Below are 55,862 nucleotides of genomic sequence, written 5' to 3'. Positions count from 1 at the left end.
GCCGGTGTCATCCACACCGATTTCGAACGCGGCTTCATCAAGGCCGAACTCGTCGCCTACAACGACCTGGTCGACGCGGGTTCCATGGCGGCGGCCAAGGCCGCGGGCAAGGTCCGCATGGAAGGCAAGGACTACGTCATGGCGGACGGCGACGTCGTGGAGTTCCGCTTCAACGTGTAATTCGTCGCGCCGGGAATTGAAGGAGCCCCAGGCGCATGAATTGCTTCAGAGGCGGCACTGGGGCGTTCCCGGTCAGGATAGCATCTGTGGGTGCCAGGGGACTATTTCGCGACCGATGTGTGGGGCCTGCTGTCCGAGCACAGGCTCGACCCCTTTCTCAAGGTTGCAGACGGCGACCGCGAAGCTGCTCTGGACCTCTACGCATGGTCGAGTCGAACAGCTGCGGTCTCGTTCGAGGTGGTCGGGCACCTCGAAGTGCTGTTGCGTAACGCACTGGACCGGGAGCTCCGAACTCACTTCGATGAGATTTCGACCGGAATTCCGTGGTTTCTGATGCCGGTTCCCGACGGCGCCGATCTGTCGGTCGCCGTGGAGACAGTGCGGACGCGACTGCGGCCGATGAATCGTGAGTCGCGACATCAAATCGTCGCCGGTCTCAGTTTTGGATTCTGGTCAGGTTTGCTTGGTCGCAAATACGAGCAACTCTGGCGTGACTGCCTCCACCGTGCCTTCCCGAACTCATCGGGCCAACGCAGGCAACTCGCGGCAGCAGTCGAGGGCGTGCGCAAGTTCAGAAACCGGCTGGCGCATCATGACAGCCTGTTGAACGTCGATGTTCCGTTCGAGATCCGCCGAGTCCTCGAGGTTGCCGGGTACATCGACCTGTCGGCCGCGAAGTGGCTACAGCAGGTGAGCACGGCAATGGACCAGTACGCGCAGCGCCCGATCGCAGTCGCCGACACTGCCGTGGTGGCTGCGAAGGACGCTTGGCCGCTGTACCAGCGAAGCTACGCGTATGTCTGCCAGCCGGGCCGCTTCTTTCGGCCGGTGGACCGTCTCGCTTTCTACGTCGACTCTCGCATCCAGGTCGACATCCCGCGCATTCAGCATCGGCGTGACAATGTCGATTGGTCCGAGGGCTCCGCAGATCGATTGCGCGCCTCGGCAGACCCGATCGACCGCAAGGTTGCTCGGGTAATCGACGAATCACGGTCGGAGGGGTGGACCGACGGAACCTACCAGGTTTTTCTGCTGACGCGCCCTGGCGATCCAGTGCATCGACAACTGGTCAGCCCGTTGCCGCACCACGGCATCGGTCGTGGCTCTGCCTTCACACAGCGCCAGCGCTATGTATCGCTGCACGCGCTCGAGACCTCGACCTCGACAACTGACCTTTGAGCTGCTGGTCGAACTCCTCGAGTTGATCGGCCAGACCGAACCCGGCCTGCACGCCCTGGCCCGCGCCGGCTTCCACACCCTCGGCCTGCAGACCTACCTCACCGCAGGCCCCAAGGAAGCCCGAGCCTGGACCATCCACCAGGGCGACACCGCCCCCAAGGCCGCAGGCGTCATCCACACGGACTTCGAACGCGGGCTTCATCAAGGCCGAACTCGTCGCTTACGACGATCTGTTCGAGGCCGGTTCGATGGCGGCCGCTAAGGTCGCGGGCAAGGTTCGTATGGAGGGCAAGGATTACGTCATGGCCGACGGCGCCGTCGTGGAGTTCCGTTTTCAAACAACGTCAGGTGGTAAGGCAGCCGCGAAGTAGGCCGGACCTCCGTACAAACATGCAGGTAGACGACTTCTTCATCGAGGCGTGGGACAGCCATGACCCGTGGGGTGCTGGCTCGCCGAAGCTCTCCTTGCGGGCGGACCTCCTGAACAGCCTTCGCAGTGGACCGCTACCAGACGAAGATGATCTCGCCACCGCGATATCCCTTGCGCGCCTGGTGCACGGTGAGTTGGAAGCGTACGGCACAGATGGCGCGGAGCGGCTGAGCAACGACGAGATTTCGGTCGCACAGCGAAGTCTCCGCGCGACATTGGAGCGGCACGGGATTCGGCTGTCGTTGCCGTGGAGGGACTACAGCACGTTTCGTAGTTACTGGCTTCGGCATGGGGCTTCGGGCTCGTGGCAGGCCCGAAGAGACATCGTCAACACGTTCTTCGATCCCGTCTTCGAGCAGCTGTACCAACTTGAGGAAGCGGCCTTCTCGGCCGATACGGCGGTAGCGGTGTCGCCGCACGCGGGCACTGGTTGGCACGCAGTCGATACGGAAATTGCTGAGCTGCGGAAACGGTTCCGGTCAGCCATCACGCCGCAAGATTTCCGCGATGTAGGGAACAGGTGTGTAGCGGTGCTGGAGGCGTTGAGTCGAACGGTCTACGACCCGGCGAAGCACTTGCGCGAGGGCGAGACCGAGCCACCGGTGGACAAGACCAAGCAGCGACTCGGCCGCTACGTTGAGGACTCGCTTGCGGGCAAGGACAACGAGGAAGTCCGTGGTGTCGCGAACAAGGTGTCCGAGCTGGCTCACAAGGTGAAGCACCGGCCGTTGCCCAGCCGCCGAGACGCCGGGATCGTGGCCGACGCCGTGATCCTGCTCGCGAACATCCTTCGGCGGGTCGATCAGGATCAGTGATCGCGGGAGACCGTGGCGGCACAGCTCATGGGATGAGCTGGCCGGTGGTCTTGCTTGTGCGGCAACGTCCGATGCTGTCACCGGGCGATGGTCAAATGGGATGAGGAGGCCTCATGCTCATTAAGTGCGCTGATTGCGACACGATGTTCGACCCTCGACCCACAGGGCGCGGGCCGAGCCGTCAGCGGTGTGCGGAACACGTCAAGCGCCGTAAGGCTGAGTTGATCCGCGCGCGTGACGCGCTCAACCGGGCCAAGAAGTATGGGGTTGAGGCGGAACTCGTTATCGCGCGAGAGGTGTTCGGGCGAGATGGCTGGGTGTGTCACCTGTGCGGCGAGCTGATACCGGAGCCCTTGCGAACAACCCGACTTCTTGGCGGCAAACATGACCCGCTGTCCCCGGCCGTCGACCATGTGATCCCTCTGTCCAGAGGTGGCCCCCACACGATGGAAAATTGTTGTGCTGCTCATTGGACGTGCAATGCGCGCAAATCCGACATCGAGCGAGCCGAGATCAGGGCGGAACTGCCTGCTGACCGACCTGCGCTCCGAGGTCCGGCGGGGGGTCGTGAATGCAAGCTCGATGGGTGCCAGCGCCCAGTCGCTGGGCGCGCACTGTGCCAGTCGCACCTCCGGCGCTGGAAGAAATATGGTGACCCGAACAAGGTCAAATGCGCTTGCGGGTGCGGTGAAGTGCTAACCGTCGCGGCCAGCGTCACTGTCGCTGTCGTATATCTCGACGGTCACGGCGTCGCGACCGGAGCTGCGGTTTCTCCGGCGGTGAAGTTGAGGAGGGGGCTTGTCGCTCAGCCGGTTTCGGAGCGCGGCAAGACCTTGTATGGGCTCACGGGCGACTGCCAAGTGTGGACCGGCTCCAAGAATGAGGTTGGGTACGGGCGCATGTATGTGCGTGTGCCAGGTCAGAAACGTAAGGGGCGCGTTATCCAGGTTCACCGCCTCGCGTACGAGCTCGCGAACGGTGAGGGTTCAGCGCTCAATCTCACGATTGACCACTTATGCGGTGTCCCGTTGTGCTGCAATCCTCGGCATCTTGAGGCGGTGACAATTGGTGAGAACCTGAGGCGCGCCGCAATGGTGATTCTCGCTTGCCCACAGGGGCACCCCTACGACGACGAGAACACGGACTACAGCCCGGACGGTCATAGGCGGTGCCGCCAGTGCAATACGGACCGATACCACTTCGAAAAGCACGGGCACGAATTTCTTGCTGACCCTGAGAATGCGAGCGAGCTGCGCCGACGGTGCCTCATCTGTTGGGAACGTGAGGAATCGACACCGCAGTACTGCCCGCAGGGACATGAATATACGCCCGAGAACAAGCGAATTGGCAGTGGCGGAAAGCGATACTGCCAGCAATGTGCGTGGGATAGAACGCATATCCCGGACTACGGGCACTCATTCGTTCCTGACCCGGACGGACCGGTCAAGAAACGGTGTTGCCTCACCTGTCGTAAGCTGAACCCACCCCCAACGCATTGCGTCAACGGTCACAAATTCACCAAGGCGACAACGGAATATACTGCAAAGGGGTGGCGCAGGTGTGTGCTGTGCCGCCTCAATGCTGATCATGTTCCGAAGCATGGGCACGAGTATGTGACTGATACGAGCAACCCGACGACGGTGCGTCGTTGCCGCGTATGTTTTCTGGCCAAACACGCAGTGTCTCGGTTTTGTCCGTACGGCCATGAGTTCACGCCGGAGAACACGAGGCTGAAGAATGGGTGGCGCAACTGCCGGACCTGCGAACGCAACAGAGGGCACCGCAAGCTTTTCGATCACGATTTCTTACTCGATCCACGCAGCGGAAAGCAGACGCGTTGTCAGACCTGTGCGCAAGCCCGCGCGGCAAGCTAGAGATTTCCCCTCGGCGGGATCTTCCGTCGCTCCAGTGCTCCCCGGATGAGCGCTCGGGTGGCGTCGTTGTAGGCGGCTTGGTCGGCCAGCAGGGTGACGTCTTCTCGTGCAAGGCGATCTCGGATGGACGGGTGATGGTCAACTCAGCGCTGACGGTTTCGGTGAGCACTTGGGTGCGGTCGTATGCTCTCGCGGCCCCGAGGCGCAACCGGGACAGGTTTCCCACCTTCGCCTTGGTGTACTCCTCGTGCAGCAGCTCGACGGGCATCTCTATGTCGAACAGGACGACCTCGGTGCCTTTCGGCACCGACACCGGGGGGCCCGGCCGAACACATCGGCCCTGGTGAGAATCGCGCGAACGATGTCGATCACGGCCGTGGTCTTGCCTGCCTTGCGCTCGGCGAACAGCCCGACGTGCAAGTCCTGCCGCCACAGCCCCTCGGTGATCCACGGATCACTCGGCGGAGCGTAGGTCTCCAGGTTGATTGACTCGGGCAGTTCGAGCCTTGTGGGGTTCCGCAGCGGAGTACCAGCAGCGCCGTCGAAGAACAAAGTCCTTGGAACGCGCCGACGCCTGCACTACGGTGCCAGACGTGGGCGACCTACAGACGCCACAATCTGGCCTTGTGCAGGGCACAAAATCGGGCGAGCGCCCCTGGTGTCAGGGGCGACGGAACCTGGGTCTGTGGACTGGGGCGATGCGGCGCATAGCGTGATCTTGGCAGCTTTTCGGGGTAGTTGAGCAGTTCGAAAAACTAGAGCAGAAGGAATTTTTGATGAAACGATCACTCGCCGCGGTCACTCTGGCCGGCGCGCTCATGCTGGCCCCGGTGGCCACCGCGAATGCACAGCCCTCTGCCCCGGCCCCCGCAAAGGCTGCGGCCACCCCCGCCGCAGCCGAACCGGTTGCCCTGCCGCCCGACTTCAACCCCTTCCATGTCCTTCTGGAACTGCTTCATACCGGATCGTCCAGCCTCAGCGGCGGATCGAAGGTGTCCTGAGGCTCTGGGCGAAGAAGGGCCATCCGCGCACAACGGCCGCCGCACCGATCTGGTGCTGCGGCCGTTTCGCGTTCAGCCGCAGCCGTTTGGGGTTTGACGATCAACGTTGAAGCGGCACGATCCGTGGGGCGAAATCTGACCTATCGCTTGCGGTTTCCGGAGCAAGTTGTAGTCGAGGTCCGCTTCAACGTGTCAACGCGGACGGTCGATGCTGATGCCGAGGCGGTAGCGGAATGCCATATGTCTTCAACGACTTGCTGTCTCGGCTCGTCGGATGTCGGCTGTATTCGGTCCAGTTCGTCATCGATTATGTCCAGCTCCGGTTCGATTCGGACGAGACCGACGACCAGCCGCTGCTGAACTGCGACGTCTGGCCTGTCGTCCTCGCGCCGGGGAGGACGCTGAGCAACGGCATGGACGGGTACTCCGACGCACTCAGGCAGCTGATCTGCCAGCGGGTGGTCGATACATTCGAACAATCGGCGGGTGGCCTCAGGATCGAGTTCGAGTCGCTGGCTTTGGTTTTTCGTCCGGAACCTGGCGAGATCCAGGGGCCGGAGATCGCATCGTTGTTCGGGTTCGTAGATCATCGATGGATGACCTGGCGACCTGGCGAAGAAGCATTCGAGTACCTGTCAGGCGATTCCGAGGGCTGAGGCGGTCAGGCGCCATAGGCGGTCGGCTGCTTGCTGCTGGTCGGCGGGGGGCGTCGATCGGAGTTGCTGGGCGATGCCGTGGCGTAGGCCGCCGATGACGTAGGCGCCTGCGCTGGCGGGGTCGAGGGCGGTGGGGAGCTGGCCGAGGGATTGGCCGTGGCGGATGTTGTCGGCGGCCATGGCGCTCATGGTTTCGATGTGGACGGCTTCGAGTTCGGCGAGGTCGGGGTCGAGGGCGGCGCGGGTCAGCAGGATGGGGGCCAGCGGGTCGGCGAAGTGGTAGGCGACGAAGAGCTGGGTGCGTTCGCGTTCGCGGGTGGCCCAGTCGGCGTCGGCGGGGAGGTGGGCGTCGGCGATGGCGTGGCGGAGGCCGTCGTAGAAGCCGTCGTAGATCGCGGCGAGGAGTCCGCTCTTGGAGCCGAAGTGGTGATAGAGCGCACCCGTGCTCAGCTTGGCCCTGCGGGTGAGCGCGCTCAGTTCCAGTACGCCGTTGCCGCGGACCAGTTCCTCGCGTGCGGCGGTGAGAAGTTGTTGACGTCCGATCGGGGCACGTGCCATATTCGAAACATAACAGAACTCAGTTATGTTCTAGGAGTCGCCGTGAGCAGCGAAGTGTCCTCGTTGACCGATTTGGGTGGCGATCTGGCCGGGACATACCGGCGGACCGTGAGCAGTGGGACGACGATCGATCCGGCTCGCGCCGAAGCGGACCTGGCCGCGGTGCTGCGCGACGGGTACGTCGTCCTGCCGGACCTGCTCACGCCGGACCAGCTGGACGGCATCCGCGAATCCGTGGGCCCGCTGCTGGATCGGCACGGGCGCAATCATTTCGAGGGCCACACCACCCAGCGGGTGTACAGCGTGCTGAACAAGACAGCCGGCTGTGATCGCATCGCCGACCACCCGCGAGTGCTGGCGCTGCTCGATCGGCTGTTCCTGCCGAACTATCTGCTGTCGATGCTGCAGGTGATCAACATCCTGCCCGGTGAGCAGGCGCAGATGCTGCACACCGACGACGGCTTCTATCCGATTCCGCGACCGCGGGCCGCGCTCGGCGCGGCCACGATCTGGGCGATCGACGACTTCACCGCCGACAACGGCGCCACCGACATCATCGCGGGCAGTCATCGGTGGGGCGATCGGCTGCCCGCGGAATCCGATCGCGCGCCCGTGGTGATGTCGGCGGGTTCGTGTGTGTTCTTCCTCGGCACCTTGTGGCACGGCGGTGGCGCCAACCGAAGCGATCGGCCGCGCTTGGCCGTGACCGCGCAATACTGTGAGCCGTGGCTGCGCCCTCAGGAGGCGTTCACGCTCTCGACCACCCGGGACACCGCGCGCCGGGTGTCCGAAGACCTTCGGCGCATGCTCGGCTACAGCATCCACCCGCCCTTCATCGGTCAAGTCGACGGCATGCATCCGAAGCGGCTGCTGGAACCCGGCGCCCAGGCGCTGTAATCCGGTGCGCCGGAGGTGGATCGGCCTAACCCAATTCGAGTTCGATTGCGCCGGTGAGAAGTTGGCGGGCTCGGGGCAGGTCGAGGGAGCCGCTGTGCCAGCGTTCACTGAGGCCTTCGACCAGGGCGGTGAGGCGTTCGGCGGTGTCCGTGGCGTCGACTGTCGCGGCGACGGTGCCGAGGTCTTGGGCTTCGCGAATCAAGGATTCCACGTCGGTGTTCCAGGCTTCGGTGGTGGTGCGCAAGGGTTCGCGGAGGTCGGGGTTGAAGGCGGCGCTGGCGCGCAACTCACCCCAGGCGATGCTGGTTTCGCGGACTTCGGGGGTGTCCTGGAGTTCGCGCAGGAGCATGTGTTCGAGCTGGGTGCGCGGGTCGGTGGTCGGGGTGTCGGTGTAGGACTGGGCGCGGTGGTTGATGTGTTCGAGGGCGGCGTGCAGGATGCCCGCGCGGTCCTTGAAGTGGTAGTAGATGAGGGCCGTCGACACTTCGGCCGCGGTGGCGAGTTTTTCGACACGCAGGCCGCGTACGCCGTCCTGGGCGATGACGCGGACGGCGGCTTCCAGGATCTGGGTACGGCGTTCCGACACGGTTCCTCACAGTAGGGGCCGGGTGCCCGGCGGCGAATGCGCCGGGGTGGCTCAGTCGACGGGTTCCTGCTGGGTGGTGCAGTGGATGCCGCCGCCACCTGCGGCGATGCCGTCGATGTTGATCTGGACCACTTCGCGGCCGGGGAACAGTCGCGTGAGGGTGGCCGCGGTGGCGCTGTCGGCGGCGGGGTCGCCGAACTCGGGGGCGATGACGGCGCCGTTGCAGACGTAGAAGTTGATGTAGCCCGCGGCGAAGTCGTCGTTCTCGAACCGCTCGCGCACGGTCGACGGGCCGGTCAGCACCTCCACCTGGAGGGGGCGGCCGTGGACGTCGGTGGCCGCGCGCAGGATATCGAGGTGACGCCGGGTGACGTCGTAGTCGAAGGAATCCGGGTCGTTGTCGAGTCCGGCGACGACCACGCCGGGGCCGGTGAAGCGGGCGTAGAAGTCGGTGTGGCCGTCGGTGATGTCCTGGCCCGCGATGCCGGGTAGCCAGATCACCTTCTTGATGCCGAGCAGGTAGTCGAGTTCCTCCTCGACGTCGCGCTTCTTCCACCCGGGATTGCGATTGTTGTTGAGCACACAGCTCTCGGTGATGATCGCGGTGCCCTCGCCGTCGACCTCGAGAGCGCCGCCTTCGAGCACCAGGTCGGTGTGCCGGGTTTCGACGCCGGCGCGGGCGGTGACGAACTCCGCGACCCTCGCGTCGGCGCGATGCTCCTGCTTGTCGCCCCAGCCGTTGAAGTTGAAATCGACACCGGCCTTGGTGTTTCCGCTGCGCACGAACACCGGGCCGGTGTCACGCATCCACAGGTCGTCGAGGTCGGTGGGGATCAGTTCCACGTTCGCGGTGCCGATCAGGCGCTGGGCCTGCGCCATCTCCCTGGCGCGGACCAGCATGGTGACCGGTTCGAAGCGGGCGATCGTGGTGGCGATGGTGGCCAGATTGCGCTGCACCTCGGGCACCAGGTCCGCGCCCCAGATCCGTTCGTCGGCCGCGAAGGCCATCCAGGTGCGCTGGTGCGGCTGCCCCTCCTCGGGCATGAGCCAGGTCCTTCCGTCGTCGTCGACCGGTGTGCTGGTGTCGTCACAGCCGGCCCACAGGACACTGCTGAGGGCGGCCATCGTGGTCTGGACGAATGTGCGTCGTCGCATCTGTCTGCTCCTTCCGAGCTATCGACCACGGTAGACCCTGACTGAAAATTTAGTCAAGGTGGCACCTTGGTGGGGATTTCGCACACCTTCGGGGGAGCGGGCTCAGCACTCTGGGCCCTGATGGCGGCGTCCGATCCGGCGCAGAGTTGATCCTGTCACCGCACGCCAACCGGAGGTTCCGATGTCGAACATCAGCACCAACGCCCACTCGGCGCAGCGTTGTGTCTCGGTGTCGACCGGTGACGGGGTGCGACTCGCGGTTCGCGAATACGGGCGGCGCGACGCCGACCTGACGATTGTCCTCGTGCACGGGCACTGCCTGCGCACCGCGTCGTGGGCCGCCGTGCGCGCCGCCCTGCTGCGTGACTACCCCGGCGCGCGAGTCGTCTGCTACGACCATCGCGGCCACGGCGACTCGGCCATGGCGTCCAGGCAGACCTACAACCTCGAACAGCTCGGCCACGACCTGCACGACGTGCTCGACGCCGTCGCGCCCACCGGGCCGGTCGTGCTGGTCGGTCATTCGATGGGCGGCATGACCGTGCTGACCTACGTCAGCCGATACCGGCACGAGGTCGGTACCCGCATCGTCGGTGTCGGACTCGTCGCGACCGCGGCGAGCGGCCTCGCCGACGCCGGTTTCGGACGGCTGCTGCGCAACCCGTCCATCTCCGTCTTCCAGACGGCCGTGCGGCGTGCGCCGCGCCTGATGCAGCACGCGAAGGTGGTGGCCTGCAAGGTTTTCGCCCCCGTCGTGCGCGCCGCCGAGTTCGGTGATCGCAAGGTCAGCCCCCAGGTGCTCGCGCTGGCCGAGGCGATGCACAACGCGACATCGATCGTGACGATGGCGAGCTTCCTGAGCGCTTTCAAGGACTTCGACCGCACCGACGCGCTGGCGCTGCTGTCGACGATCCCCACCTTGGTTCTGTGCGGCTCCGCCGACCTGATGACGCCCCCGTCGCATTCGGTCGCCATGGCCGCCGCGGTCGACTACGCGGACTTCGTGATGATCGGCGGCGCCGGCCACTCGGTGATTCTCGAACGGCCCCGGCTGGTCGCCGAGGCCATCGCCCGGCTGGTCGGCCGGGCGAGCGGCGAGCAGGGCGAGATCGCCGGCCTGGCACTCGCCGCCTGACTAGGCGGTGACGCCAAGTGGTGGCCGATGCAGGACGAGCTTGGTCGTATGGGCGCGGTAGGCGTCGGGGGCGTCGTCCCAGTCGGCCAGCAGGGTCGTGACCGTCTCGGCGGGGAATGCGGTCCCGGCGATGAAGTCGAGCAGGTCCGGTAGATGCGGACGAACATGGGATACACCGATTTTCAGTGTCGCGTCGTTCGCGTACATGTGCATCAGCGGCACCTTGGTGCCCGGCGCGAGGTAGTAGCCGACCGGGGTGCAGATTCCGCCAGGCCGCAGGGCGCGCAGGGCCGCGTCGACACCAGCGGCGGTGGAGGTGCCTTCGACGGCGATGTCGTAGTTCCGTGCCGGCAGGCCGGCGCGGCGGAGTTTGCCCTTGGCGACCGGATGCGCTCGGGCGCCGAGCTTTTCGGCGATCGTGAGTCGTTCTGGCCGGTGGTCTACGTAGTCGACGACCTCGGCGCCGTGCGCGACCGCCAACCCCGCCGCGTAGAGCCCGATGCTCTGCGCCGCACCGCCGAGGACGAGCACGGACCCGCCGGGACGTTCGGTGAGCGGGCCGACGACGCAGCGCCAGGCATCGGTGAGATTGTCACTGGCGGCGGCGATCCGCAGCGGGTCGACCCCGGCGGGCACCCTGACAAGCATGTGGTCGGCGTAGGGGATGCGCAGCAGGTCGGCGACCATGCCGCCCCACGGTCCACTGGCGGGGCCGAACCCGAACGCCGCCAGCGTGCTGGTCCGGGTCGTCGAGCACTTGGCGGTGAGCCCGCGCCCGCATTCGGGGCATTCCCCGCACGAGACCGCCCACGGCACGACCACCACGTCACCGGGGACCAGCCCCGTGACATCGGCACCGACTTCGACGACCTCGGCGATGCATTCGTGGCCGATGCCGAACGGGCCGCGGAACGGGACGTTCCCGCAGATGCTCGCGACCACCGGATCTATGAATCCGGCCCGCAGCCCGGCCTGCATGGCGCGGGACACGTGCCGGTGGATGGGCATGGTGTCGCCGTCGCAGCGTCCGGCGACGAACGGGCGGACGATCGCGTCGCGGGGTTCCGACAGGACCGGGTCGGGTCGTTCGCGCCAGGCCAGGTGGTGGGCGCGGACGAGTTGCAGCTCCCGCGTCACCCGCGTTCTCCGGCCGCGAGCGCCTTCAGTTCGGCGAACCGGATGATGTTGCCCGCGGCGCCCCACGTGCCCTCGGGCTGTTCGTGGATGAGCACCCACACGCGCAGCGCGTCGGCCTCGGTGAGTCCGGCGGCGGCGAGGACGTCGTCGGTCACCTGCTTGACCAGGCCCGCCTTGCGGCGTTCGGACAGCGCTCCTTCGGGCACGGTGGCGTCGACCCGAAAGCGCGGCAGGTCGTCCTCGGCGGTGCCGAACGCGCCCGCGGGCACCTCGTGGATCAGGCACCAGGCCTGGGCGCGGAAGAACGCGGTGTCCGGTGCGCCTTCCCAGGTGAGCAAGGTCGTGGCGAGCGTCTTCTGCAACTGCTGCCGGATATCGCCGGTCAGGACGCCTTCGGGCAGCGTGAGCTGGATCATCGGCATGGGGAACACCTCCGTTATAACGACTGTTATAGATTGGCGACGGTACGCTATGACGGTCGTTATGGTCAAGGAGGTGCTGGATGGCGCAGTCGGATGCGCGCGATCGATTGGTGGCCGGTGCGGCCGACATGCTGCGGCGCCGTGGCCTGAACGCGACCAGCGTGCGGGAGCTGGCCAAGCACTCCGGCGCGCCACTCGGCTCGACCTACCACTACTTTCCCGGCGGCAAGTCGCAGCTGGCCGCCGAGGCCGTTCGCCTCGCGGATGCGCTCACGGTGCGCAAGCTGACCGCCGAGTTGCCCTCAGGTCCGGTCGACGGCCTGCGTGCCTTCGTCGCCATGTGGCGAAAGATCGTGGTGGACAGCGACTTCGAGGCCGGATGTCCGGTGCTGGCGGTGTCGGTGGAGGACCAGCCCGCCGACGACGACGAACCACGGCGCGCGGCCGCCGAGGCCTTCGATCATTGGACCGACCTGCTCGCCGGATCTCTGCGTGAGCACGGCGCGACCGCCGACGCCGCCGACCGGACCGCGACCCTGATCGTGGCCTCGATCGAGGGCACCGTCGCCATGTGCCGGGCCCAGCGCAGCATCCTCCCGCTCGACCGGACCGCCGAGGCGTTGGAGGGCGTCGTCCAGGCTGTCATCGCGCCCGTTGTGGACTGACCGAGCCGGGCTACTGCTCGCGTGCGGCCGCGAGCATCGCGTGCGGGCGGACCTCGCCGACGCGCGGGCGTCGCTGCCGTTCGAGTTCGGTGAAACCGGCCGAGCGCAGTAGTTCGGACATTTCGTCGACCGGCCAGCGATAGGCCGATGTCACTTTGTGCGGGAACATTTCCACGTGCTCGGTGCTGTCGAAGAAGCCGATCACCAGGCGTGCGCCCGGTGCGAGAATCCGGCCGAATTCGGCCAGGATGCCGGGTAATTCGGCGGGTGCGAAATGGATCAGTGAGAACCACGCGAGTACGCCGCCGATTGCTGCGGCAGGGGCGTCGATGGCGCGCAGCGAATCGACGCGGAACGGCACGTCGGGGTATCGGGATCGCGCGTGGGCGACGAACTCGGGAACGAGATCGATGCCGGTGACGGACAGGCCTGCCTGGTGCAGGACCTGGGTGAAATGGCCGGGACCGCAGCCCAGGTCGAGGACCGGACCCTCGGCGTCCGCGAGGTGGCGCAGGACGAAGGCGGTGTCGTCGGGGTCGAGGTCGGCGGGACTGCCGAACAGGTCGATGTACAGCTCGTTGATCGCGCTGTAGGCGGTGCGGACGGTGGCATCGGACACGAGGTCGACGGTAGCGCGCCCATCGTCGGGTCAGACACTGGACAGGGCATGCTCCAACCGATGGATCGTTTGTGCCCGCGGGTCCCGGGTAGTCGAATGGGGAGGAGCCGTACGCACTCCCCAGTCGTAGACGAAGGGATCCGACGATGCCGATCAAGCCTGTTCGCCGCGTTGCTCGCACGCTGCTGGCGACGACATTCGTAGCCGGGGGCGTCACCGCGTTGATGAATCCGAAACCCCGTGCCGCGGCGGCGACCGCACTGGCCGACAAGGGCAGGGCCGACCTGCCCGACTCGCTCGCCGCGCGGGTGCCCGACGATCCGAGCCGCTTCGTGCAGATCAACGCCGCCGCGCAGATCGCGGCCGGGTTGTTGCTGGCCAGCGGGCGGGCGCCACGACCTGCCGCGCTGGTACTGGCGGCGACGGTCGTGCCGGGGACGGTCACCGAGCAGGACTTCTGGGCCGAGTCGGATCCGGACAAGAGGGCGGCCAAGCGGGCGGGATTCCTCAAGGATCTCGGACTGCTCGGCGGTCTGTTGATCACGGCGTCCGACACCGCGGGCAAGCCGTCGCTGGGCTGGCGGGCCAGGAAGGCGCTGGAGCGCCGGGAACCGGAGGGCGCGGCCTTCGTCGACGCGGCCAAGGTCCGTGGCGCGCACCTGGCCGAAGTAGCGGGCGAGCAGGGTTCCCATCTGGCCCACGTGGCCCGCGAGCGTGGCCCGCAGCTCGCCGAGGCGGCGCGGGAACGGGGGGCGCATCTGGCCGAGGTCGCCAAGGAGCGTGGTCCCGAGTTGGCCGAGGTCGCGCGGGAGCACGGTGCGCACTGGGCCGAGGTTGCGAAGGAGCGTGGTCCCGAGTTGGCCGAGGCGGCGCGGGAGCACGGTGCGCACTGGGCCGAGGTCGCGAAGGAGCGTGGTCCCGAGTTGGCCGAGGTCGCGCGGGAACGGGGCGCGCATCTGGCCGAGGTCGCCAAGGAGCGTGGTCCCGAGCTGGCCGAGGCCGCGCGGGAACGGGGTTGGCACCTGCTCGATATCGCCAGGGCGCGCAGCGCGTACGCGGCCGAGATCGCGCGCGAGCGGGCCGAGCGGCTCGAAGCGGCGGCGCGGGAACACCGGCCCGCCGCTCGCTGAGAATTCCACTGCCCCGAGATCCGTGGTCTGTCGAACTCGGCGACCGCGGCGGAGAATAAACACGGGTCGGGCCGTGTCGCCGAAAAATGCCCTCCGAGAACAGCGCAATGGGGTCAATCCCCGCGAATCGGGCTCGGGGGGTAGTTTCGGCATGAATACTGCATATTCGCAGTGCATTTCGGAGAGTGGGATTCATCTGATGTTGTCCGGTCGTGAAACGTCCAAGCCGCATGCCGTTCGAGTCGCCGTGGTCGGCGTCGCGGTGACGATCGGGCTGCTCGGCGCTGCAGCGCCGGCCTCGGCGCTGCCCGGCTCGGGCTCGGGGACCGGGTCCGCCACCGGATCCGCCGATCTGGCAACGGGCTCGGCCTCCGGATCTTCGGCGGCGGGCGCGGCGGGTGCCGCGGGCGCCTACCTGACCTGGCAGTCGGCGCAGTTCATCCAGAAGACGATCCAGCTGCTGCTCGTCGCCCCGCGTAATCAGCTGTAGGACAGCTACTTCCAGGCCCGTTCCCAGCGTTCGGCCGCCCAGTCCCGCACGTCGGGACTGAGCGCGATCGCGGGTAGCAGCAGCGCGAAGCCGATGGCAAGCACGGCCAGCCGCACCCACACGCTGAGTTCGCCGAGGGCGCGGAGCAGCGCGGGCAGCACGCAGATCGCCGCGAGGACGACGAGGACGATCGCCGCGAGATTGCGGCCGGGGCCCGCGATCAGCGCGGCGCAGGTGCCGAAGCACAGGCCGAGGACCAATCCGCCGACGCCGACGAAGTAATTGTCCCAGGCGAGCCAGCTCGGGCGGGTAGACCGTTGAGTGACCACGCGGCGGAGCTTAGCGCGCTCAGCTCTCCGTGCGCGGAGGTCTGGGCCACGGGTTTTCCTCGATCCGCTCGACCGAGCGATTGAACTTCTGCATGAGCCTGCTCAACTCGCTGACATCCGCGGCGTCCCAGTCGGCGACGACGGCGCCGATGCCCGCGGCGCGATGCTTCTGATCCGAAGCCAGCGCGGCCCTGCCCTCGGCCGTGGCGCGCACCTTGCGGGCGACGCCGCCGTCGGGGTCGGGCACCCGTTCCACCAGTTCCTGCTTCAGCATCGCGCCGACCTGGCGGTTGATCGTGGAGATGTCGAGCTGGAACGCCTCCGACAGCTCGCGCAGGCTCAGTGGTTCGCTCAGCTCCAAGCGGGTGAGGATGAGGAACGCGGAGCGGTCGAGCAGGAAGCCGGGTCGGCGGCGCGCCGTGGCGAGGGAGTGGCGCGAAATCAGGTTCAGCTCGAACACCAGGCGGGTGAACGGGGTGTCGTCGACGGGGCCGGAATCGGACATACGCCAACTATGTCGCGTGGATCACCGCGAATCCAAATTGTGTACGATACACATGCTGTGTACGGTGCATATTTGTGTCTGTAACCGCAGCCGACGTCACGCCGGCCACCTCTGAAACCCGCGGCGTCTCGCCTGCCGTGCTCATCGCGGTGCTCAGTACCGTCGGCGTCGTCGTCTCGCTCATGCAGACGCTGGTCATCCCGATCATCCCGTCGCTGCCAGGCCTGCTGAACACCTCGGCGTCCAACGCCTCCTGGGTGGTCACCGCGACGCTGCTGGCCGGCGCGGTCTCCACGCCCATCGCGGGCAAGCTCGGCGACATGTTCGGCAAGCGGCTGGTGCTTGTCGCCAATCTCGGCTTCATGATCGTCGGCTCGGTGATCTGCGCGAGCTTCTCCTCGCTGGTGCCCGAGATCGTCGGCCGCTCGCTGCAGGGCGCCGCGGTGGGCGCGATCCCGCTCGGGATCAGCATCATGCGCGACGAACTGCCCGCCGAGAAGGTCGGTGGCGCGATGGCCGTGATGAGCGCGACCCTCGGCGTCGGCGGCGCGGTCGGCCTGCCGTTCGCGGCCGTGATCGCGCAGAACGCGAACTGGCACATGCTGTTCTGGACCGCCGCGGGGCTCGGCGCGCTGTGCGCGGTGCTGGTGTTCGTCTTCGTGCCGGAATCGCCGGTGCGCACGCCGTCGAAGTTCGACTTCGGTGGTGCTGTCGGGCTGTCCATCGCGCTGCTCACGCTGCTGATCGGCATCACCAAGGGCGCCGACTGGGGCTGGGCAAGCGCCTCGATTCTCGGCCTGTTCGCCGCCTCGCTGGTGAGCTTCCTGCTCTGGGGTTTCTACGAATTACGGCAGAGCTCGCCGCTGGTCGACCTGCGGGTCTCGGCGCGACCGCGGGTCCTGTTCACCAACCTGGCCTCGATCGCGGTCGGCTTCGCGCTCTACGGCATGTCGCTGACGTTCCCGCAGCTGCTGATGGCGCCCACCGCGACCGGCTACGGCTTCGGCTTGTCGATGGTGGCCGCGGGTCTGGCGATGGCGCCGGGCGGTGTGGTCATGATGCTGCTCTCGCCGGTGTCGGCGCGGCTGTCGGCGAAGAAGGGGCCCAAGCTGACGCTGGCCCTCGGCTCGGCGGTGATCGGCCTCGGCTATCTCTTCGCGGTACTGCTGATGGACAGTGTCTGGCAGATCGTGGTCGCCGGGATCATCGTCGCCGGTGGTGTCGGCCTGGCCTACGCCGCCATGCCCGCGCTGATCATGGGCGCGGTGCCGATCACCGAGACCGCCGCGGCGAACGGCCTGAACTCGCTGATGCGTTCGGTCGGCACCTCCACCTCGGCCGCGGTGATGGGTGTGGTCCTGGCGCACATGACGATGCAGCTCGGCCCGCACGTGCTGCCCTCGCGCGAGGGTTTTCACGCCGCTTTCTACATCGCGATCGCCGGCGCGGTCGTCGCGATCGTGCTGACCCTCTGCATCCCGATCCGCAAGACCGACCAGCGCTGAATCGCGGTCAGTCGATCTGCTTCGGGGCGTAGACGACCAGTGACCATTCCCGGCGCGGGATGAGCGACGCGCCGAGGGAGTGCACCGTCATGGCTGTCGTCGCGCCGGTTTCCGGGTCGCGGCAGTACATCACCGGGTCGTCGAGGCTGTGCGGCGCGGCCGGGTCGCTGGTCCAGAACTTCGTCCACTCGGGCGCCGTGGTGCAGGCTTCGACGATCTCGGCGATCCGCTGCTGAGACGCCAATCCGGGCCCCATGACCCGGAACCCGTAGACGCACATGTGCACCTGCTGTTCCCAGTCGACCAGCGCGGTCTTGGCGCGCGGGTCGAGCAGCATCCACTCGAGCATCGAAATGCCCGTCTCCAGCCCGGGGAAGAACAGTCCCCACGCCGCGTTGGTGGCCACGACATCGAACGTCGGGTGCATCTGCAAGCTGGCGGGGTGCGTGATCCCGTCGAGCAGCACCTGGTCGGCGGGTCGCACCAGGGGTGGCGACACGGGGTCGTAGCGGCTGGTGATCGACAGGGAGATCAGGTGGTCACGCATCACCTCGGGGACGGTGAGCGCGTCGAACAGCGCGGTCAGCGCTTCGAGCGTGGGTGGGCGGGTGCCCTGCTCGATCTTCTGGATGAGTGCGGGCGAGATGCCGGCCGCGGCGCTGAGCGCGGCACGGGTCAGCCCCGCTGATTCCCGGCGTTCGCGCAGGTAGCGCGCAATCGGCGGATACGGGTTCTCCACGTTCGCACTCCTCGTTCATGGCCGATGGGGACACGGGGCGATGGGCAGGGCCGGGAAAGAGACTAGGCGGTCGTCTTCGGCACCAGGACAACCAAGGACCAGTTGCGGCGTGGCAGTGCGAAATCCAGGTTGTGCATCGCCAGCGCTGTCGGCTCGCCGGTGTCGACGTCGCGCACCAGGAGTTCGGGGTCGTCGATGCCGTAGGGCGGCTGCGGCTCGGTCGTCCACAGCCGTTCCCACTCCGGGGCGCGGGAGCAGGATGCGACGAGTTCGTCGATCCGTGCCCGCGGCACCAGACCCGGGCTGGTCATCCGGAAACTGAAGACACTCGCGTGGATCTGCCGTTCCCATTCCATGACCACCGAGCGGGCCGCCGGGTCGAGCAGCATCCATTCGAGCAGCGTCGTTCCCGGCGCGAGCCCGGGGAACTGCCGCGCCCAGGCGGCGTTGATCGCCAGGACGTCGAAGGTGGGGAACACCTGCAGGCTGGCCGGATGGGTGATGCTGTCGAGGAGCTTGCGCTCGGTCGCGGGGACGGCCGCGTCGACCGGTGCCGGTTTGTCGTATCGATGCGACAGCGACAGCGACACGAGGTGATCGCGGAACGGGTCGGGGATCGCCAACCCGTCGCACAGCGCGGTCAGTGCCTCCAGCGTGGGGGTGCGGGTGCCCTGCTCGATCTTCTGGATGAGCGCGGGCGAGACGCCGGCGATGGCGCCGAGGGCCGCTCTGGTCAGCCCGGCGGATTCGCGGCGTTCGCGAAGGAAGCGCGCGATCGGTGCATGCGGGTCTTCCACGCCACTCCCTCGTTGGGGTCGCTGGGACAAATTGGGACAGTCGTCTAGCTTGACCGAGGGTAAAGCGTTCGCAAAAATTCTCACAGCCGGGCGGGGGAAAACCGCACGGCTACCAGTTCAGCGCAGCACGGTGATCCAGGCCGACGTCTGCGCTGGTCAGGTCGGTGGGTTCCGGAGCGGTACGTGTTCGAAACCACGTCCGCGCCCCGTGCGTGGACGTCGCCGGAGGGGACGGCACGCACGCTGGATGCGCGCCGAGAGCGCGGTAGCGAGCCGATACCCGGGTGGCGCAGGGGTCCACCCGGTGATCATGCTCCCACCCGGCCCGCTCCGGAGCCCACTATCCCGTGCCCCGATCCGGGAACCACGGGCGCCCCCGGTTCGTCTTAGAGAGCAGAAGACAGAACGAAAGTGGGGGGCGATGACGCAAGTACAGGCCGGATCTACCGGCCGCACAGCGCGCTGGTTGCTCGGGATCTCCGGGCTGCTCGCGGTGACGGCCGTGGTGGTCGTCGGACTCGTGTGGTGGCAGCACGATTGGGGCGAGCCGTTCCCCACCCTGGACAGCGAACACCTCGACGAACAGCAACTCGCTCTGGTCGAGGTGCTGCGCCGCGAATACGAGCACCCCGGCGACGGACCGAAATACGCCGAGGGCGTCGAAGAGGCCTGGTGCGCCGACTTCGTCAGCTGGACGATGCGCGCGGCGGGCAGGCCGCTGGCCAACCCGAACTCCGGTTCGTGGCGTATTCCCGGCGTCTACACGCTGGAGGAGTACTACCAGAACGTCGGCCGATTCACGCCGGGCGACGTCGGCTACCGCCCCCGTCTCGGCGATGTGGTGCTCTACGGCCCGTCGAGCCCGCTGGGTCAGCACACCAACATCGTGCTGAAGGCCGACGGCGATTCGATCACCACCATCGGCGGCAACGAGATGGGCTCGGTGCGGGTCCGGACGATCGAACTCGCCGAAACCACCGATCTGGTGGGCTACGGCCGTTTCTGAAATCGATTGTCGCTCAAGACAACTGCCCTTATCCGGAACGGCGGCACTCTGTGGGTACCCGTACGATGGAATCGGTGGCGCCCGGCAGCGCCCCGGCCGACCCCTCCGTCCTGCTTCCCCCTCATCGGCAGGACGGGGGAGTTGTGCCACCAACCGGGGGTTTCCCTTCGTCACGTACCGTGTCCGATGTGCGCGAGAAGGTGGCCGGGGAGGCACGGCGAGACCCGATGTGGATCGAGTATGCCGATTTCGGCGAGCGTTTCGTCACCTACGCGGTGACCGAGGAGCGCATCGCGGCGGCCGTCGCGGGCATGACCGGCCGTGGCGTGACGATCGGACCGTTCTCGCTCGGCCCCGCCGGACTGGCGGGTTTCGTCGCCGAAGGCACGCTCGGGACACCCGTCGTCACCCGCAATCCCGGTGACGCGCTGACCTTCGGCGTGCGGGTGCCGCTGACGCTGGCCGTCAACCTCGTGCTCGGCGGCCGCAAACTGGGCCTGGCCGCCGTCGTCGAGATCGGGCTGACGCTGCACGCGCGCACCGCCCAACCGCTGCTGGTGGTGATCGACGTCGCCCCGGTGACAGCCAGAGACGTGAGCTTCACGCTGCGCGCCGAGGCCATCGACACCGCCTGGGAAATGCTGCTCGACCCGATCGCGGGACTGGTGCAGCGCGAGGTCGCGAACCGGGTCAACGCCATCGTCGGCGATCCGAAAGTCCGTTCCGAGCGGGTCTTCGACATCGAGGCGATCCTCGACGGCTACCGCTCGCCGCATCGCCACGACACCGTCTTCGAGTGGATCGACTTCCGCGAGTTCGGCCTGCGGTTCTTCGCCGACATCGTCACCAGGGACCGGGTGCACGACGTGGTCGGGCAGATGGCGGGCAGCCAGATCGCGATCGGCCCGCTGTCCGAGGGCCCGCGTGGCGCGGCCACGGTGACCGTGCGCGGCGCGATCGAGCAGCCGCGCGTCATCGATCGCGGGGTGGCGGAGCCGGGTGCCGCGCGCGTGTTCGACATGACGCTGCCGGTGGGACTCGACATCACCGTCGACGTGCTCAAGGCCAACCACTATCGCGCCGATCTGGAGATTCCGCTGGTCCTCACGGCCAGGGCCGCCGAGCCGCTGCAGATCGTCATCGACGTGCCGCCGCCCGCGCTCGAGGACATCTCGATGGAGTTCACGGCGAAGGGGCTGCGCGCGGCCACCCTGGCCCGGCTGGCCGGGATCAAGCGGCAGGTGGTGGCCCAGGTCGTCGCCGTGGTCAGCACCGAGCTGGCCGACCCGACGGGCCGCACCATCAACGTGGGCGCGGCCATCGACAGCGCCACCTGACCCGTGTGACTGCTGGGACGAAAGTGACCTTTGGTTCTGGCGGTTCCCCTGGGGTTGTGGTGAAATGAGTGAACGTTCGAGGCTCCCGGCGCGCAGATACGGGGAAGGCGCGCCGGGCACGCTGCCGGTGGAAGGTCGGGTTGCGCGAAGGAGTCCTGCGATGCGTTCTGTTCCGGTGACCCGGCGTGAGTTCTTCGGATTCACCGCCGCCGCTGCGGCCGCTGTCGGTCTCGGCGTGTCCGCCGCGCCCGCCGCGGCCCAATCCTTCGGCACCCTCGTCGACTACGCCGCGGGCGTGCCGTCCGCCGAGTCGATCAGGGCCGCCGGGCACATCGGCGTGATCCGCTATGTCTCCGACCGCAGGCCGGGCGCGGAATGGATGGAGGGCAAGCCCCTGCTGGCCGCCGAGGTCGAGGATCTGCGGGCCGCGGGGATGTCGATCGTGTCGAACTACCAGTTCGGCAAGGGCCCGACGGCCGACTGGCGTGGCGGGCTGGAGGCGGGCAAACAGCACGCCGAACGCGGCTGGGCACTGCATACCGCGGCGGGCGGCCCCGACACCGCGCCGATCTACGCCTCCATCGACGACAACCCGTCCGAAGCGGAATTCGACGAGATGATCGCGCCCTATATCGAAGGGTGGCAGTCGGTGCTCGGCGCCGAACTCGTCGGCATCTACGCCAACACCCCGACCATCGACCGCGCGCTCGACGCAGGCCTGGGTTCCTGGTTCTGGCAGCACAATTGGGGCACCCCGAAGGGCTATGTGCACCCTGGTGCGCAGCTGCACCAATTCGAAATCGACAAGCGCGCCATCGACGGTGTCGGTGTGGACCTGAATCGGGTGCTGGCCGAGGATTACGGCCAGTGGTGAACTCGCCGCCCCCGGCAGTTCGCTACCGGAGGCGGCGAGGTGGCGTCAGTCGACGGCGGTTCCCTCGAGCTCGATCAGCTGGCCAGGAATCGCCAGCCGGGTGACCCCGAGCATCGTGGTCGCCGGCGCCACTCCGGCAGCGCCCAATCGTGCGGCCAGTACGCCGTAGTGCTGGAACAGCAGATCGACGTCGGTGGTGTAGACGTTGAGCCGCACGAGGTTCGCCAGCGTCATGCCCGCCTCTTTGAGCACACCCTCCACGTTGTCGATGCTCAGCGCCAGCTGCGCCGCCATGTCACCGTCGTGCTCGGGCGTGCCCTCGCCGCTCATCGCGGTCTGCCCGGAGCAGTACAGGGTCCGGGTGTGCCCGGAGACGAGCTCACCCTGGTTGAATCCCCGCTCCACCGACCACGTCACCGGGTTGACTGCCGTTCGTTCCACTGCCAGCTCCATTCGATTCGTTCGAAGTACGTGGCAAGCCTCGCAACGAATCACGACATCCTGTGTCGTGTATTCCCGGTAGATTTTTCGTATGCGTGCGGACCGGTTGGTGTCGCTGGTGCTGCTGCTGCGCCAGCGGGGCAGGCACACGGCGACCGAGCTGGCCGAGGAGCTGGAGGTGTCCACCCGCACCGTGTTGCGCGATATCGAGGCGCTGTCCGCGGCCGGTGTCCCGGTCTTCGCCGAACGCGGCAGGCACGGCGGTTTCGCGTTGCTCCCCGGGTTCCGGACCGAGCTCACCGGGCTGAACCACGACGAGGCGCTGGCCCTGCTGGTCGCCGGATCACGGCGCGGCGCACAGGCATTCGGCCTCGGCTCGGCGCTGGCTTCGGCGATGCTCAAGGTCGTCGACGCGCTCCCCGCCAGCTATCGGGACACCGCGGCCGATGTGGCCGAGCGCTTGCTCATCGACCCCGAGACCGATCTGCTCTCGCGTCGCCTGGTTGCCGAGGAAGTGCCGGGCACCATCTTGGCCGAGGTTCGCCGCGCGGTGTTCGCCGGAAACAAGCTGCGCATCCACTACGCGGCCACCGACCAGGACCCGACGTGGCGCACGGTGGACCCGATCGGGCTGGTCGTCGTTCGCGACCAGGGTTATCTGCTGGCCACGAGATCCGGCGCGGACCGCACCTACCGGCTGTCACGGGTGCTGGCCGCCGAGGAACTCGCCGAACCGGCACAGCGGCCGGACCGGGTCGACCTGGATCTGGCCTGGCAGGAACGCAGCACACGGTTCCGGACCGGTGGCGACCAGATCGCCGTGCTGGTACGGATGAACCCGGCGCGGCGGGAGGATCTGGTGAGCACCGCGCTGGCTGTGCGCACCGAGGAACCCGACACGGACGGGTGGCTGCGGCTCGAGGTGAGTTTCCAAGACGCGCGTCACGCCGAATGGGCGCTGTGGCAGCTCGGCACCGACGCCGAAGCCCTGGCCCCGCAGTCGTTGCGCGCTGCTCTGCGCGACCGCGCCGCCGCGATCGCGACCCGCTACGCCTAGGTCTGACAGTGGCAGGTCGGCGCGAGCCGCAGTTCCGGCTCGTCGTCGGGGACAACGCGCAGCGTCGGCCTGCCTTCGGGCGCGGCATGCACGCCGAGCCATGACAGCAGCGACCAGCGCGACAGGCCCGACAGCGCCGAGCCCAGGCTCACGAACGAGCCGGAGGAGATGGCCGACCCGAACGAGCCGACCGAGCCGATGGACAACACCGAACCGACGCTGCCGATCGACAGCACGGAATAGGCCGAACCGATCGACAGGATCGAACCCTCGGATCGGTACGACAGGATGGAGCGGCTAGAGCGCCGACTCCGAATCGACCGAGCATCGCGGGATGAAACTCGTGTGGTCGCCATGGTTCTCGGTCTACCACATCGGGATGCCCGCGGGAACCCGTTGACAACGACAGAGCCCGGCCGGTTCCCGAGGGGAACGGACCGGGCTCGGCGCGTCGATGACCTAGACGGTGAAGAAGCCCAGGGTCGGCAGGAAATTGCAGGTGCGGGGAGCGGCGCCCTCGGCCTGCGTGGTCAGCGAACCGGAGACGACGGCGACGACACGGCCGTGACCGGTGCTCGCGATGGCCGACAGGGTGGCCGGGCCGCCCGGGTTGATCTTGGCCTCGTCGGTCAGTGTCTGCACCGCGGACTGACGGGTGTCGAGGTTGAGCCACTGCACCGTCATCGGCGGGTTCTGCTCGGCGGTCGGCGCCTTGGTGCCGAGCGCGGTGAACACGAAACCGGCCTGACCGGCGGCGACGCCGGGCGGGGGCAGCTGAGCGGGACCGGCGACGGCCAGCGCGGTGCCGACCGAGTCCGCGCCGTCACCGATGCAGCCCTTGCCGATCGTCGGGTACAGGAACTGCGCGATGACCGGGCCGTCCTGCGGGATGTCGGGACCGCCGCCGCCGCTGCCGTCGAGGAAGGTGATGATCCGCTCGAGCGTGGCCTTGATGGCGGGCGGCAGGTTCAGGGTGGCCAGCAGGGCGCGCGCCTGGTCGAGCAGTGCGGTCTGCGGGCTGGCGACGTCGGCGGGGCCCGCGATCAGGCCCGCGACGGCGGGGGCGAAGGCGGCGAGCGCGTCGACCGGGACGCCCTCGGGCACCATCGGAACGCTGATCGGCGCGGCCTGCGCGGCAGGCGCGGGAGCGGCGATGGTCGACGCAGGCGCGGCGAGCATGGCGCTGGCCGCAATGGCGAATGCGGTCGTTGCGATCCGCGATCCTCGGCTACGAAGCACTTGTCCAGCCGTCCTTACCTCGGTGTTGCGATGGGGCGAGGGTGTCGAGCCCTTCGATGTCGGGGTCACTCTAAGGACATGGCTGCCGTGTTGTACAGCCGCCTGGCCCGTGGCGGCGCATCGACCGAAACCCGTGTTCATCGACGCTAGCCCCCACCGCTGTTACGGCTGGGGATGTTGATGCAAATGTTACCGATGGTGTCGCGCGCCTACGCGTCACCCGTGCGCGTGGCCGCCCGCGCTCGCACGGTTAAGGTGATCGAAGCAACGCGACGCGGCGCCGACGCCACCCATACGACCGAAAGCCTGGCATTGAACCGACACCTCCGATGGGCTCTCGCGCTGCTCGGATTGTCCGTGCTCGCCCGGCTGTGCTGGATGTTGTTCGCGAAGAACGGGCTCAATGTCGTCGATCTGCACGTCTATGTCGACGGATCGGCCGCGCTGCTCACCGATCGGCTCTACGACTTCACCTACGCGGAGAAGACGCCCGACTTCCCGCTGCCGTTCACCTATCCGCCGTTCGCCGCGCTGGTCTTCTTCCCCCTGCACTACCTGCCGTTCGCCGCGGTCGCGGTCGGCTGGATGCTGGCGACGGTCGCCGCGCTCTACGGCGTCATCCGGATCAGCTTCGAACTGCTGCTCGGCGCCGAACGGGCCAGGCAGACGCGCTGGATCACCGCGGCGGTCGGGTGGACGGCGCTGGGCGTCTGGCTCGAGCCGGTGCGGACCACCATCGACTACGGCCAGGTCAACGTGTTCCTGGTGTTCGGCGCGATGCTGGCGGTGCGCAGTGCGCGCTGGTGGATCTCGGGCACGCTGGTCGGCGTGATCGCGGGCATCAAGCTGACGCCCGCCATCACCGGCCTGTACTTCGTCGCCCGCCGCCGCTGGGTGACGGTGCTGTGGTCGGCGGCGGCGTTCGGGCTGACCGTCGCTGTGAGTTTTCTCATCAACGCGCACGAGGCGCGACGCTACTTCGGCACGCTGCTCGGCGACGCCGACCGGATCGGGCCGGTGGGCTCGGTATGGAATCAGTCGCTGCGCGGCACGCTGAGCCGGATCCTCGGCTACGACGTGCAGTCGGGGCCGTGGTGGATCGCGGCGGTGCTGGTCACTGCGGTGCTGGCGTTCCTCGCCTGGCGCACGCTCGGCCCGGACGACCGGCTCGGCACCCTGGTGCTGGTGCAGCTGTTCGGGGTGATGATCTCGCCGATCTCCTGGTCGCACCACTGGGTCTGGCTGATCCCGACCGTGCTGTGGCTGCTGTACGGGCCACTGCGCGCCCAGCGCACCGCGCGGATCATCGCCGGGTTCTGGGTGCTGACGATGCTGATCGGCGTGCCGTGGGTGCTCTCGTTCGCGCAGCCGACCATCTGGACGATCCCGCGGCCGTGGCCGCTGGCCTGGCTGGGCGCGGTCGACGTCATCGGGGTGTTCGTGCTGCTCGGCTGGCTGGTCTGGCACGGCCGCGACACCCTGCGCACGCAGGCGCGCGCCATCGCCCGTCGGCCCGCGGTCGAAGTTCCGGCGGGCTGAGGCTCAGCCGCCGACGATCTCGTCGATGGTGTGCGCGAGCGCGGTGTCGTTCGCGGTCAGGCCACCCACCGAGTGTGTGCTCAGGGTGAAGCGCAGTGTGCGCCACCGGATATCGATGTCGGGATGATGGTCGGCCGCCTCGGCCGCCGTGGCGACCCGGCGGACCAGATCGATGCCGGCCGGGAAAGAGGAAGCCTTGAATGTGCGGGTGATCGCGTCGCCGTCGCGCGACCACTCCGGCAGCGTGGCCAGGGCGATGGTGATCTCGGGGTCGGAGAGCAATGCCGGTTTACCCATACCAGCAGTTCTACGCCTCGTTCGGGCAGCACGCATCGCCCGCCGTCGATCAGCCTCAGGCCGCGCGCGCCTTCTTCAACGCCTTTTTGAGATCTTTACCGCACACTCCGGCGGCCTCGGCCTTCTTCATCCGCATGATGACGACGGGGCATTTGAAGCAGCGCGTCTTCTTCCTGCAGCACTTTTTCTTAGGCTTGAGGCTGGAAACCTTCTTCGCCTTCACCTTGCCCATGCGGGTTAGCGTATCCTAAGTACAAAGCCTGACACGTGCGTGCCACTCCCGTACCGGTACGGTGTAACAGGCCGCGATGCCAGATGAATGCGCGCCAATACACCAACAGCAGGAGGATTGAGGCGTGTCGTCTACACGCGATTTTCGCAACGTCGCCATCGTGGCCCACGTCGACCACGGCAAGACGACGCTGGTCGACGCCATGCTTCGTCAGTCGGGCGCGTTCGCTGAGCGAGCCGAACTGGTCGACCGGGTCATGGACTCCGGAGATCTCGAGCGCGAGAAGGGCATCACCATTCTCGCCAAGAACACCGCGGTGCACCGGCACCACCCCGACGGTTCCGTCACCGTCATCAACGTGATCGACACCCCCGGCCACGCCGACTTCGGTGGCGAGGTCGAGCGCGGCCTGTCCATGGTCGACGGTGTCGTGCTGCTCGTCGACGCCTCCGAGGGCCCGCTGCCGCAGACCCGGTTCGTGCTGCGCAAGGCGCTCGCGGCCAAGCTGCCGGTGATCCTGGTCGTCAACAAGACCGACCGCCCCGACGCCCGGATCTCCGAGGTCGTCGAGGAGTCGCACGACCTGCTGCTCGACCTGGCCTCCGACCTCGACGACGAGGCCGCCGAAGCCGCCGAGCTGGCGCTCGACCTGCCGGTCCTCTACGCCTCCGGCCGTGAGGGCAAGGCCTCCAAGGAGCAGCCTGAGAACGGTTCGGCGCCCGACGCCGAGAACCTCGACGCCCTGTTCGACGTGCTCATGGAGAACATCCCGGCGCCCAAGGGCAACCCGGAAGCTCCGCTGCAGGCCCACGTCACCAACCTCGACGCCTCGGCGTTCCTCGGCCGTCTCGCCCTGGTCCGCGTGCACAACGGCGAGCTGCGCAAGGGTCAGAACGTCACCTGGATCAACGCCGACGGCGCCAAGCAGGTCAAGATCACCGAGCTGCTGCAGACCATCGGTGTCGAGCGTCAGCCGGGTGAGGTCGCCGTCGCCGGTGACATCGTCGCGATCGCCGGTATCCCGGACATCATGATCGGCGACACCCTCGCCGACGTCGACAACCCGGTCGCGCTGCCGCGCATCTCCGTCGACGAGCCCGCCATCTCGGTGGTCATCGGCACCAACACCTCGCCGCTGGTCGGCCGGGTGCAGGGCCACAAGCTGACCGCCCGCATGGTGAAGTCGCGCCTCGACCAGGAACTGATCGGCAACGTGTCGCTGCGCGTGCTCGACATCGGCCGTCCCGACGCCTGGGAGGTGCAGGGCCGTGGTGAGCTGGCGCTGGCCATCCTGGTCGAGCAGATGCGCCGCGAGGGCTTCGAGCTGACCGTCGGCAAGCCGCAGGTGGTCACCAAGACCGTCGACGGCAAGGTGCACGAGCCGTTCGAAGAGCTGACCATCGACTGCCCCGACGAGTACCTGGGCGCGATCACCCAGCTGCTGGCCGCCCGCAAGGGCAAGATGGTGCAGATGAGCAACCACGCCGCCGGCTGGGTGCGCATGGAGTTCATCGTCCCGTCGCGTGGCCTGATCGGCTTCCGCACCGTGTTCCTCACCGAGACCCGCGGCACCGGCATCGCCAACGCCGTCTCCCACGGCTACGCGCCGTGGGCCGGTGAGATCCGCGCCCGCCACACCGGTTCGCTGGTGTCGGACCGTGCGGGCACCGTCACCCCGTTCGCGATGATCCAGCTGGCCGACCGCGGTCAGTTCTTCGTGGAGCCGGGCTCGGACACCTACGAGGGCATGGTCGTCGGCATCAACCCGCGTGCCGAGGATCTCGACATCAACGTCACCCGCGAGAAGAAGCTGACGAACATGCGCAGCGCGACCGCGGACACGTTCGAGACCATGGCCAAGCCGCTCCAGCTCGACCTCGAGCTGGCGATGGAGTTCTGCGCGGGCGACGAGTGCGTCGAGGTCACCCCCGAGGTGGTTCGCGTGCGCAAGGTGGTGCTCGGCGCCAACGAGCGTGCTCGCGACCTGTCGCGCCGCAAGGCACGCGACCGCGCGGTGAGCAACTCCTGATCGAGTTCTGACAGTGGGACGGTACTTCGGTACCGTCCCACTGTCGTTTTCGCAGAGACCGGTGCCATGATCCGGACAGATGGGCGAGGTAGGGTGCCAGAGTGAGTTCGGGGGTCAGACGCGCAAGGTGGCGCGTGGCGGTGATGGTGATGGCGGCCTCGACGGCGGTCGTCGCCGGTTGCACCGCGAATCCACCGCCGCCGATCGAGAGCACCGATTCGCCCAAGACCACCCAGGCCAAGCCGGGGAAGAACACCGTCGTGGTGGCGATCGACGACATCGGCATCGGCTTCAATCCGCATCTGCGCTCCGATCAGTCGCCCGCGACGAACGCGGTGAGCTCGATGGTGCTGCCGAGCCCGTTCCGGCCGGTGCCTAATCCGTCGCTGCCGGGCGTGGTCGACCGGGTGCCCGACGCCTCGCTCATCGAGTCGGCGGATGTGACGGCCCAGGAGCCGTTCACCATCACCTACACGCTGCGCAATCAGGCCAACTGGTCCGACGGCGCCCCGATCGCGGCCGAGGACTTCCGGTTCCTGTGGCAGCAGATGACCACCCAGCCCGGCGTGGTCGATCCGGCGGGCTACCGGCTGATCTCGGACGTGGCGTCCTCCGGTGGCGGCAAGACGGTCACCGTGACGTTGACCCAGCCGTATCCGGCCTGGCGCGAACTGTTCTCGAACCTGTTGCCCTCGCACCTGGTGAAGGATTCCCCTGGCGGGTTCACCAGCGGCCTGGTCGACCGGATTCCGGTCTCCGGCGGCAATTTCACGATCAAGTCGGTCGACCGCGGTCGTGACGAGATCCTGCTCGAGCGCAACGACCGCTTCTGGGGTACCCCGGCAGCGCCCGACCAGATCCTGTTCCGCCGCGGTGGAACTCCCTCGCAGCTGGCCGAATCGCTGCGCACCGGTGACGCGCAGATGGCGCTGGTGCACGGCGGGGTGGCGACCCAGGCGCAGCTCGCGGCGATCCCCTCGGTGCGGACCAACATCATGCCGCAGGCCCGTGAACTGCAGCTGGCGCTCAACGGCCGTTCCGGCGACCTGACCGACGTGCGGGTGCGCAAGGCGGTGCTCGCCCTGCTCGACCCGGCGCTGCTGGCCACTGTCGGTGCGCAGACCGGCGGGTGGGTGGAACCCGCACGGGCACAGGTACTTCCGCCGTCGAGCCCCGGCTACACCCCGACCGCGCCGCCGCGCCCGAGCACCGAGGAGGCGTTCGCGCTGCTGGCCGAGGCCGGTTTCGGGCGCGCGCCGGAGACACCGCAGACCGGTTCACCGACCTCGCCCGCGCCGCGGCCGCGGTCGGTGGCCCGCAACGGCAAGGGGCTCTCGGTGCGGATCGGCGCCGTCATCGAGGACGCGCAGGCACTGGCCGTCGCGAACACCGCCGCCGACCAATTGCGCAGTGCCGGTATCGAAGCCACGGTCCGCGGCCTGCCCGCCGACGAGCTGTACGGCAGGGAACTCACCGAGTCGGGGATCGACGCGATCGTGGGCTGGGAGCTGGCAGGCGACGATCCGGCGACCGTGCTCGCCTCGCGCTACGGCTGCCCGCCGGTGGAGGTGGCCGGCGCGGACAGCAGGTCGCTGGCCGCCGCCGAGGCATACCGCAAGGCGCCGAGCAATATCGGTGGCGTGTGCGATCCGGGCCTGCAACCCTCGATCGACGAGGCGCTGCGCGGTATCGACGTGCCGCGCATCCTGACCGAGGCCGAACCCCGGCTGTGGGAACTGTCGACCGTGCTGCCGATCGTGCAGGACAATGTCGTCGCCGCGGCGGGCCCGCGGGTGGACGGTGTGTCGCTGTCCGGGGCGATCCAGGTCGGCATCTTCGGAGATACGGCGCAATGGCGGAGGCTCCCGTGACGCAATCCCACCGTGGCACCGGCGGTCTGCTGCTGGTACACGCCCACCCCGACGACGAAACCCTCACCACCGGTGGCACGATCGCGCATTACCGCCGCCGCGGCGTTCCGGTCACCGTGGTGACCTGCACGCTCGGCGAGGAGGGTGAGGTCATCGGCGAGCGCTGGGCGAGCTTGATCGCCGGCGAGGCCGACCAGCTCGGCGGGTACCGCATCGCCGAACTCACCGCCGCGCTGGCCGCACTGGACGCCGGCGAGCCGTGGTTCCTCGGCGGCGCCGGCCGGTGGCGCGATTCCGGCATGGCGGGCACGCCGTCGGCCGAGCATCCGCGGGCCTTCGTGAACTCCGGTGACGCCGCGGTCGAGGCGCTCGTCGCGGTCCTGCTGGAACTGCGCCCGCGCGTGGTCGTCACCTACGACCCACGCGGCGGCTACGGCCACCCCGACCACATTCGCGCCAACGAGATCACCACCGCCGCTGTCGCCGCAGCCGCCGAGCGGGGCTGGGACGTCCCCAAGTTCTACTGGACCGTCACCGACGGCGACCTGCTGCGCCAGCACACCGCCGCCCTCGCCCGCCGCACCGTCGACGAGCTGCCCGGCGCGCTGCCCGCCGGCTGGCGGTTGCCGATCGAAGCCGAGCTGGCCGCGATGTCGACCAGCGGCGTGACCACCGTGGTCGACGTGTCCGACGCGGTCTCGGCCAAGCGGGCCGCGATGCGCGCCCACGCCACCCAGGTCACCGTCGCGCCAAGTGGCCGGGAGTTCGCCCTGTCCAACAACATCGCGCTGCCTGTCCTGCCGGAGGAACACTTCACCCTGGTGCGCGGCACGCGTGGCCAGGTCGCGGCGGACGGGTTCGAGCACGATCTGTTCGCCGGTCTCGAGTGAATAGACTCGCCGCCATGGTGACCGACTCCGATCAGCCCGCAGGCACCCCCACCGCTGTGCTGCGGTCCGTGCGCCTGCCCGCCCGGCTCGACCCGGTGATCTCGGGTCTGATCGTCGTACTGCTGCTCGCCGACGCGCTGATCACCCTGGCACTCGAGGTGCTGTTCCTGCCGCTCTATGTCGGCACCCTCGCGTTTCCGGTGGCCGCGCTGCTGGCGGCGCCGATCAATGTGGCCCTGGTCTACGGCATGGAATCGGTGACCGACCGGCTCGGCTTCACCTTCGCCCCGATCGTGGTGTGGGTCTTCGGATTCCTCGTCGCCTCCTCGCGCGGGCCCGGTGGTGACGTGCTGCTCGGCAGCGACGGACGCACCCTGCTCCTGCTGGCCTGCGGGGTGCTCGCGCCGCTCGCCTACCTCTACTACCGCGCGAATTTCGGTCTGTTCCGGTCGAGCTGAGTCAGCCGCGCCGGGTTTCGGCGCCGTCCAGGATCAGATCGATGGCCTGGGTGAACCTGCTGACCACCCCGGCCGCCGCTTCGGCCACGACCTGCGGACGCTGGTCGACGTAGCGCCGGTGCAGGCGTGGGTACTGCGTCGACGCCGCGGCGCTGGCGGCCATCACCCGGTCGACCCACTGCTGGGTGGGCAGCCCGCTGCGGGCGACGGTCATCACCATGGCCGCTTCGTTGGCGCTGGAGCCGACGATGAACTGGAAGACCGTGTTGGTGGTGACGTCGACGACCTCGTCGTCGAAGCCGCCCGCCTCCACGATGGCGAGCATCGAGTCGGTCAGCCGCATCATGTTGGGCCCCAGGTAGGTCAGGGCCGCGTTGCTCAGCACGATCGTGATCCACGGGTGCGTCAGCAGAGTCGCGCGCAGGGCGTCGGCCTGCTCGTGCATCGGTGCGCGCCAGTCCTGCGGGTCGGGCCGTGGGACCTTGACCTCGCCGATGACCTGGTCGACGACCAGTTCCAGTAGTTCGTCCTTGTTCGCGACGTGGGTGTAGAGCGAGGTCGCGCCCGCGCCGAGCCGCGCGCCGAGCTTGCGCATGCTCAGTGCGTCGAAGCCCTCGGCGTCGAGCAGGCTGATCGCCTCGGCCACGATCTGGTCCCGGCTGAGCGCGGGCTGGTCGCGCCGTTCGCGGGTGGGCCTGGTCCAGACCGATGCGATCTCGTTCGAGTTCGTGCTGGCCGCGGCCATCGCGTGCCTCCTCCGGTGGGTGATCACGTGCACTGTACGGACATCGTACAACGTTCCCCTTGCGAACATCGTACGCGTAGCCGTACAGTGTTCGACATGCCCGCACGGCGTGCGGAGAACTTCGAGAGGAGAGCATGATGCTCACAACGACTTCCGCGGACGAGAGGGTCCGCAATCCCCGCCGCTGGCTGATCCTGATCGTGCTGTGCCTGAGCTCGCTGGTGCTGATCGTGGACAACATGGTCCTCACCGTCGCCATCCCGCAGATCGCCACCGACCTCGGCGCGAGTTCCCAGCAGATCCAGTGGATCATCGACGCCTACCTGCTGGTGTTCGCCGGCCTGCTGCTCACCTCGGGCAGCCTGTCGGACCGGTTCGGCCGCAGGCTGGTGATGGTGATCGGCCTGGTGCTCTTCGGCGGCGCGTCACTGCTGGCCGCCTATGCGGGCAGCGCCGAGCTGCTGATCGCGGGCCGTGCGCTGATGGGCATCGGTGGCGTGCTGATCATGCCGAGCACCCTGTCGATCCTGATCACCGTCTTCGACGACGACGAGCGGCCCAAGGCCATCGGCGCGTGGAGCGCGGTGGCGACCGTCGGCATGGTCGGTGGTCCGGTCGTCGGCGGTGTGCTGCTCGATCACTTCTGGTGGGGTTCGGTGTTCGTGATGAACGTGCCGATCGCCGCGGTCGCCATCGTGGCCGCGCTGGCGCTGATGCCGGAATCGAAGGGCCCGTGGCGCAAGCCCGACTTCCCCGGCATGCTGACCTCGATCATCGGTATGACCGCGCTGGTGTGGACCATCATCTCGGTGCCGCACGCGGGCTGGACCGACCGCGGTGTGCTGACCGGCTTCGCCGTGACCGTGCTCGCCCTCGGCGCCTTCGTGATTCGTGAACTGCGCACCGATTCGCCGATGGTCCCGCTGCAGCTGTTCCGCAACCGCACCTTCACCGGCTCCAGTTTCTCGCTGGTCCTGGTGACCTTCGCCAACGGCGGCCTGGTGCTCGTGCTCACCCAGTACCTGCAGTTCGTCCTCGGCTACTCGCCGATGGAGACCGCCCTGGCCTTCACGCCGATGGCGATCACCCTGCTCGTCGCCAACGGCATCGGCGCGGTGCTGGTCGGCAAGCTGGGCGCGCGGATCGTCACCATCGCGGGTCTGGTCGTCGTCGCCGCGGGCTTCGCGGTGCTCGCGACGCTGGACGCCGGTGCGAGCTTCACCCTGCCCGCCGTCGCGATGGCGCTGCTCGGCGCCGGTGGCGGCCTGGCGATGCCCGCCGCGATCGGCGCGCTGATGAGCGCGGTGCCCGAGGATCACGCCGGCGTCGGGTCGGCGCTCAACGACACCATCCAGCAGGCGGGCGCCGCCCTCGGTGTCGCGGTGCTCGGCGCCGTGCTGGCCGGTACCTTCGCCGGCGCCATGCCGGATTCGGCGCCCGCCGCGGCCAAGGAGTCGATCGCGGGCGCGGTCGGCACCGGCGACGACACCGTCATCGGGCTGGCCAGGGACGCCTTCTGCACCGCCATGCAGGTCACCTTCGGTGTCGGCGCCCTCGCCTCGCTGGCCGCCGCGGTACTCGCGGTCATCCTGATGCGCGATACGAAAGCTGTCGCGGGTCAGGAAGAACCGTCGAAGGAAGCCGTCGCGGTCTGATTTCCGCGGTACACGCAACGGCCGGGAGTCATGGACTCCCGGCCGTTCGCCTGTGCCGGTCCGCTCACGGCGAGGCGACCGTCGATGGATCGGATTTCGGGTGCTGCCACGGCCACTGCCCGGTCAGTTCGAGCTGCAGCGAATAGCTGAGGAAGGTTCGCACCAGCACGATCATCGCCAGCACGCCGACGCTGGTGAAGCTCGGCGAGATGGCGACCGAGCGGATGATGTCGGCGGCGACCAGGAATTCCAGCCCGAGCAGGATGGCCCGGCCGAGCCCGCGCCGGTAGGTGCTGTACGCGCGGTCGAAGTCCCCGCGACCGGCCAGCTCCCGGACGAATCTGATCGTCCCGACCAGTCCGCCGATGACGATGGCGGCGACACCGGCCACGTCGAGCAACTTGCCCGCCGTTTCGATGACCTCGGTGAACTCCACGAACCGCCCTCCGTCCGCACCACAACACCTCTTAGGAGGCTACGCCGCGCCCACATCGGCAGCGGGCGGACACTCGGTGCGACCGGCGGATCAGCGCGCGCCGCGCAGGCCGGGCGTGACGGCGTCGATCAGCGCGACGGCCTGGGCGATGGGAATGTCGACGACCTGGTAGGCCTTCTTGCCCGCCGCCGTCGCGGCGACCACCGTGGCCAGGCCTGCCCTGCGCTGCCAGTAGGTCCGGCGGATGGTCCAGCCGATGATGCCGGGTGCCTCCAGGCAGTCGCGGTTGCGGTCGAGGCTGCCGCGGCGGGTGATCAGCCAGGTGGGTCCGGTGCTGCCGGGCAGGACACGGTGGCCGAGGTTGCGGTAGCGGTCCTCGGCGAGCACGGCGTTGGTGACGGCGAACACGGCGGGCACCGACCAGATCCAGGCGGGCAGCGGACCGGTGGTGACGGCGAGGACGATCAGCACGGCGACCAGCACGCCGATCGGCCACGCGGCCTTCGTATAGCGGCGGCGACGCGCGGCCGGACCGTGCTTGACCAGGTCGATCGTGCCCAGGGTGGTGCCGGTGATCGGTTGTGGCGCAGCGTGATTCGCATGCTTTGTCAGTGACGTCGGTGTGGCGGGGTGCGCCGATTCGGGCTGTTCCGGCTGCTCACCGCCGTTGTGCCCGCCCGGCTTGCGGCGGGTGCGGAGCAGTTCGTCGAGGGTGCGTTCGACGGCGGCGCGTGGCGCCTGGGGCAGGATCTTCTGGCGTGGATTCTCGCCGGTCATGATCATTTCCAGCTGCGCGGCCTTGGCGGCGCGCAGCAGCAGGGGATCGTTGAGTGTCGCGCCGCGGAAACGTGCCAGGTCGAGGGTGATCTGGCGGGTGGTGAACAGTCCGTGGCGCAGGTGCAGGGTGACGCCGTTGTCGATGACGCGCAGCCCGAACCAGGTGGCGAGGTACTGCGCGCACGCGGCGGCGCTCACCAGGATCACCGAGAGCAAGATCAGTCCGGAGATGACGATCGCCGCGATCGGTGCGCTCTCGTCGTCGATGTGTTGCACGGCGGACGATCTCGACACCACGTCGATGAGCCCGTACTGGGCGCCGATGCCCGCGATCGGCGCGACCACCGCGAGACCGGTCAGCGACAGCGGCGCGTAGCGCACCCACGCTGCCTTCCAGTGCCCGATCTCGATGCCCGCCTCGGCGGCGGTATCCGCAGGTGAGACATGATGCGCCATAGCGGAATCGGTCTGATCCGGCACGTATTGCCCGGTGTGCGCGAGCAGTTCGGCGCGCAGGGCGGGGATGCGGCTGATGTCGAGCGCGTCGAGCTTGAACTCCTCGCCCTTGTCGGTCTGCTTCCCGGTGCCGATGGCCAGCACCGCCAGACCCAGAATCCGGTGCAGCAGATCGGCTTCCACATCCACCGACCGGATCCGCGGCCGCGGCACCGACAGCGTGCGCCGCTGCACGATCCCGCTGCGCAACTGCACGTGATCGGCGTCGATGCGATAGGAGGTGGTGAACCAGCGGGCGACGCCGTACGCGGCGACCAGCGTCACCGGGATCAGCGTCCACAGCGGGTTGCCGCTGGTGGTGCCGACGATGACCGAGCCGAGCAGCACCGGAATGTATTTCATGATCTCGGTGACCGGATACACCAGCAGCATGCGCGGATCGAGCCGCTGCCAGTCGGTGAGCTGCGTCGCGGACTCGGTCACGTCGCGTCCCCGCGATGCTGGGCGGCGATGGCGGCCAGCCGGGCCACGGTCTGCTCGGCCGCGGGCAGATCGAGCGCGCTGATCTTCACCGCGCCCGCCGAGGACGCGGTGGTGACGGTGACGGTGGCCAGCCCCAGCATCCGTTCCAGCGGCCCGCGCTCGGTGTCGACGGTCTGCACCCGCGAGATCGGCGCGACCCGCGACTCCTGATCCAGCCACCCGACCCGCGTGTACACGGCCTCGTCGGTGACCTCCCACCGATGCACCGCGTACCGCCACAGCGGCACGACGACCACCCCGAGCACCGCGAGCGCGATGATCACCAACCCCGCCGCCACCTGCCATCCGCGCCGGTCCGCGTCGAGCAGCACCCACACCGCGAGCGCCACGCACAGGAACCCGATCCCGATCGCGTTCTCCAGCGCCCACAGCAGCTTGGCCTTGGAACTCGGACGCCAGGCCGGTTCGGCCAGAATGGTGGAGCGCGGCAGCGACATGGTGCCATGGTTTCATGCGGGGGCGGTGAGATCACCCCCTCGGGAATATGTGCGGTCGTGCGGAGGGTTGTCGTCCGACGAGGACGACCACCGCGTGCCCGCAGCGGGCCCGTGACCAGCCGACCGCACGTTCGGGAAAGAAGTAGCGCATGATCGACGGGGTGACCGAGCTTCCGAACCCGAGCGTTCCCCTACCGCCGCCTAGTCCCGCCGCGATGCGCCGGGCGCTGCGCCGGGCCCGCGACGGTGTCACCCTGAATGTCGACGAGGCCACCGTCCTGCTGCACGCCACCGGCGACGACCTCGCCGACCTGTGCGCGAGCGCGGTCAGGGTCCGTGATGCCGGCCTGGAATCGGCGGGCCGCCCCCGCACGATCAGCTACTCGCGCAATGTGTTCATCCCGCTCACCAAGCTGTGCCGGGACAAATGTCACTACTGCACGTTCGTCACCGTGCCGGGCAAGCTGCGCGCCGAGGGCCACGGCATGTTCCTCGAGCCCGACGAGGTGCTCGAGATCGCCAGGCAGGGCGCGGCGCTGGGCTGTAAGGAAGCCCTGTTCACCCTCGGTGACCGGCCGGAGGACCGCTGGCCGGAGGCCGCGCAGTGGCTCGACGAACGCGGCTACGACTCCACCCTGGACTACCTGCGCGCCGTCTCCATCCTCGTACTCGAGGAGACCGGCCTGCTGCCGCATCTGAACCCCGGTGTGATGAGCTGGGCCGAGATCGCCCGGCTCAAGCCGGTCGCGCAGTCGATGGGCATGATGCTCGAGACCACCTCGACGCGGCTGTTCACCGAGAAGGGCCAGTGCCACTACGGCAGTCCCGACAAGGACCCGGCGGTGCGGCTGCGCTCGATCACCGACGCGGGCAGGCTCTCGGTGCCCTACACCACCGGCATCCTGGTCGGCATCGGCGAGACGCTCACCGAGCGCGCCGAGTCGATCATGGCGATCCGCAAGCAGCACCGCGAGTTCGGGCACATCCAGGAAGTGATCGTGCAGAACTTCCGCGCCAAGGACGACACCGCCATGCGCGATGCCCCCGACGCCGATGTCGCCGAGTTCCTGGCGACCGTCGCGGTGACGAGACTGCTTCTCGGGCCGGATGTTCCGGTGCAGGCGCCGCCGAACCTGGTCTCGCACAGCGATTGCCGCGCCCTGATCGACGCGGGTATCGACGACTGGGGCGGGGTGTCGCCGGTGACGGTCGACCACGTGAACCCCGAGCGCCCGTGGCCGAACCTGGACACCCTGCGCGAGATCACCGAATCCGCCGGATTCACCCTGGTCGAGCGCACCTCCGCGCATCCGAAGTACGTGCGCGCCGGGCACCCGTGGATCGATCCGCGCATCGGCGCGCACGTCGCCGCGCTCACCGATCCGGCGACCGGCCTGGCCAGGCCCGACGCGCTGCCGGTCGGCCTGCCCTGGCAGGAACCCGACGAATCGTGGGACTCGGCGGGCCGCGTCGACCTCAACACCGCCATCGACACCGAGGGCCGTAATACCGACAGCCGCAGCGATTCCGGGCTCGGCCAGGAGGTCGTCGGCGCGTTCGGCGACTGGGAGACCATCCGCGAACACGCCCGCGACCTGGCCGTCACCGCGCCGGAGCGGCTCGATTCGGATGTGCTCGACGCCCTGCGCGCCGCCGAGAAGGACCCGGCCGGACTCACCGACGACCAGTATCTCGCGCTGGCCACCGCCGACGGTGTGAACATGGATGCCATTGCGGCACTGGCCGATTCACTGCGCCGCACCGTCAACGGCGACGACGTCACCTACGTGGTGAACCGGAACATCAACTTCACCAACATCTGCTACACCGGCTGCCGGTTCTGCGCGTTCGCCCAGCGCAAGGGCGACGCCGACGCCTTCACCCTCAGCACCGACGAGGTCGCCGACCGCGCCTGGGAGGCGCACGTCGACGGCGCCACCGAGATCTGCATGCAGGGCGGCATCGACCCCGAGCTGCCCGTCACCGGCTACGCCGATCTGGTCCGCGCGATCAAGGCCCGCGTCCCCTCGATGCACGTGCACGCGTTCAGCCCGATGGAGATCGTCAACGGCGCCTCCCGCGGCGGCCAGAGCATCCACGACTGGCTCTCGGCGCTGAAAGAGGCCGGGCTGGACTCCATCCCGGGCACCGCGGCCGAGATCCTCGACGACGAGGTCCGCTGGGTCCTCACCAAGGGCAAGCTGCCCACCTCGGCCTGGATCGAAGTGATCACCACCGCGCATCGGCTGGGCATCCCGTCCAGCTCGACGATGATGTACGGCCACGTCGACAACCCCAAGCACTGGGTGGGCCACCTGCGCGTCCTGCGTGGCATCCAGGACGAGACCGGCGGCTTCACCGAGTTCGTCCCGCTGCCGTTCGTCCACCAGAGCGCCCCGCTCTACCTGGCGGGCGCGGCCCGCCCCGGCCCGACCAATCGCGACAACCGCGCGGTCCACGCCCTGGCCCGCATCATGCTGCACGGCCGCATCGACAACATCCAGACCAGCTGGGTCAAGCTCGGCACCGTCGGCACCCAGATGATGCTCACCGGCGGCGCCAACGACCTCGGCGGCACCCTCATGGAGGAAACCATCTCTCGCATGGCCGGCTCCCAGCACGGCTCGGCCAAAACGGTCGCCGAACTCACCGAGATCGCCGCAGGCATCCACCGGCCCGTTCGCGAACGCACCACCGTCTACGGAACGGTGGAGGCGAAACCTGTGGCCCTGCCGCTGACCGTCAGTTAGCGGCGAAAGATCCGCGCCCGAGGTCAGGATTCGAGGCGGGCTCGGATGGTGTCGAGGCGTTCCTGGAGTTCGTGCTCGTCGATGATGCCGCGTGCCACCAAGGAATGCGCCAGGGCGACGAGCTGGTTCTCGGGGTAGGGCAGGCTGGCATAGAGGGTCGCCGAGAGCGCGTCCTCTTCGTCGCGCCTGCGCTGGAAATCCGGGATGTCGGCGCCGCATCGGGCGTGGTCCATGGCGTCGCAGATTCCGTCGAGGCTGGTCTTCCATGGCGGTACGGGGTTGCCCACACCGTATGCGGCGGCCATTCGCGGCCATACCTGGTTGCGTTCGACGATGGCTTTCAGCGGCTCGATGTCGTGGGGCGTACTCATCGCCCGCTCCCTTGCTCGGTGACCGGGTGGACGGCCGGGCGGGTAGCGGTGATCACGTTCGTGGTGACGCCAGGCTTGGGCAGGGCGACGCCGATCAGACAGTCGCGGGTGAGGATTTCGGTGAGCTGATCTTCGTCCCAGCCGTCGGTGCCGGCGGGGCGCAGGGGCATCACCATGAAGCGGTGCTTCTGGTTCGAGTCCTGCACGCGCACCGCCACGTCCTCGGGCAGGGTGAGCCCGAACTCGGACAGCACCTGGCGTGGCCAGCGGACCATGCGCCGCCGGTAGTTGGGCGTGCGATACCACTCGGGTGAGTTGCCGAGGATCGGTCGCGGATAGCACGAACACAGGGCGCACACGATCACGTTGTGCAAGGTCGGGGTGTCTTCGAGGATCGAGAACGCCGTGAAGTCGCTCGGTGTGCCGAAACCTGTCGGCTCCAGCCAGTCCACGCCGACTTCCTTGCTCGCGGTCATCGGTTCGGCGAGCGCGAGCGCCTTGAAGCCCGGATCGAGCCAGGACTTGGCTACCAGGCGCGCAGCGGGCGTCGGGCCGATCTGTTCGGCGAATTCGGTGAACCGCCGGTGTTCCTCGGCGGTGAAGATTCCCTTTTCGATGCACAGCTCGCGCAGTGCGATCTCCAGCACTTCGAAATCGGTGATCTCGTCGACCATCGGTGCGACGGTACGTTCGTGATCGTGATCGTGATCGTGGCCGGTCATGGAATCACCAGCCACCGTTCGGGGATCTCGGTGCGCAGTACGTCGGTGCCGATCCCGGTGTAGGCGTCCCACAGTCGCGACAGGGTGAACTCGACGACATAGAACCACTCGGGTTTCGCACCGTGCCGGTCCCACGTCTCGTCCTCGGGGGCCGGGCTTTCGTAGGCGAGCGCGGCGATCTCCCCGACCGCGCCGCGCACGTATTCCGGCGTGCGGGTGTAGAACAGCGCGGGCAGTTCCCGCACGAGCACCTGATCGCCGACCCGGAACCTCGCCTCGCCCGCACGACCCGCGAACACCTGCGGGTCGCCCTTGCCGACCGCGTCGATGTGATGGCTGTTGCGCTCGACCTGCGAGCCGTCCCCCGCGAACTTCGGCTCGGCCGTCGGCGTTCTCCCGGCCAGGCCGCCCTCGTAGCGCGCCTTGACCTCGAGCATCCGCTCACTCAGCTCGGTCAGCCCGATGTGCTGCTTCTCGGCCAGCACCCGGGCGACGGCGAGCAACCACCTGCCGTAGTACGGAAGGCCGAGGTACATGGTGCGTCCGAGGTCGACATTGCCGATCCGGCGCCGCTCCTCGGACAGCCAGATCCCCCGCCAGGCCAGCACCTCGCAGATCACATAGGTGTTGTGCTCCCACGTCTCGTACTGCTTGTTCTCGTAGGTGATGGGAGAATCGGGTTCACCGCCCACATCGTGATCGGTCTTGAGGTACGCCCACAGACGTGCGTGGTCGAGAAGGTCCGGAGCAGGCGCATCGGGAAGCTCGGGATAGGAGGATTTGAGCCGGGCAACCAGATCCAGCGCGGCCGCACGATCTTCCGCCGTACTCATGGCGAGTCCCTTCGTCGCACGGAGACAACGAGTTCCTTGCACCAAATCTAGGGCCCCATACTGCGAAGGTAAAGAGTGATCGGCTGATCGGGAGCGCGAGTTAGGGCAGGCTGACCTGGGACTGAGGCATGGTCTCGGGATAGGGTTTCGGGTGGCGGAGTACCACCGCAGGTGAGGACAGACTAGGAGAACGGCAGTGCCGTACATCATCGCTGAACCGTGCGTTGACGTGAAGGACAAGGCGTGCATCGAGGAATGCCCCGTGGATTGCATCTACGAGGGTGGTCGCATGCTGTACATCCAACCCGACGAGTGCGTTGACTGTGGTGCGTGTGAGCCGGTCTGCCCGGTGGAGGCGATCTTCTACGAGGACGACACCCCGGACCAGTGGAGCGGTTACATCAACGCCAACGTCGACTTCTTCGACGAGCTGGGTTCGCCCGGCGGCGCGACCAAGGTGGGGGTAGTCGATTTCGACCCGCCCTTCATCAAGGCGCTGCCCCCCATGGCAGAAGAATGAGGGTCAGCAGTCTGCTGCCCGATTTCCCCTGGGACACGATCGCCGCGGTCAAGGAGAAAGCGGCGGCGCATCCCGGTGGGCTTGTCGACCTTTCTGTCGGCACCCCGGTCGACCCGGTCGATCCGCTGATCCAGGCGGCCTTGAACTCGGTCGCCGTGGTGCCCGGCTACCCGACCACGCACGGCACCCCTGAGCTGCGCGCCGCCGCCGTCTCGGCGCTGGCCCGCCGGTTCGGTGTCACCGGCGTCGACGAGGCCGCCGTGCTGCCCGTGATCGGCACCAAGGAGCTCATCGCGGGGCTGCCGCGGCTGCTCGGCCTCGGCGCGAACGATCTGGTGGTGATCCCCGAGATCGCCTACCCGACCTACGAGGTCGGCGTGCTGCTGGCGGGCGCGAAGCCGTGGCGGGCGGACGGTCTCACCCAGATCGGCCCGCAGAACCCGGCGCTGATCTTCGTGAACTCGCCGTCGAACCCGACCGGCAAGGTGCTCGGCGTCGAGCACCTGCGCAAGGTGGTCGCGTTCGCTCGCGAGCGCGGCGCGATCGTCGCCTCCGACGAGTGCTACCTGGGTCTGACCTGGGAGGGTGAGGCCCTCTCGATCCTCGACCCGCGCGTCTGCGACGGCGACCACACCGGTCTGCTGGCGATCCACTCGCTGTCGAAGACCTCGAATCTGGCCAGCTACCGCGCCGGATTCGTCGCGGGCGACCCGGAACTGGTCGCCGAACTGCTCGAGGTGCGCAAGCACTCCGGCATGATGCTGCCGTTCCCGATCCAGGCCGCCATGACCGCCGCGCTGGGCGACGACGAACACGAGGCGAAGCAGCGCGAACGGTACCGCGCGCGCCGCGAAATCCTGCGAAAAGCGTTGCAGGAGGCTGGTTTCCGGATCGATCACTCCGACGCCGGGCTCTACCTGTGGGCTACCCGCCGTGAACCGTGCCGGGTCACCCTGGACTGGCTCGCCGAGCGTGGAATCCTCGCCGCCCCCGGCGATTTCTACGGTCCGCGCTCGCCCGAACATGTGCGCATCGCGCTCACCGCGACCGACGAACGGGTGGCCGCCGCGGCCGAACGACTGGTCTGATCCACCACTTCCGCAAACCCCGGGCACCGAGGTGCCCGGGGTTTCGTTTGTTCGAAACGGGTTTGTTTCACTGCAAGTCTCGGTATAACAGGTTCTCATTGCAGTCTCGATGAGGAGCCGCACAGTGCGTGAATTCTTGTATGAAAAGCCAGGTAGTAACCGATACACCGGCGGTGTTACTCGCCGCAGGTTTCTAGCTGCAACAGGTTTCACGCTAGGCGCGGCCGCGCTGGCGGGTCGTGCCGTCGCGACCGCCGCCCCCGCGGCCGACGGCGACAAGGTGCCCGCCCTGGTGATCGGCAGCGGCTACGGCGGTTCGGTCGCGGCGCTGCGCCTGGCCCAGGCCGGGATCGACGTGCTGGTCGCCGAGATGGGGATGTCCTGGACCAAGCCGGGGCCCGACGGCGACATCTTCTGTCCGGTACTGAAACCCGACGGCCGGTCCTACTGGCTGCGCGAGACCACCGATCAGCCGGTCGGCTACTTCCTGGGTGGTTCCTACAACAAGGACATCGACCGCTACACCGGTGTCCTCGACTCCGAGGGCTTCGGCGGCATCCGCGTCTACCAGGGCCGCGGCGTCGGCGGCGGGTCGCTGGTCAACGGCGGCATGGCGGTGACGCCCAAGCGGGAGAACTTCGCCGCGATCCTGCCCTCGGTGAACGCCGACGAGATGTATGCCACCTACTACCCGCGCGCCAACAGCGCGCTCGGGGTGAACACCATCGACAAGAACTGGTTCGAGTCGGCCGAGTGCTACCAATTCGCGCGGGTGGGCCGCAAGCATGCCGAAAGATCCGGTTTCGGCTGGACTTTCGTGCCCAACGTCTACGACTTCGAGTACATGAAGAAGGAACAGGCGAACACGGTGCGCCGGTCCGCGCTGGCCGGTGAGGTGATCTACGGCAACAACGCGGGTAAGCGCTCGCTGGACAAGACCTACCTGGCGGCGGCCACCGGCACCGGCAAGGTGACGATCGCCGCCCAGCACATGGTCACCTCGGTCACGCCGAGCGGCAGCGGCTACGAGGTGGAGATGGCCCAGATCGACACCCAGGGCCGCACCACCGCCACCAAAAAGGTTGTCGCGGACCGGGTCTTCTTCGCGGCGGGCAGCGTGGGCACCAGCAAGCTGCTCGTCGCCATGAAAGCCAAAGGGCAGCTGCGTAATCTGTCCGACGCGGTCGGCCAGAAATGGGGCAACAACGGCAATGTCATGGTCGGTCGCGCCAACCACATGTGGGACGCCACCGGCAGCCTGCAGTCGGCCATGCCGTGCCTCGGCATCGACAACTGGGCCGACGCGGGCGGTCCGGCCTTCGCCGAGGTCGCGCCGTTCCCGTCCGGCATCGAGACGTATGTGAGCCTGTACCTGGCGATCACGAAGAACCCGAACCGGGGGAAGTTCACCTTCAACTCCGGCACCGGCAAGGTGGACCTGAACTGGCAGACCGCCTGGGCCCAGTCCTCGATCGACGCGGCCAAGCGGATCTTCGACAAGATCAACAAGAAGGAAGGCACGATCTACCGCACTGACCTGTTCGGCGTCTACAAGACCTGGGGTGACGACTTCACCTATCACCCGCTCGGCGGCTGCGTGCTCGACGAGGCCACCGACAACTACGGCCGCCTGCACGGCTACCAGGGTCTCTACGTCATCGACGGCGCGCTGATCCCCGGCAACACCAGCGTGAACCCGTTCGTCACCATCACCGCGCTGGCCGAACGCAATATCGAACGCATCATCGCCGACGATCTGGGCTGATCTCGCGTTCCGGCTGCCGGATCGGCTATGGTCCGGCAGTCGGAGCGGTGGAGATCGGAAGGCTCGTCACGGATGCACGGGGTGGAATTCGGCGCGGGCACGGTGTTCGCCGGGTATCGGATCGAACGGCTGCTCGGCAGGGGTGGGATGGGCACCGTCTACCTGGCGGCGCATCCGCGGCTGCCGCGGCAGGTGGCGCTGAAACTGCTGAATCGCGAACTGTATTCGGACCCGGAGGTGCGCGGGCGGTTCGAGCGCGAGGCCGATGTGTCGGCGCATCTCGATCATCCCGGCATCGTGTCGGTCCTCGATCGCGGCGTCGAGGACGGGCTGATGTGGATCTCCATGCAGTACGTCGACGGCACCGACGCGTCGGTGTTCCGCGGCACGCCACTGGATCCCGCCCGCGCGATCGACATCGTCGCCCAGACCGCCGAGGCGCTGGACTACGCCCACGAACGCGGCGTCCTGCACCGGGATGTGAAGCCCGCCAACATCTTGCTCGCTGCCGCCCGCACCGGTGACCGCGTCCTGCTCACCGACTTCGGCATCGCACGCCTGCGCGGCGACGCCCGCCAGCTCACCCGCACCGGCGCCTTCCTGGCGACCCTCGCCTACGCCTCCCCGGAACAGCTCTCCGGCGCCCCGGTCGACCACCGCGCCGACCAGTACTCCCTCGGCTGCACCCTGTTCACGCTACTCACGGGTGAAAGCCCGTTCCTCGCAGACAATCCCGGGGCGGTGGTCGCCGCCCACCTGAGCAAGCCGGTGCCGCGCGCGTCCGCGACAGTTCCCGCTCTGCCTGCAAGTATCGACGCGGTGATCGCTCGCGCCATGGCGAAGGATCCGGCCGAAAGATTCGGCAGCTGTGCGGAGTTCGCGGAGGCGGCCATCGGCGCGATGCGACCTGCCTCGGATATACCCGCGTCGCACACCGTCCTGAATGCCCAGGCACCAGGCGCCCCCGCGCCGAATGCTCAGACGCCGGACTTCTCGGCACCGAGTGCTCGAGGATCGAACGCGCAGGGAGTGAACGCTCCGGCGCCGAACGCATCGCGGCCGAACGCGCAGGCGCCGAATCCATCGGTACCGCATACACAGGCTGCGCACGGTCAAGCGCGACACGGATCCGCGCCGCAGTGGCCGGTGGCGCCGTCGAATTCGAGCCCGACAATGGCAACGCTTGTCGCGCCCCCTGATTCGGCCCCGCAACTGCCGCTCGCCGGCGCACCCGGCTGGGGTGCGGCCGCCGACAGTCCGGCGCAGCGCGGCTACGGCCCGCACCGCGGCGCGACCACTCCGCCGCGCAAGGCGGTGTCGTCGCGATGGCGGGCACTCGCGGTGACCTTGCTCGTACTCGCCATGGTCGCCGGTGTCGGCATCGTCGGTGTCGGCGCGATCTACTGGAAGTTCGTGCGGCCCACCCGCGTGCCGCCCGCCCCGACCTGGGGTGCGCACGAGTCGGTCGCGTCGGGCTTCACCGACCTGATCCCGCTACGGCCGGACGGCCGCGGCTGGCGCGACGCGACCTGTTCGGCGACGCCCTCGCTGGTGGTCCTGCCCGGCGACCCGGCGCCGCTGCGCCAGATCACCTGCACCGACGCCAACGGCGTGCTCGCCTGGTACACCGAGTACCCGACCGCCGCCGACGCCGAGGCCTACCTCGCCCGCCACACCACCGAGGACACCATCCGCGAGCTGCACCACACCAGCCTGGCGGTCTACCGGCCCCGCGACCCCGCCGCACCGTTCACGCTGGCCGCCAGGGAGCGCGGCAATGTATTCAGCGCCAACTCGGTGGTCGAGGTGTCCTGGCCCGGCCACACCTTCGAGGAGACCCGCGACGACTGGTGGCAGCAGGCGCCCTTCTGACCGGTCACGCGCCGAGCGACACTTTGATCCGGGCGATCATGGCGCAACGGCGATAGCCTCGGGGTATGGACGCTGTCACGGTGGTTCCGGTGCCCGCGAACGAGCCCGCGCAGTCGTATGCGCCGGGGACGGCGGGGCGGGACCGGCTGCGGGCGCGGTTGGGGGAGATCGCGGGGGAGTGTGTGGATGTGCCGCTGGTGATCGGCGGGCAGCAGCGGAGCGGGGAGGGGGAGCGGCACGGGATCGTGGCGCCGCATCGGCGGTCGCTGGTGCTCGGCACCTATACCGATGCCACGCATGAGGAGGCCAGCGACGCGATCGAGGCGGCCATCGCCGCGGGGCCGCAGTGGCGGGAGATGTCCTTCGACGCGCGGGCCGCGGTTTTCCTGCGGGCCGCTGACCTGATGGCGGGGCCGTGGCGGGAGACCGTCGCAGCGGCGACCATGCTCGGGCAGTCGAAGTCGGCGGTGCAGGCCGAGATCGACGCGCCGTGCGAACTGGTCGATTTCTGGCGGTTCAATGTCGCCTACGGCAGGCAGCTGCTCGAGTGGCAGCCGCAGTCGAGTCCCGGTGTCTGGAACCGGATGGACCACCGGCCGCTGGAGGGTTTCGTCTACGCGATCACCCCGTTCAACTTCAGTGCCATCGCGGGCAATCTGCCCACCGCCCCCGCGCTGATGGGCAATACGGTGATCTGGAAACCGTCCTCCGCGCAGACACTCGCGGCGTGGGTCACGATGCGGATCCTGCTGGCCGCTGGGCTGCCGCCCGGCGTGATCAACCTGATCACCGGCCACGGCCGGAATCTCTCGGAGGTCGCGCTGGCCGATTCGCGCCTTGCCGGTATCCACTTCACCGGTTCGACCAAGACCTTCCAGCACCTCTGGCACCAGGTCGGCGAGAATATCGGTGGCTACGACGCCTATCCGCGGCTGGTCGGCGAGACCGGCGGTAAGGATTTCATCCTCGCCCATCCCTCGGCCGACCCGGATGCCTTGTCCACCGCCATGATTCGCGGCGCCTTCGAGTATCAGGGCCAGAAGTGCTCGGCCGCCTCCCGCGCCTATGTACCGCGGTCGCTGTGGCGGACGATGGGCGAGAAGTTCCTGGCCGCGGTCGAGGAGATCAGCTACGGCGATGTCGCCGATCTCGCGAATTTCGGTGGGGCGGTGATCGATCAGCGCGCCTACGACAAGGGGGTCACCGCGATCGAGCGGGCCAGGGACGCGGGCATCACCATCGCGGCGGGTGGCACCTACGACGACAGCGTCGGCTGGTTCGTCCGCCCGACCGTCCTGATCGCCGACGACCCGCGCGACGAGGCCTTCAGCACCGAGTACTTCGCGCCCATCCTGCCGGTGTACGTCTACGACGACGACGCACCCGACGCCTTCGATGTGATTCTCGCCGAGGTGGATTCGACGTCACCGTACGCGCTCACCGGCGCCGTCTTCGCCCAGGACCGCGCGGTGATCGAGAAGGCGAGCGCCGCACTGCGTTTCGCGGCGGGCAATTTCTACATCAACGACAAGCCGACGGGCGCGGTGGTCGGTCAGCAGCCCTTCGGCGGCGCCAGGTCCTCCGGCACCGACGACAAGGCGGGATCCCCGCTGAACCTGCTGCGCTGGGTCGCCCCGCGGGTGATCAAGGAAACCTTCGTCCCGCCGACCGGCCACCGCTACCCGCACATGGGCTAGTGCGGGCCGACCACCAGGCGCACGATCAGCGCGGGCAGTGCGTCGAGCACATCCGCGGACTGGTCTGCCGGGGTGCCGTAGGTGTGCGCGGCCACCGAGAAGCCGGTCCCGAAGGACGCGGACGCGACCTCGGGGGCGCCCACATCCGACCAGCCCCACTTGCTGCCCTGCACGCCGGGCAGCTGGGCGGTGCCCCAGTTCTGGGGTGTGCCGTCGGCGGCGGTATTGCTCGCGCCCGCCATCCACTCGAAGATCGGCGAGCCGGGGTCGGTGCGCTGCTTGGCGACCAGGAAATCGGTGATATCGGCGGTGCTGGTGCTCGACCGGCCCCAGTCGGCGGTGCCGTGGGTCTGGCGCAATCCGTATTCGCCCGCGGTCGCCTCGATGGCCTGCGGATACTTGGCGGCCAGCTGGGTGGCGGCGCCGTCGTCGGAGTCGCGGATCATCCGTTCCGACAGCGCCCGGTCCTCCGGCGAGCCGTCTCCGTGGCGCAGCGCGTAGTCGACGATGTAGAGCTTGGACATCGACAGCGCCGAGCGCGATTCGTGCTCATTGGCTGTGCCCCAGCCGAATCCGCCGGGTGTGCGCAGCGAGATGGCGGTTCGCGACGGCACCGTGGTCGGGTCCTCGTCGGCGTTGGCGGCGGGCGCGGCGATCGCGAGACCGACGGCGACCGCCGCCACGCACCCTGTCAGTGTTCGAATACTCACGAGCGTTCCTCCGGTTCTGCGACGTCGGCGATCAGATTGTCGGGAATGAAACCCGAAAGTCGCAGGTCAGCGGGGGAGGCGCGCGGGAGTGCCGATCAGATCAGCGGCTTGCCCCTGCGGTTGCGGCGGCGCATGTCGGCCAGGGTCGCGTTGAACGGGAAATTGCGGACCAGCCGCGGCATCCGGCCCCACACCACGCCGCTGGCGCGCATCAGCCGGTTCAGCGCGCGCTCGTCACGCTCGGTCCAGGTGAGGCCGAGTTCGTCGCGGATGTGCCGGGGGAGCAGACCGGTGGTGAACCAGCGGTGGAACCGGGCGAACGGCAGCCGCAACGGCGGGCTGACCATCTTCAGGTCGAGCAGGGCGTCGAAGTAGGCCTTGATGGTGGGGTCGACGCTGGTCAGCGGCAGATTCGCGGCCCAGTAGGCGTCGAACGCGGCGCGGTCGGCAGGCCACATCGCCTTCGGCACCTGCAGGGTGGTGCCGAGGTGGTGGGCGTACTCGTAGAAGGTGTCGGCGATGTCGTCGTCGATGGGGCCGTAGACGCGGTTCATCACGTCGACCGAGCCCCAGTACAGGCAGGCGGCCACCCACAGTTGCAGGTTCTTGTCGAAGGCGTTGTACTTCACCGGGCTCGCGGCGGTGGAGTGGACGTGCTTGTGCGCGCCGTTGATCGCGGTCCGGTAGGCGGCGCGATCGGCGTCGGTGCCCATCAGCGCCACCGACAGGTAGGTGAGGGTGGTGCGTGTTCGCTTCACCGGATGCTTCATGATGCTGCCGCTGTGTACTCGCGATTCCGCGACACCGTAGCCGACGGGTGCCAGACTGAGCTGCATGATCACATTGGCGGTCGCGCCCCAGAAGGCGGCCGAACCGTCGACGTAGTCCCGGATGTCGAATTCCGCCGGTTCGGTCCGACCCGAACGTGCGCGAGCAAGGATGGTCATCGTTGACCCCTTCATCGGTGAGAGAACTATATGGAGAATGTCTCATCATGTCGTCGGGGAGTCAACGGACGGCGGCGCGGAGCGCCGAAACATCGTCGCGTTAGCGTGGACGGATGCCCTACGGTCCGCCGCTGCTGCTCGCCTCGCTGAATCCGAACGCCATCGCCGCCGGGGCCGATATTCCCGACGCCGTCACCATCGATGATGCCACTCTGTCGCGCTCCGACCTGCTGGGTGCGGCGACCTCGGTCGCCGAGCGCATCGCCCGCGCCGACCGGGTCGCGGTGCTGGCCGAGCCGACCGTGCGCACGGTGCTCGCGGTGGTCGGCTGCCTGATCGCCGGGGTGACCGTGGTGCCGGTGCCGCCGGACTCCGGCGCGGCCGAACTCGAGCACATCCTGCGTGATTCCGGTGCGCAGGCCTGGCTCGGCGCCGCGCCGGAGGGGACCGCGCTGCCGGTCGTGCCGGTGCGCCTGCACGCCCGCTCCTGGCACACCTATCCCGAACCGGATCCCGCGTCGACGGCCTTCATCCTCTACACCTCGGGCACCACCGGGTCGCCCAAGGGTGTGATGCTGAGCCGCGGGGCGATCGCCGCCGGGCTCGACGCCCTCGCCGAGGCGTGGGACTGGACCTGGAAAGACACACTGGTGCACGGACTTCCGCTGTTCCATGTGCACGGGCTGATTCTCGGCCTGCTCGGCCCGCTGCGGGTCGGCAGTCCGGTGGTCCACACCGGCAAGCCCTCACCGGAGGCGTATGCCGCGGCGGGCGGCAGCCTGTACTTCGGGGTGCCGACGGTGTGGTCGCGGATCGTCGAACAGCCCGAGCTGGCACGGCAATTGGGCAAGGCACGGCTGCTGGTGTCGGGCAGCGCGCCACTGCCGGTTCCGGTATTCGAGAAGCTGGCCGAGCTCACCGGGCAGCCGCCGGTGGAGCGCTACGGCATGAGCGAAACCATGATCACGCTGTCGACCCGCGCCGACGGGGAGCGCAGACCCGGCTGGGTCGGCACCCCCGTCCGCGGCGTGGAGACCCGGCTGCGCGACGAGTCCGGCGCGCCCGTCCCGCACGACGGGGAGAGCATCGGCGCGCTGCAGGTCCGCGGGCCGATGCTGTTCGACGGATATCTCAATCGGCCCGAGGCCACCGCGGCGGACTGGACCGAGGACGGCTGGTTCCGCACCGGTGACGTCGCCGTCATCGATGCCGACGGCTTCCATCGCATCGTCGGGCGCGAGTCCATCGACCTCATCAAATCCGGTGGCTACCGCATCGGCGCCGGCGAGATCGAGACCGCCTTGCTCGGCCATCCCGCGGTGGCCGAGGTCGCCGTGGTCGGCCTGCCCGACGACGACCTCGGCCAGCGCATCGTCGCGTTCGTCGTGCCGCGCGACGGCGGTTCCGCCGAGCTCGGGGCCGAGCTGATCGCCCATGTCGGCGCGCAGGTTTCGGCGCACAAGCGGCCGCGCGAGGTCCGTTTCGTCGACGCGCTGCCCCGCAACGCCATGGGCAAGGTGCAGAAGAAGCTACTGGGCTGACGCGCGCGTCACCGAGCCCGCTGCTCGCTGCCCCTGGCGCTCAGCGCGCGGATCGGCCCGATGAGGCGATGGTAGATCGGCCGCACCACCCGGGCGGGCAGGTAGCGGTGCCGTTCCTCCTCCCAGACCCGAGCCCTGCGGTGCGCGGCGAGGGGCGACCATTTGTCGGGGTCGGCGGGCGGCGCGGTGTGGAATTCGATGCGGCACAGGTGCTTCGTGTTGACGAAGCCGTACTGGCGAGGGCTCACCAACCGCATCGGGGCGCCGTGGTCGCTGTTCAGCGGCTGTCCGTCGAGCCGGTCGGCGATGAGCACGTCGTCGGCCATGGCGTCCTCGAACAGGGCGACCGACTGGTAGCCGTCGAGACCCTCGAAGACGACGTGGCTGATCGTCGCGCCCGGCCGCAGAGCCGGTTCGACCCGCAGGTGGTAGAAGGTCTTGAACGGGGTGCCCTCCCACACCAGGTCGGTGGCCGACCAGCCCGCGACACAGTGGAAGTCGGCTTCCATGGTCTGTCGCGGCAGCTGCGCGAGGTCGGTCTCGGACAGGGTGATCGGCGCCGTCACCGCGCCGTCGATCTCGATCACCGGGTGTTCGGGAACCGGCGGCGGCGGGTGATGGAGGTGGGTGCCGAAGCGGGGGAAGCCTTCGACGGCGCGCTGGCCGGGCGGGAGTGGCATCGTTCCTCCAGTTATACGGTTCCGTATAGGAGTCGAGCGTACTGCGCGGGGCGGGCGGAGTCGAGTATCGGCTGGGTCACTCCGGGATGCGCACGGTCCTGAGCTTGTCGGGGTTGCGCACGCAGTACACCGCCGTGACAAGGCCGTCGGTGACCTCGATGGAGGTCACCTGGTCGAGCACGCCGTCGAGGGTCGCGGCGACCGTGGGCATCGCGTTGTAGACGCCGAAGTGCACGCCCAGTTCGCCGAGCCGTTGGCCCTTCTGGAACAGGCCGATGACCAGCCGCGCCACCTTGTCCGGCCCGAACACCGGCCTGCGCACCGCGCTGACCACGCCGCCGCCGTCGCCGATGAAGACCACGTCGGGGGCGAGCACGTCCATCAGCGCCTGCACATCGCCGGTGGCCGCCGCGATCGAGAAGCGCTCGGCCACCGACTGCGCCTCGGCCGGTGTCGCGATCGCGGTGTGGCGCTTCTCGTGCACGCGATCGCGGGCGCGCTGATTCAGTTGCCGCACCGCCGCTTCGGACTTGCCGACGGCCGTCGCGATCTCGGCATAGCTGAACGCGAAGACCTCGCGGAGCACGAACACCGCCCGCTGCACCGGGGTCAGGGTCTCCAGCACGAGCAGCATCGCGGTGGTCACCGCCTCGCCGGTCAGCACGTGCTCGACCCCGCCCTCGGACGCCGCGGCCAGGGGCTCGGGCAGCCACGGCCCGATGTACTCCTCGCGCCTGCGCGCGGCCGAGCGCAGGACGCCGAGCGCCTGCCTGGTGATGATCTGGGCCAGGTAGGCGCGCGGGTTCTCGACGGGAGCCAGATCGACGTCGACCCACCGCAGATAGCTGTCGTGCAGCACGTCCTCGGCGTCGACGACCGAACCGAGGATCTCGTAGGCGATGGAGAACAGCAGCCGCCGGTTCTCGGCGAAGGTCTGCTCGTGCTCGGTGGTCATTGCTTCGGGCCGCTCAACCACACGCTGTTGCCGGTGCGCGCGGTCCACGCGGCGTACCGGACGATGCGTTCCTTGGTGAACGCGGCGCCGCGGCCCGCGAACGACACCGGCAGCGGGCTGTCGTCGCGGCGCGAGGACTGGACGACGGCGTCGCGCCTGCCGATGCTCAGCGCCTGGCCGCCGTATCCCATCGAATAGGCCCGTGGCTCACGTCCTTCGATCATCCGGACCAGCGTATCCACCGCGTGCGCGCCCTGCGGTGCCGCCGTCGCGCAGGCCATCCGCGCGCCCGGCACGGCGGCGCAATCGCCGATGACGAAGACGCGCGGGTCGGTCACGCTGCGCAGATACGGGTCGACCAGCGCCCTGCCGTCGGCGTCCACCGCGAGTCCGCTGCGGGCGGCCAGGTCGGGCACTCCGGACACCACCGCCCACAGCGTCAGGTCCGACTCGAGTGCGCCGCCCGAGCGCAGCCACACCGTTGCGTTGTCGCTGCGCTCGACCGCGTCGACGACGATCTCCACGCCCAGCCTGCCCAATCCGCGCCGCACGCGCCGCTGCCCGCCCGCCGACAGGCTCGGACCGATTTCGGCCCCCACCAACCGAACTCGCAGGTCCGGCCTGGCCTCCGCGATCTCCGCCGCGGTCTCGATGCCGGTCAGTCCGCCCCCGATCACGGTGACGGTCCGGTGCGCGGGCAGTGCGGCCAAGGCCGTGCCCGCCTGCTCGGCGCCCTCCCACGTGCCGACCGGGATCGCGCCTGGCAGCGGCGTCGCCGTGCTGCCGACCGCGACGAACAGGTGGTCGAAGTCGAGCGCGGTGCCGTCGTCGAGGGTCACGGTGCCGTCGCCGATCTTGTCCGCGCCCGCCACGCGGGTCGCGATGGCGGGGGCGAGCATGTCGGCGAGTGGGGACGCGGCCGTTCCGGTTCCGGCCAGTTGCTCGTGCAGCCGGACCCGTTCGACGAAATCGGGCCGTGGGTTGACCACGGTGATCCTGGCCTCCGGCACCTTTTTCGCCAGCCGGTTCGCCGCCACGGTTCCCGCGTATCCTGCGCCGATCACCACGATGTCCATCGTCTGCCTCCTGCTGGGAAAATCTGGGTCGACCATGGGATGCGGGAGAGCGCGGGTTTGTGATGGTGATCTGGGTCACTCACCATCGGTGCTGGTGTGGGGCTTGCCTGACAGGCGGGTCAGGCGCAGGCGCGAACGACAGCGGCCCCGCACTCGGGTGAGTGCGGGGCCGCCGGGAACGAAACTCAGTCGTTGGCGTGCAGTGCGGCGTTGAGCTCGATGCCGGTGCCCTTGCGGGGGACGACCTCGACCGCGCCGGTGGTGGAGTTGCGGCGGAACAGCAGGTTGTTCTGGCCTGCCAGGGTCGCGGCCTTGACCACGGTGCCGTCGGGCCCGGTGACCTTGGTGCCCGCGGTCAGGTACAGGCCGGCCTCGAGGACGCAGTCGTTGCCGAGCGGAATGCCGAGGCCCGCGTTCGCGCCGAGCAGCGAGCGCTCACCGACCGAGATCACGGTGGTGCCGCCGCCGGACAGGGTGCCCATGGTGGACGCGCCGCCGCCGATATCGGAGCCGTCACCGACCACGACGCCCGCCGAGATTCGGCCCTCGACCATCGAGTTGCCCAGGGTGCCCGCGTTGAAGTTGACGAAGCCCTCGTGCATGACGGTGGTGCCCGAGGCCAGGTGCGCGCCGAGGCGGACCCGGTCGGCGTCGCCGATGCGCACGCCCGACGGCACGACGTAGTCGACCATCCGGGGGAACTTGTCGATGCTGAGCACGGTGACCGGCCCGCGGGCGCGCAGCTTCAGCCTGGTCTGCTCGAAGCCGTCCACCGCGCACGGGCCGTGGTTGGTCCACACGACATTGCTGAGCAGGCCGAACTGGCCGTCGAGGTTCACCCCGTGCGGCCGCACGAGACGGTGCGAGAGCAGATGCAGGCGCAGGTAGACGTCGTGCGCGTCGACCGGGGCCGCCGACAGGTCGGCGATCGTGGTGCGCACCGCGATCACCTCGACGCCGCGCGCCGCGTCGACGCCGAGCAGCTCGGCGAACTCGGGCACCTCGGTCGCGTCCACGCGCTTGGAGCCGGTCTCGGTGAATGCGCCCAGCTCGGGGCTGGGGTACCAGGTGTCGAGGACGGTGCCGTCCGAGGTGACGTTCGCGATGCCGACTGCAGTTGCTCCCTGAATACTCACGGTGCTCATTTTGCCGGGTCCGCGGACAATTGTGTCGGCCACCCCCGACGCACGCGGGTGCGCGGGCGGAATCGCC

At 68.4% G+C, this 55,862-nt stretch carries 57 protein-coding genes and 1 pseudogene (1 of these 58 running past the window's edge); 30 read left to right on the top strand and 28 right to left on the bottom strand.

Going from position 1 to position 55,862, the window contains the following annotated elements; translation table 11 throughout:
- The 7 genes and pseudogenes from ychF to ACWF9G_RS23390 form a co-directional block, all read left to right on the top strand.
- Nucleotides 1-180, top strand: partial view of a redox-regulated ATPase YchF gene (ychF, locus tag ACWF9G_RS23420; RefSeq protein WP_379309270.1) — the 3' portion only. Its footprint begins 900 nt before the window's first position; 180 of the gene's 1,080 nt are visible here — the last part of the coding sequence; the start codon falls outside the window, past its left edge; it ends in the stop codon at nt 178-180.
- Between the two features lie 90 nt (nt 181-270).
- A complete protein-coding gene (locus ACWF9G_RS23415) occupies nt 271-1,359 on the top strand; it encodes a hypothetical protein (RefSeq protein WP_452517893.1) in 1,089 nt (362 codons plus the stop codon).
- A 4-nt stretch (nt 1,360-1,363) separates the two neighbouring features.
- A pseudogene (locus ACWF9G_RS23410) lies at nt 1,364-1,730 on the top strand (DUF933 domain-containing protein); the annotation flags it as partial.
- A gap of 19 nt (nt 1,731-1,749) precedes the next feature.
- Nucleotides 1,750-2,604 (top strand): hypothetical protein, encoded by an 855-nt coding sequence (locus ACWF9G_RS23405; RefSeq protein WP_452517892.1) that lies wholly within the window; start codon nt 1,750-1,752, stop codon nt 2,602-2,604.
- 113 nt (nt 2,605-2,717) lie between these two features.
- Nucleotides 2,718-4,478, top strand: coding sequence for an HNH endonuclease (locus ACWF9G_RS23400; RefSeq protein WP_452517890.1), 1,761 nt, complete (start codon nt 2,718-2,720; stop codon nt 4,476-4,478).
- 776 nt (nt 4,479-5,254) lie between these two features.
- A complete protein-coding gene (locus tag ACWF9G_RS23395; RefSeq protein ID WP_452517888.1) occupies nt 5,255-5,479 on the top strand; it encodes a hypothetical protein in 225 nt (74 codons plus the stop codon).
- Nucleotides 5,480-5,712: 233 nt separating this feature from the next.
- On the top strand, nt 5,713-6,135 hold the full coding sequence (locus ACWF9G_RS23390; RefSeq protein ID WP_452517887.1) for a hypothetical protein: 423 nt from the start codon (nt 5,713-5,715) through the stop codon (nt 6,133-6,135).
- On the opposite strand, the gene ACWF9G_RS23385 is transcribed toward ACWF9G_RS23390, so the two are convergent.
- Nucleotides 6,115-6,693 carry a TetR/AcrR family transcriptional regulator gene (locus ACWF9G_RS23385; RefSeq protein WP_379309273.1) on the bottom strand — a complete coding sequence of 193 codons (579 nt, stop codon included), beginning with the start codon at nt 6,691-6,693 and terminating at the stop codon, nt 6,115-6,117. The genes ACWF9G_RS23390 and ACWF9G_RS23385 overlap by 21 nt on opposite strands.
- A gap of 42 nt (nt 6,694-6,735) precedes the next feature.
- On the opposite strand from ACWF9G_RS23385, the gene ACWF9G_RS23380 reads away from it, so the two are divergent.
- The gene (locus ACWF9G_RS23380) at nt 6,736-7,590 is read left to right on the top strand and encodes a phytanoyl-CoA dioxygenase family protein (protein ID WP_452517886.1); all 855 of its coding nucleotides are present in this window, start codon (nt 6,736-6,738) and stop codon (nt 7,588-7,590) included.
- A gap of 25 nt (nt 7,591-7,615) precedes the next feature.
- On the opposite strand, the gene ACWF9G_RS23375 is transcribed toward ACWF9G_RS23380, so the two are convergent.
- The gene (locus ACWF9G_RS23375; RefSeq protein WP_452517885.1) at nt 7,616-8,176 is read right to left on the bottom strand and encodes a TetR/AcrR family transcriptional regulator; all 561 of its coding nucleotides are present in this window, start codon (nt 8,174-8,176) and stop codon (nt 7,616-7,618) included.
- A 51-nt stretch (nt 8,177-8,227) separates the two neighbouring features.
- Nucleotides 8,228-9,331: an agmatine deiminase family protein gene (locus ACWF9G_RS23370; RefSeq protein ID WP_452517884.1), complete on the bottom strand. Its 1,104-nt coding sequence runs from the start codon at nt 9,329-9,331 to the stop codon at nt 8,228-8,230.
- 181 nt (nt 9,332-9,512) lie between these two features.
- On the opposite strand from ACWF9G_RS23370, the gene ACWF9G_RS23365 reads away from it, so the two are divergent.
- Nucleotides 9,513-10,466, top strand: a complete 954-nt coding sequence (locus ACWF9G_RS23365; RefSeq protein ID WP_452517883.1) for an alpha/beta fold hydrolase — start codon at nt 9,513-9,515, stop codon at nt 10,464-10,466.
- On the opposite strand, the gene ACWF9G_RS23360 is transcribed toward ACWF9G_RS23365, so the two are convergent.
- Both ACWF9G_RS23360 and ACWF9G_RS23355 read right to left on the bottom strand, forming a co-directional pair.
- A complete protein-coding gene (locus ACWF9G_RS23360) occupies nt 10,467-11,603 on the bottom strand; it encodes a zinc-dependent alcohol dehydrogenase (RefSeq protein WP_452517881.1) in 1,137 nt (378 codons plus the stop codon). It lies immediately after the preceding gene.
- Complete coding sequence (locus ACWF9G_RS23355; protein ID WP_379309279.1) at nt 11,600-12,025, bottom strand: tautomerase family protein; 426 nt, start codon at nt 12,023-12,025, stop codon at nt 11,600-11,602. The genes ACWF9G_RS23360 and ACWF9G_RS23355 overlap by 4 nt, the downstream gene beginning before the upstream one ends.
- An 80-nt stretch (nt 12,026-12,105) precedes the next feature.
- Between ACWF9G_RS23355 and ACWF9G_RS23350 the strand changes: the two genes are divergently transcribed.
- The gene (locus tag ACWF9G_RS23350) at nt 12,106-12,690 is read left to right on the top strand and encodes a TetR/AcrR family transcriptional regulator (protein ID WP_379309280.1); all 585 of its coding nucleotides are present in this window, start codon (nt 12,106-12,108) and stop codon (nt 12,688-12,690) included.
- 10 nt (nt 12,691-12,700) lie between these two features.
- Here the strand turns inward: ACWF9G_RS23350 and ACWF9G_RS23345 are convergent, their stop codons facing one another.
- On the bottom strand, nt 12,701-13,309 hold the full coding sequence (locus ACWF9G_RS23345) for a class I SAM-dependent methyltransferase (protein WP_379309281.1): 609 nt from the start codon (nt 13,307-13,309) through the stop codon (nt 12,701-12,703).
- Nucleotides 13,310-13,455: 146 nt separating this feature from the next.
- Here ACWF9G_RS23345 and ACWF9G_RS23340 point away from each other — a divergent pair, with 146 nt between their 5' ends.
- Nucleotides 13,456-14,439 carry a DoxX family membrane protein gene (locus ACWF9G_RS23340; protein ID WP_452517878.1) on the top strand — a complete coding sequence of 328 codons (984 nt, stop codon included), beginning with the start codon at nt 13,456-13,458 and terminating at the stop codon, nt 14,437-14,439.
- Between the two features lie 199 nt (nt 14,440-14,638).
- On the top strand, nt 14,639-14,929 hold the full coding sequence (locus tag ACWF9G_RS23335) for a hypothetical protein (protein WP_452517877.1): 291 nt from the start codon (nt 14,639-14,641) through the stop codon (nt 14,927-14,929).
- A gap of 5 nt (nt 14,930-14,934) precedes the next feature.
- On the opposite strand, the gene ACWF9G_RS23330 is transcribed toward ACWF9G_RS23335, so the two are convergent.
- Nucleotides 14,935-15,258 (bottom strand): hypothetical protein, encoded by a 324-nt coding sequence (locus tag ACWF9G_RS23330; protein ID WP_379309284.1) that lies wholly within the window; start codon nt 15,256-15,258, stop codon nt 14,935-14,937.
- Between the two features lie 19 nt (nt 15,259-15,277).
- Nucleotides 15,278-15,763 carry a MarR family winged helix-turn-helix transcriptional regulator gene (locus ACWF9G_RS23325; RefSeq protein WP_379309285.1) on the bottom strand — a complete coding sequence of 162 codons (486 nt, stop codon included), beginning with the start codon at nt 15,761-15,763 and terminating at the stop codon, nt 15,278-15,280.
- Between the two features lie 68 nt (nt 15,764-15,831).
- Here ACWF9G_RS23325 and ACWF9G_RS23320 point away from each other — a divergent pair, with 68 nt between their 5' ends.
- On the top strand, nt 15,832-17,268 hold the full coding sequence (locus tag ACWF9G_RS23320) for an MFS transporter (protein WP_452517932.1): 1,437 nt from the start codon (nt 15,832-15,834) through the stop codon (nt 17,266-17,268).
- Nucleotides 17,269-17,275: 7 nt separating this feature from the next.
- Here the strand turns inward: ACWF9G_RS23320 and ACWF9G_RS23315 are convergent, their stop codons facing one another.
- Both ACWF9G_RS23315 and ACWF9G_RS23310 read right to left on the bottom strand, forming a co-directional pair.
- Nucleotides 17,276-18,007, bottom strand: a complete 732-nt coding sequence (locus tag ACWF9G_RS23315; RefSeq protein ID WP_452517876.1) for a helix-turn-helix domain-containing protein — start codon at nt 18,005-18,007, stop codon at nt 17,276-17,278.
- Nucleotides 18,008-18,069: 62 nt separating this feature from the next.
- A complete protein-coding gene (locus tag ACWF9G_RS23310) occupies nt 18,070-18,804 on the bottom strand; it encodes a helix-turn-helix domain-containing protein (RefSeq protein WP_379309288.1) in 735 nt (244 codons plus the stop codon).
- 421 nt (nt 18,805-19,225) lie between these two features.
- Here ACWF9G_RS23310 and ACWF9G_RS23305 point away from each other — a divergent pair, with 421 nt between their 5' ends.
- The 3 genes from ACWF9G_RS23305 to ACWF9G_RS23295 all read left to right on the top strand — a co-directional run bounded on the left by ACWF9G_RS23305 (nt 19,226) and on the right by ACWF9G_RS23295 (nt 22,021).
- A complete protein-coding gene (locus ACWF9G_RS23305) occupies nt 19,226-19,810 on the top strand; it encodes a CHAP domain-containing protein (protein ID WP_379309289.1) in 585 nt (194 codons plus the stop codon).
- A gap of 188 nt (nt 19,811-19,998) precedes the next feature.
- The gene (locus ACWF9G_RS23300) at nt 19,999-21,147 is read left to right on the top strand and encodes a hypothetical protein (RefSeq protein ID WP_452517875.1); all 1,149 of its coding nucleotides are present in this window, start codon (nt 19,999-20,001) and stop codon (nt 21,145-21,147) included.
- 160 nt (nt 21,148-21,307) lie between these two features.
- Nucleotides 21,308-22,021, top strand: a complete 714-nt coding sequence (locus ACWF9G_RS23295) for a DUF1906 domain-containing protein (protein ID WP_452517874.1) — start codon at nt 21,308-21,310, stop codon at nt 22,019-22,021.
- A gap of 45 nt (nt 22,022-22,066) precedes the next feature.
- Here ACWF9G_RS23295 and ACWF9G_RS23290 read toward each other — a convergent pair whose 3' ends face one another.
- Entirely contained in the window at nt 22,067-22,462 is a 396-nt protein-coding gene (locus tag ACWF9G_RS23290) for a RidA family protein (RefSeq protein WP_379309292.1), read from the bottom strand.
- 91 nt (nt 22,463-22,553) lie between these two features.
- Between ACWF9G_RS23290 and ACWF9G_RS23285 the strand changes: the two genes are divergently transcribed.
- Nucleotides 22,554-23,519 carry a helix-turn-helix transcriptional regulator gene (locus tag ACWF9G_RS23285; RefSeq protein WP_452517872.1) on the top strand — a complete coding sequence of 322 codons (966 nt, stop codon included), beginning with the start codon at nt 22,554-22,556 and terminating at the stop codon, nt 23,517-23,519.
- Here ACWF9G_RS23285 and ACWF9G_RS23280 read toward each other — a convergent pair.
- Nucleotides 23,516-23,875, bottom strand: a complete 360-nt coding sequence (locus ACWF9G_RS23280; protein WP_379309294.1) for a hypothetical protein — start codon at nt 23,873-23,875, stop codon at nt 23,516-23,518. The two genes, ACWF9G_RS23285 and ACWF9G_RS23280, sit on opposite strands and share 4 nt — an antisense overlap.
- 103 nt (nt 23,876-23,978) lie before the next feature.
- Nucleotides 23,979-24,758, bottom strand: a complete 780-nt coding sequence (locus ACWF9G_RS23275) for an Rv1157c family protein (RefSeq protein ID WP_379309295.1) — start codon at nt 24,756-24,758, stop codon at nt 23,979-23,981.
- A gap of 195 nt (nt 24,759-24,953) precedes the next feature.
- Here ACWF9G_RS23275 and ACWF9G_RS23270 point away from each other — a divergent pair, with 195 nt between their 5' ends.
- Entirely contained in the window at nt 24,954-26,297 is a 1,344-nt protein-coding gene (locus tag ACWF9G_RS23270) for a mannosyltransferase (protein ID WP_452517930.1), read from the top strand.
- Nucleotides 26,298-26,300: 3 nt separating this feature from the next.
- Here ACWF9G_RS23270 and ACWF9G_RS23265 read toward each other — a convergent pair whose 3' ends face one another.
- Both ACWF9G_RS23265 and ACWF9G_RS23260 read right to left on the bottom strand, forming a co-directional pair.
- Complete coding sequence (locus ACWF9G_RS23265; RefSeq protein WP_379309297.1) at nt 26,301-26,594, bottom strand: 4a-hydroxytetrahydrobiopterin dehydratase; 294 nt, start codon at nt 26,592-26,594, stop codon at nt 26,301-26,303.
- 55 nt (nt 26,595-26,649) lie between these two features.
- Entirely contained in the window at nt 26,650-26,826 is a 177-nt protein-coding gene (locus ACWF9G_RS23260) for a hypothetical protein (RefSeq protein ID WP_302872448.1), read from the bottom strand.
- A gap of 124 nt (nt 26,827-26,950) precedes the next feature.
- On the opposite strand from ACWF9G_RS23260, the gene typA reads away from it, so the two are divergent.
- From typA to ACWF9G_RS23240, 4 genes are all read left to right on the top strand, one after another.
- A complete protein-coding gene (gene typA, locus ACWF9G_RS23255; protein WP_379309298.1) occupies nt 26,951-28,855 on the top strand; it encodes a translational GTPase TypA in 1,905 nt (634 codons plus the stop codon).
- Nucleotides 28,856-28,998: 143 nt separating this feature from the next.
- A complete protein-coding gene (locus tag ACWF9G_RS23250; protein ID WP_452517929.1) occupies nt 28,999-30,726 on the top strand; it encodes an ABC transporter family substrate-binding protein in 1,728 nt (575 codons plus the stop codon).
- A complete protein-coding gene (gene mshB / locus ACWF9G_RS23245) occupies nt 30,708-31,616 on the top strand; it encodes an N-acetyl-1-D-myo-inositol-2-amino-2-deoxy-alpha-D-glucopyranoside deacetylase (RefSeq protein ID WP_452517868.1) in 909 nt (302 codons plus the stop codon). The genes ACWF9G_RS23250 and mshB overlap by 19 nt, the downstream gene beginning before the upstream one ends.
- Before the next feature lie 14 nt (nt 31,617-31,630).
- Entirely contained in the window at nt 31,631-32,074 is a 444-nt protein-coding gene (locus ACWF9G_RS23240) for a hypothetical protein (RefSeq protein ID WP_452517867.1), read from the top strand.
- Between the two features lies 1 nt (nt 32,075).
- On the opposite strand, the gene ACWF9G_RS23235 is transcribed toward ACWF9G_RS23240, so the two are convergent.
- The gene (locus tag ACWF9G_RS23235; protein WP_379309301.1) at nt 32,076-32,819 is read right to left on the bottom strand and encodes a TetR/AcrR family transcriptional regulator; all 744 of its coding nucleotides are present in this window, start codon (nt 32,817-32,819) and stop codon (nt 32,076-32,078) included.
- Between the two features lie 134 nt (nt 32,820-32,953).
- Between ACWF9G_RS23235 and ACWF9G_RS23230 the strand changes: the two genes are divergently transcribed.
- Nucleotides 32,954-34,474, top strand: a complete 1,521-nt coding sequence (locus tag ACWF9G_RS23230) for an MFS transporter (protein ID WP_452517864.1) — start codon at nt 32,954-32,956, stop codon at nt 34,472-34,474.
- Between the two features lie 64 nt (nt 34,475-34,538).
- Here the strand turns inward: ACWF9G_RS23230 and ACWF9G_RS23225 are convergent, their stop codons facing one another.
- From ACWF9G_RS23225 to ACWF9G_RS23215, 3 genes are all read right to left on the bottom strand, one after another.
- The gene (locus tag ACWF9G_RS23225; protein ID WP_452517862.1) at nt 34,539-34,910 is read right to left on the bottom strand and encodes a DUF1622 domain-containing protein; all 372 of its coding nucleotides are present in this window, start codon (nt 34,908-34,910) and stop codon (nt 34,539-34,541) included.
- A gap of 90 nt (nt 34,911-35,000) precedes the next feature.
- The gene (locus ACWF9G_RS23220) at nt 35,001-36,575 is read right to left on the bottom strand and encodes a PH domain-containing protein (protein ID WP_452517928.1); all 1,575 of its coding nucleotides are present in this window, start codon (nt 36,573-36,575) and stop codon (nt 35,001-35,003) included.
- Nucleotides 36,576-36,622: 47 nt separating this feature from the next.
- Complete coding sequence (locus ACWF9G_RS23215) at nt 36,623-37,123, bottom strand: PH domain-containing protein (RefSeq protein ID WP_379310461.1); 501 nt, start codon at nt 37,121-37,123, stop codon at nt 36,623-36,625.
- A gap of 149 nt (nt 37,124-37,272) precedes the next feature.
- On the opposite strand from ACWF9G_RS23215, the gene ACWF9G_RS23210 reads away from it, so the two are divergent.
- A complete protein-coding gene (locus ACWF9G_RS23210) occupies nt 37,273-39,873 on the top strand; it encodes a bifunctional FO biosynthesis protein CofGH (protein WP_452517861.1) in 2,601 nt (866 codons plus the stop codon).
- Nucleotides 39,874-39,896: 23 nt separating this feature from the next.
- Here the strand turns inward: ACWF9G_RS23210 and ACWF9G_RS23205 are convergent, their stop codons facing one another.
- The 3 genes from ACWF9G_RS23205 to ACWF9G_RS23195 are packed head-to-tail and all read right to left on the bottom strand — an operon-like array spanning nt 39,897 to nt 41,799.
- The gene (locus ACWF9G_RS23205; RefSeq protein ID WP_452517859.1) at nt 39,897-40,244 is read right to left on the bottom strand and encodes a thiocyanate hydrolase; all 348 of its coding nucleotides are present in this window, start codon (nt 40,242-40,244) and stop codon (nt 39,897-39,899) included.
- A complete protein-coding gene (gene scnC / locus ACWF9G_RS23200) occupies nt 40,241-40,966 on the bottom strand; it encodes a thiocyanate hydrolase subunit gamma (protein ID WP_452517857.1) in 726 nt (241 codons plus the stop codon). The genes ACWF9G_RS23205 and scnC overlap by 4 nt, the downstream gene beginning before the upstream one ends.
- A complete protein-coding gene (locus tag ACWF9G_RS23195; RefSeq protein WP_452517855.1) occupies nt 40,963-41,799 on the bottom strand; it encodes an SH3-like domain-containing protein in 837 nt (278 codons plus the stop codon). The genes scnC and ACWF9G_RS23195 overlap by 4 nt, the downstream gene beginning before the upstream one ends.
- A gap of 196 nt (nt 41,800-41,995) precedes the next feature.
- Here ACWF9G_RS23195 and fdxA point away from each other — a divergent pair, with 196 nt between their 5' ends.
- From fdxA to pruA, 5 genes are all read left to right on the top strand, one after another.
- Nucleotides 41,996-42,319, top strand: coding sequence for a ferredoxin (gene fdxA / locus ACWF9G_RS23190; RefSeq protein ID WP_379028119.1), 324 nt, complete (start codon nt 41,996-41,998; stop codon nt 42,317-42,319).
- Nucleotides 42,316-43,407: a succinyldiaminopimelate transaminase gene (gene dapC, locus ACWF9G_RS23185; protein WP_452517853.1), complete on the top strand. Its 1,092-nt coding sequence runs from the start codon at nt 42,316-42,318 to the stop codon at nt 43,405-43,407. Before fdxA ends, dapC begins: the two co-directional genes overlap by 4 nt.
- 124 nt (nt 43,408-43,531) lie before the next feature.
- Nucleotides 43,532-45,172, top strand: coding sequence for a GMC oxidoreductase (locus tag ACWF9G_RS23180; RefSeq protein ID WP_452517851.1), 1,641 nt, complete (start codon nt 43,532-43,534; stop codon nt 45,170-45,172).
- 72 nt (nt 45,173-45,244) lie between these two features.
- A complete protein-coding gene (locus ACWF9G_RS23175) occupies nt 45,245-47,044 on the top strand; it encodes a protein kinase domain-containing protein (RefSeq protein WP_452517849.1) in 1,800 nt (599 codons plus the stop codon).
- Between the two features lie 65 nt (nt 47,045-47,109).
- On the top strand, nt 47,110-48,741 hold the full coding sequence (gene pruA / locus ACWF9G_RS23170; RefSeq protein ID WP_452517847.1) for an L-glutamate gamma-semialdehyde dehydrogenase: 1,632 nt from the start codon (nt 47,110-47,112) through the stop codon (nt 48,739-48,741).
- On the opposite strand, the gene ACWF9G_RS23165 is transcribed toward pruA, so the two are convergent.
- The gene (locus tag ACWF9G_RS23165) at nt 48,738-49,451 is read right to left on the bottom strand and encodes a hypothetical protein (RefSeq protein ID WP_452517845.1); all 714 of its coding nucleotides are present in this window, start codon (nt 49,449-49,451) and stop codon (nt 48,738-48,740) included. The genes pruA and ACWF9G_RS23165 overlap by 4 nt on opposite strands.
- A 95-nt stretch (nt 49,452-49,546) precedes the next feature.
- Nucleotides 49,547-50,398, bottom strand: a complete 852-nt coding sequence (locus ACWF9G_RS23160) for an oxygenase MpaB family protein (RefSeq protein ID WP_452517843.1) — start codon at nt 50,396-50,398, stop codon at nt 49,547-49,549.
- Between the two features lie 113 nt (nt 50,399-50,511).
- Between ACWF9G_RS23160 and ACWF9G_RS23155 the strand changes: the two genes are divergently transcribed.
- Nucleotides 50,512-51,939, top strand: coding sequence for an acyl-CoA synthetase (locus tag ACWF9G_RS23155; RefSeq protein ID WP_452517841.1), 1,428 nt, complete (start codon nt 50,512-50,514; stop codon nt 51,937-51,939).
- A gap of 8 nt (nt 51,940-51,947) precedes the next feature.
- Here the strand turns inward: ACWF9G_RS23155 and ACWF9G_RS23150 are convergent, their stop codons facing one another.
- From ACWF9G_RS23150 to dapD, 4 genes are all read right to left on the bottom strand, one after another.
- Complete coding sequence (locus ACWF9G_RS23150) at nt 51,948-52,619, bottom strand: molybdopterin-dependent oxidoreductase (protein ID WP_452517839.1); 672 nt, start codon at nt 52,617-52,619, stop codon at nt 51,948-51,950.
- 76 nt (nt 52,620-52,695) lie between these two features.
- Nucleotides 52,696-53,574: an RNA polymerase sigma-70 factor gene (locus ACWF9G_RS23145; RefSeq protein ID WP_452517837.1), complete on the bottom strand. Its 879-nt coding sequence runs from the start codon at nt 53,572-53,574 to the stop codon at nt 52,696-52,698.
- A complete protein-coding gene (locus ACWF9G_RS23140) occupies nt 53,571-54,650 on the bottom strand; it encodes an NAD(P)/FAD-dependent oxidoreductase (protein ID WP_452517835.1) in 1,080 nt (359 codons plus the stop codon). The genes ACWF9G_RS23145 and ACWF9G_RS23140 overlap by 4 nt, the downstream gene beginning before the upstream one ends.
- 185 nt (nt 54,651-54,835) lie before the next feature.
- Nucleotides 54,836-55,786, bottom strand: coding sequence for a 2,3,4,5-tetrahydropyridine-2,6-dicarboxylate N-succinyltransferase (dapD, locus tag ACWF9G_RS23135; RefSeq protein ID WP_379310445.1), 951 nt, complete (start codon nt 55,784-55,786; stop codon nt 54,836-54,838).
- Between the last annotated feature and the right edge of the window lie 76 nt (nt 55,787-55,862).

This window comes from Nocardia sp. NPDC055029 (assembly GCF_053608525.1).
This window is presented reverse-complemented; position numbering and strand designations above follow the sequence as displayed.

Coding starts and splice junctions, on each gene's coding strand:
- ACWF9G_RS23250 (WP_452517929.1), top strand. CDS start 28,999: ATGGTGATGGCGGCCTCGACGGCGGTCGTCGCCGGTTGCACCGCGAAT.
- ACWF9G_RS23150 (WP_452517839.1), bottom strand. CDS start 52,619: ATGCCACTCCCGCCCGGCCAGCGCGCCGTCGAAGGCTTCCCCCGCTTC.
- ACWF9G_RS23140 (WP_452517835.1), bottom strand. CDS start 54,650: ATGGACATCGTGGTGATCGGCGCAGGATACGCGGGAACCGTGGCGGCG.
- ACWF9G_RS23145 (WP_452517837.1), bottom strand. CDS start 53,574: ATGACCACCGAGCACGAGCAGACCTTCGCCGAGAACCGGCGGCTGCTG.
- ACWF9G_RS23395 (WP_452517888.1), top strand. CDS start 5,255: ATGAAACGATCACTCGCCGCGGTCACTCTGGCCGGCGCGCTCATGCTG.
- dapC (WP_452517853.1), top strand. CDS start 42,316: ATGAGGGTCAGCAGTCTGCTGCCCGATTTCCCCTGGGACACGATCGCC.
- ACWF9G_RS23325 (WP_379309285.1), bottom strand. CDS start 15,763: ATGTCCGATTCCGGCCCCGTCGACGACACCCCGTTCACCCGCCTGGTG.
- ACWF9G_RS23215 (WP_379310461.1), bottom strand. CDS start 37,123: ATGTCGCTGCCGCGCTCCACCATTCTGGCCGAACCGGCCTGGCGTCCG.
- ACWF9G_RS23355 (WP_379309279.1), bottom strand. CDS start 12,025: ATGCCGATGATCCAGCTCACGCTGCCCGAAGGCGTCCTGACCGGCGAT.
- ACWF9G_RS23385 (WP_379309273.1), bottom strand. CDS start 6,693: ATGGCACGTGCCCCGATCGGACGTCAACAACTTCTCACCGCCGCACGC.
- ACWF9G_RS23265 (WP_379309297.1), bottom strand. CDS start 26,594: ATGGGTAAACCGGCATTGCTCTCCGACCCCGAGATCACCATCGCCCTG.
- ACWF9G_RS23335 (WP_452517877.1), top strand. CDS start 14,639: ATGTTGTCCGGTCGTGAAACGTCCAAGCCGCATGCCGTTCGAGTCGCC.
- ACWF9G_RS23340 (WP_452517878.1), top strand. CDS start 13,456: ATGCCGATCAAGCCTGTTCGCCGCGTTGCTCGCACGCTGCTGGCGACG.
- ACWF9G_RS23155 (WP_452517841.1), top strand. CDS start 50,512: ATGCCCTACGGTCCGCCGCTGCTGCTCGCCTCGCTGAATCCGAACGCC.
- ACWF9G_RS23405 (WP_452517892.1), top strand. CDS start 1,750: ATGCAGGTAGACGACTTCTTCATCGAGGCGTGGGACAGCCATGACCCG.
- ACWF9G_RS23210 (WP_452517861.1), top strand. CDS start 37,273: ATGATCGACGGGGTGACCGAGCTTCCGAACCCGAGCGTTCCCCTACCG.
- ACWF9G_RS23205 (WP_452517859.1), bottom strand. CDS start 40,244: ATGAGTACGCCCCACGACATCGAGCCGCTGAAAGCCATCGTCGAACGC.
- ACWF9G_RS23230 (WP_452517864.1), top strand. CDS start 32,954: ATGATGCTCACAACGACTTCCGCGGACGAGAGGGTCCGCAATCCCCGC.
- ACWF9G_RS23390 (WP_452517887.1), top strand. CDS start 5,713: ATGCCATATGTCTTCAACGACTTGCTGTCTCGGCTCGTCGGATGTCGG.
- ACWF9G_RS23350 (WP_379309280.1), top strand. CDS start 12,106: ATGGCGCAGTCGGATGCGCGCGATCGATTGGTGGCCGGTGCGGCCGAC.
- ACWF9G_RS23195 (WP_452517855.1), bottom strand. CDS start 41,799: ATGAGTACGGCGGAAGATCGTGCGGCCGCGCTGGATCTGGTTGCCCGG.
- ACWF9G_RS23240 (WP_452517867.1), top strand. CDS start 31,631: ATGGTGACCGACTCCGATCAGCCCGCAGGCACCCCCACCGCTGTGCTG.
- pruA (WP_452517847.1), top strand. CDS start 47,110: ATGGACGCTGTCACGGTGGTTCCGGTGCCCGCGAACGAGCCCGCGCAG.
- ACWF9G_RS23270 (WP_452517930.1), top strand. CDS start 24,954: ATGGTGTCGCGCGCCTACGCGTCACCCGTGCGCGTGGCCGCCCGCGCT.
- ACWF9G_RS23370 (WP_452517884.1), bottom strand. CDS start 9,331: ATGCGACGACGCACATTCGTCCAGACCACGATGGCCGCCCTCAGCAGT.
- ACWF9G_RS23160 (WP_452517843.1), bottom strand. CDS start 50,398: ATGACCATCCTTGCTCGCGCACGTTCGGGTCGGACCGAACCGGCGGAA.
- mshB (WP_452517868.1), top strand. CDS start 30,708: ATGGCGGAGGCTCCCGTGACGCAATCCCACCGTGGCACCGGCGGTCTG.
- ACWF9G_RS23235 (WP_379309301.1), bottom strand. CDS start 32,819: ATGGCCGCGGCCAGCACGAACTCGAACGAGATCGCATCGGTCTGGACC.
- ACWF9G_RS23175 (WP_452517849.1), top strand. CDS start 45,245: ATGCACGGGGTGGAATTCGGCGCGGGCACGGTGTTCGCCGGGTATCGG.
- ACWF9G_RS23260 (WP_302872448.1), bottom strand. CDS start 26,826: ATGGGCAAGGTGAAGGCGAAGAAGGTTTCCAGCCTCAAGCCTAAGAAA.
- ACWF9G_RS23295 (WP_452517874.1), top strand. CDS start 21,308: ATGCGTTCTGTTCCGGTGACCCGGCGTGAGTTCTTCGGATTCACCGCC.
- scnC (WP_452517857.1), bottom strand. CDS start 40,966: ATGACCGGCCACGATCACGATCACGATCACGAACGTACCGTCGCACCG.
- ACWF9G_RS23220 (WP_452517928.1), bottom strand. CDS start 36,575: ATGCTGCTGGTGTATCCGGTCACCGAGATCATGAAATACATTCCGGTG.
- ACWF9G_RS23305 (WP_379309289.1), top strand. CDS start 19,226: ATGACGCAAGTACAGGCCGGATCTACCGGCCGCACAGCGCGCTGGTTG.
- ACWF9G_RS23280 (WP_379309294.1), bottom strand. CDS start 23,875: ATGGCGACCACACGAGTTTCATCCCGCGATGCTCGGTCGATTCGGAGT.
- ACWF9G_RS23285 (WP_452517872.1), top strand. CDS start 22,554: ATGCGTGCGGACCGGTTGGTGTCGCTGGTGCTGCTGCTGCGCCAGCGG.
- ACWF9G_RS23365 (WP_452517883.1), top strand. CDS start 9,513: ATGTCGAACATCAGCACCAACGCCCACTCGGCGCAGCGTTGTGTCTCG.
- ACWF9G_RS23400 (WP_452517890.1), top strand. CDS start 2,718: ATGCTCATTAAGTGCGCTGATTGCGACACGATGTTCGACCCTCGACCC.